Genomic DNA, 57671 nt, shown 5'->3' with positions numbered 1-57671 from the left:
ATGAAAAACCTCAACTCCTTCAAGGCCATCGCCCGCTCCATCCAGTACGAGGCCCGGCGGCAGATCGAGCGTTTGGAGGACGGCAAGCGCGTGGTCCAGGAGACCCGCCGCTGGGATGAGAACAAGGACGCCACCTTTGCCATGCGTTCGAAGGAGAACGCCCAGGATTACCGCTACTTCCCCGAGCCGGACATCCCCCCTCTGGAGCTCAGCGAGGCCTACCTTGACCGCCTGAAGGCCCAGCAGCCCGAGATGGCGGAAGCCAGGATGGCCCGTTATCAGGCCGACTACGGTCTGCCTGCCTACGATACCCAGATGATCACCGCCCAGAAGGCCCTGGCCGACTTCTTTGAGCGCGCCGTGGCTCTGGGCGCCCCCGCCAAGCAGGTCTCCAACTGGATCATGGGCGAGGTCATGGGACAGCTCTCCGCCCGGGGGCTGGAGGCCCGGGACATGGTCTTCTCCCCCGCCGCTCTGGCCCGGCTCATCGCCCTGGTGCAGGAGGGCAAGCTCAACCGCAACACGGCCGTGAAGGTCTTCGAGGCGGTGTTTGAGCACGACGAAGACGTGGACGCATACGTGCAGAAACACGGCCTGGAGCAGGTATCCGACGCGGGTCTGGTGGGATGCGTGGCGGAGGAAGTCTTTGCCGCCAACCCAAAGAGCATCGAGGACTACAAGGCCGGCAAGGAAAAGGCCTTCGGCTTCCTGGTGGGACAGGTCATGCGGCAGTTAAAGGGGCAGGCTGATCCGGCGGTAGTCCGCCGTGTGCTTCGGATGAAGCTGGAACAGAACTAGAGACGAAGCGAGGCGCAGGCATTTTGCCTGCGCCTCGCTTTTGTTGCGTTTACGGTTTCCAGGAGCCTAAACTCTGGCCATCGCGGGCCAGCAGCTCCAGTCCCTCCAGCTCGACTTGCCCCTCCAGCAGGAAGTGAAAGGTCCGGCCGGGATAGACTGTCTGGGTCAGGACCTGCCCGCCGTCATAGCTCAGGCGGACCGTGAGGTCGCCCCGGAGCTCCCGCCCCACGGACCCAAAGACCACCGTGCAGCCGGGAGGGCCCAACACGGCGGCGGCGACTCCCTCTCCCGCCGGAGCAGGGCACTGGTTGGCGACCAGCTCGTGCCAGCGGCCGTCCGCCACGCTGCGAACCAGGCCGCTGGCGCGGAGGACGGCGCTCCCCCTGTCCCAAGCGAGGACCACATAGCTGGAACCGGCGGGGAATATTTCATCCGGGCTCCAATCAGGGAAGTCCCGCTCGAAGTCCGCCTTGGGGCCGCCGGAGAGGGGGCCGAATCCCGCGTTAGCTACGCGGCTCTGGCCCGCCTCGCCGAGCATAAAGGCCGCCAGCCGCCGGGCGGGGGAGTCCTCCGGCTCGTCGGAGCGGAGCACCACATAGTTGTAGCCCGCCAGGGGGTAGCTGCCGTCGGCGATCGTGGAGTCGCTGGGCATCACCCCGTCCACAGACAGCAGCTTGAGCTCCCCTCCCCCCGCATCGTCCAGAAGCCAGGAGCTGTTCACGTAATAATAAAAGACGCTGTAGCCGATGGCGTAGGCGGCAGGATCGGTACGCAGGGCCTGGGCCACGTCTGTGAGGGCGGAGGACATGGCGTAAGAGGTGAGGACGTTATGCACGTTCGGGCTGAGGGAGAGCTTGCCTCCCTCCAGGAAATACTGTTCCATCAGGGCGTGGGAGCCGCTGTCCGCGTTGCGGCGGTAGGGCAGCAGCTGGGCGTTCGGCCCGCCTACCTGATTCCAGTTCGTATATTTCCCATAGACATATAAATCCTGTATTTGCCGCTGGGTCAGCCCAAGGACAGGGTTCTCCGCATTGGTAAAGAACACCATGGCATCGTAAGCAATGGGAATGCACTCCAACTGTACCCCTGCCTCCGCCGCTTGGGCCTTGAGCGCTTCCGAGGGGAGGGTGGCCGCGAAGAGAACGTCCGCCGCGCCGTCAATCAACCGTTGGTAAGACTCATGGCTTTTGGAATGGCTCTCCGGGTACTGTGGGTGGTTTTCGAAGTTGGAGAAAAAAGCTCCATACACCGCCTTGGTGTATGGGTAGGTGGAGGTGGAGCCGTCGATGACGGGCATGGCCCGGTCAAATCCCCATTCGATGGCCTCCGGAAGCGGATACCAGGGCAGACGCCGCAGGGCGCTGTAGAGGAATTCGATGATCTCACCCCGGGTAGCGCCCCTGCCCGGCTCGGCCAGGCGCTCCTGGAGCGGGAACCCCTCGCTGTCCCGCCCGCCGGTGTCCCGGAAGGTAACGATGCCCAGATCCCCCCTGTCAAATGCCAGGTAGGCCTCCCGTGCCCAGTCCGGAAGGTCCTCCCCATCGGCCAGCACCAGCTTCTCGTCTCCCTGCGGCGCCTCCAGCCAGCCAACGGCACGCATGGCCCGGTAAAGCATGACGGTAAATTCCCCGCGGGTCACCGGGCGCTCCGGGTGGAACAACGCGTCCGGCGCAGCCAGCCCGCAGGCCCGGGCGGCGGCAGCCACCGGAACGTACCACGCGCCGGGCGCTACGTCATCGTAGCCGGTGCTTTTCCCGTTGGCGTCGTACCACTCCGCCCAGATTTCCCCCTCCTCCGGGATCCCCAGCAGGCGGACGATCAGCGCAAACGCTTCCGCCCGGGTAATCACCGCGCCGGCGTTCAGGTTCCCCGAACCGTCGCCCCGGAGGACGCCGCGGAGATTCAGCTCATCGGTGCCAAGCGGAGCGTCGTAGTATTCCACACCTTCCCATACCGTGATATGGTCGGCAAACCGTACAGGCTCGCCCAGACCGGCTTCCAGCGTCCGGCCCGCCTGGGCGGCCGGGACGGTGGCAAAGAGATATCCCCGGTAATAATTGCTGCACAGGGCTACCGGCTCCCCGGTGTCGGCATAGCGCACACACAGCTTCCGGGTCTGCGCCCAGGACAGCTGTTCCCCCTCCGGGCAGGGCACGCGGATGGTTACATAATCCCCATCCCCCTCGCTCCGCGTCCAAAGGGCCTGCTCCGGCTCTGCCGCCCGGGCCGCCGCTGCGCATACCAGGACCAGGCACAATACCGCCGCCAACAGCCGTTTCATTCCGCATCGCTCCTTTCCGTCTTGTCCTGCTCTCAGCATAGCCGTCCCGCCCTTCCGGTGCAAGTTACAATGCGGTAACAAGAACCGAGCGCGATCTGCTCCCGCCGGCCGCGTCACGCTTCCTTACAAACTTTTCACAGGATCGGTCCGATTTGCAGAGTGACAGCAGGCTGACGGCCCCGGAAGCATTGCTTCCGGGGCCGTTTTCTTGTTCAGCAATCCTCCGGCCAGGGCAGGTCCACAAAGGTGGGCGCATGTCCCACGGCGGGGAGGAAACGATCCAGCAGGTCCTGCCGCTGCACCTTCAGGGTAGAAGTGGAGAAACAGGGGTGGCCGCTGATGTATGCGTCGTGCAGCAGCTCCCGGTCGATCAGCAAACGGACTCTCTGCTCCGGGTCATAGATCAGCCCGAACACGCTGGCAGAGCCGGGGACGGCCCCTAAAAGGGACTGCATCTGCTCCCCGGTGGCGAAAGAGAGGCGGGAACAGCCCAGCTGCTTGGTCAAATCGCGGGTCTTAAACGGCTTGCGCCCCGGCATCATCAGCAAATAGAAATCAGTCTGCTGGCGGTTGGTAAGCAGCAGGTTCTTGCAGATCGACACGTCCAGCACCGCTTCCACCGCCTCGCAGGCTTCCATGGTATCGGCATGGTCGTGGTCACAGCGCAGATAGGAGATGCCCAGGGCATCCAATCTGGCGTATACCGCCATCTCCCGGCTGTCCCGTGCCTCGGCGGGCGCGCCGGAATAGACCGTAGGGTCCACGTACATCCCTTCCGCCTCCCTATACCCCCGCCAGGGCCTGTTCCACGTCGTCCAAAATATCCCGCACATCTTCGATGCCGACGCTCAGGCGCACCAGGTCGGGGGATACCCCGGCCGCCGCCAGCTCCGCGTCGGTCATCTGCCGGTGGGTGGTGGACGCCGGATGGAGCACGCAGGTCTTCGCATCGGCCACATGGGTGGCGATGGAGGCCAGCTTCAGAGCGGCCATGAAACGAGAGGCCGCGGAACGTCCGCCCTCCACCCCGAAGGAAACCACGCCGCAGGTCCCGTGGGGCATATATTTCTGGGCCAGCGCATAATAGCGATCCCCCGGCAGGCCGGGATAGCTGACCCAGGCCACCTTGGGATGGTGCTTCAAACACTCGGCCACAGCCAGAGCGTTTTCACAGTGCTTTGCCATGCGCAGGGGCAGCGTCTCCAGCCCGATGTTCAGGTAGTAGCAGTTCTGGGGCGACGGGATCGCGCCCAGATCCCGCATGAGCTGGACGGTGGCCTTTGTGATGTAAGCCCCGGCCAGGCCGAAGCGCTGGGTATACGTGATCCCGTGGTAGCTTTCGTCCGGGGTGCACAGGCCGGGGAACCGGTCGGGGTATTTCGTCCAGTCGAAGGTCCCGCTGTCCACGATGGCGCCGCCCACGGCATTGGCGTGTCCGTCCATGTACTTGGTGGTAGAGTGGGTGACGATGTCCGCGCCCCATGCAAAGGGACGGCAGTTCACTGGTGTGGCAAAGGTGTTGTCCACAATGAGGGGCACCCCGTGGGCGTGGGCGGCTTTGGCAAACTTTTCGATGTCCAGCACCGTCAGGGCAGGATTGGCGATAGTCTCCCCGAAGACGGCGCGGGTCTCCGGCCGGAAGGCGGCGTTCAGCTCCTCCTCGGTGCAGTCCGGGTCCACAAAGGTGAAATCGATCCCCATGCGCTTCATGGTGACGGCGAACAGATTATAGGTCCCGCCGTAAATCGAAGCGGAACAGACCACGTGCTCTCCACAGGAGACGATGTTGAATACGGCATAAAAGGAGGCCGCCTGACCGGACGCGGTGAGCATGGCCGCCGTGCCGCCCTCCAGCGCGCAGATCTTGGCGGCCACATGGTCGTTGGTCGGGTTCTGAAGGCGGGTGTAGAAATACCCGTTCGCCTCCAGGTCGAACAGGGCGCCCATCTGCTCTCCGGTGGCGTACCGGAAGGTGGTGGACTGGATGATGGGGATGTTGCGGGGCTCCCCATTGCCGGGGGTATATCCGGCGTGGATGCAGGCTGTGCGGATGCGCGGATCGCTCATGGTCAGGTCTTCCTTTCGTGTTTGCTTTCCCTATCCTACACGTCCGGCCCGGGCTTGTCAATCCCGTTCCAGACTGGTATCCGGTACGATGGGCTGCTCCAGCGGCACGCCGCCCAGCGCGTCCAGCGCTTCCCCCTCCGCCAGCAGGCGCACCGCGTCGATCTGCTCCAGTCCTCCCAGCGTGTTGACCAGCGCGTAGACCATCCGGCGGACCGCCTCCGGGTCGGCGGGCGCGTTCGCTGCAAAGCCTGCGGACAGGTTCACGGTGCATACTCCGTCGGTCACCGTCAGCTCATGCACCTGCGCCCCTTCGGGCAGGCAGGCCTCCAGCGCCTCCGACGACGGCCCCTCCAGCCACGCGGAAAGCACCGCCTGGGGCAGGGTGGCATCCTCCGTCTTGCGCACCTGACGGGACTCCGTCCCCAGTCCGCTCCCGTCCGCCTTGGGGTACCAAAGCTCCGCCTGGATATAGACCGGCTCCTCCTCCGCCCCGGACAGGAGCACGTCCTCCCCGCGGAGCAGCTGGCTCTGGCGGTAGGGGATCTCATGGCCTTCCACGGTTACATATACCGCCTCCACCCCCTCCAGCTGGCAGAACGTCAGGGCGATGCAGCAGTCGGCCAGGGTCAGGTTCACGCCCGACAGGCCGTTATACTGCTCCGACAGATCCAGATGCAGGCATCCCTCTTCCAGCGTCCAGTCCAGCAGGCGCACCCCCGCCGGAAACGGCGAGGACAAGCCGGCCTGCTCCGGCTGGGACAGCAGGGCCTGCAGCAGCGCGGGCACCGGCGGCGCATCCTCCGGCAGCGTATAGGCGGCGCTGTCCACTGCTGCCGGTGCGTGCTCATCCCCCATGGCGGAGTAATACACCTGGTACGTCCCTTCGGGTGCGGGGGATTCGCCGGAAGAAGCCGGAGCGCACCCCGGCAGCGCCAGCAGCAGCGCGCCTGCCAGCGCCAAAAGCCTTCTTTGGTTCACGGCTGCTCCCCTCCCTTCTCCCGGCAGCGGGGGAAGGTCACCGCAAAGCAGGTGCCTGCCGGCTCCCTCCGGCGCACGGTAACCGTCCCCCGGTGCTGGCGGGCGGTATCCCGAACGATGGACAGACCCAGCCCGGTCCCGCCCGCGGCCCGGGAGCGGGCCTTGTCCACCCGGTAAAAGCGATCGAAGATCTTGGGCAGGTCCTCCTCCGGGATGCCCACGCCGGTATCCTCCACGCACAGGACGACGGCGTCCCCCTGCCCCTGCAGGGTCACGCGGACCATTCCGCCCGGCAGGTTATACTTGACGGCGTTCTCCATCAGGTTGAAGGCGATCTGGTACAGATCGTCCTGCGTCGCCCACACCCATGCCCCCTCCTCCAGGTCGCAGACCAGGGAGACCTCCACCGCCCGGGCCAGGGGAGCGAGCATGTGCTCCACCTTTTCCACCACCCGTTTTACGTCCACCGCCGTCCGCTCCACCGGCGGCGCGGTATCCAGACGGGTGAGGGTAAGCAGCTTTTCCGTGATGCGGGTGAGGCGCTCGGCCTCCTCCCCGATGTCCCCCAAAAACTCCCGTGCGGTCGCGTCATCCATGTGCTCGGCCTGAAGGATGGAGTCGGTGAGCAGGCGGATGGAGGCCAGGGGCGTCTTCAGCTCGTGGGAGGCGTCGGAGACGAAGCGGCGGCGGACCTCCTCGGTGGTCTGGAGACGGCCGGTGAGCTCGTTGAACTCCTCGGCCAGCTGGGTCATCTCATCCCCGCCCTTCAAGTCTACCCGATGGCTGTACTCGCCCTGGCGCACGATGCGGATGGCCCGCAGCAGAGCGGCGATCCGCCGGGTGAGGGCCTTGGAGAAAAACACGCTCATGATCAGGGTCACCACGCAGATGACCGCCGACATGGAGCGCAGATTGCTCTGGATCCCCAGCAGCAGCGCCCCCTGCTCGGTATCGTATTCGTAGAAATAGACCGCCCCCAGCGTCATGGAGCGGTAAGTGACGGGGACCGCCGCCCGGCTGCGGAAGGCGCCCTCCCGGTACTCCGAGCGGAACACGTCGTTGCCCTGCAGCGCCGCGGCCACCTCCCAGAACAGGGCATACCGGCCCAGGGTGTCCTCCTGATAGGCCCCCTCATACCAGTCGCAGAGCACCTCGCCCGCCGGGTCGGTAACCACGACCCGGGTCGTGCCCGGTACCCCAAGGCGGTCGATGGTACCTTTGACGGTCTCCCGGGTCAGCTCCTCCGGTCCCATCGACAGCGCCGAGGCCAGCACCGCGGCCTGGTTCTGCAGGGAAGCCTGCTTGGACTGGTACACCAGGTCCTGCGAGACCAGGACCGGATAGGTGTTGAGCAGGATGAGCACCGCCGCGATGATCACCACATAGGTCAGGGCGAACTTGGTCTGCAGCGAGCGCCAGAAGGGCACCCTTTTCGATTGTTCGGCCATGGACGCTCACCTCCCGCCGGGCTGCAGCCCGGCGTGTTCATCCGTTTTTCAGGTAATACCCCACGCCCCACTTGGTGAGGATATACCGGGGATTGGCCGGGTCCAGCTCCAGCTTCTCCCGCAGGCGGCGCACATGTACGTCCACCGTGCGGTAATCCCCAGCATACTCATACCCCCAGACCACATTGAGCAGATTTTCCCGGGAGTACACCCGCCCCGGATTGCGCATGAGCAGCTCCATCAGGTCGAACTCCTTGGCGGTCAGATCCACGCTCTGCCCTTCTTTCCAGGCCGCCCGGGCATCGGCGTCCAGCGTGATGTGGCCGATGGTCAGCCGCCCCGCCTCCTTCTGGTGGGACATGCCCGCCCGGCGCAGCAGGGCCCGCACCCGGGCCTTCAGCTCCAGGATGTTGAAGGGCTTGGTGATATAATCGTCCGCCCCGCACTCGAAGCCGATGATCTTGTCCGCATCCTCGCTGCGGGCCGTCAACATGATCACCGGCACGTTGGAGAACTCCCGAATGCGCATACAGGCCTGCAGCCCGTCGATCTTGGGCATCATCAGGTCCAGGATGATCAGGTCGAACGCCCCGCTGCGGGCCAGCTCCACCGCCTGTTCCCCGTCGTAGCCCACCTCCACCTGATAGCCCTCGCTCTCCAGGTTGAACTTGATCCCCTTGACCAGCACCCGCTCGTCATCCACAACCAATATCTTCATGCCGTCCTCCTCTATGAAACGGTGATGTAGTCGATCAGTCCTTCCAGGATCCCTTCCCCGATGCCGCTGACCCTGGTCAGGTCCTCCGGGATCCGGAAGGGTCCATTTTGGGTGCGGTACGCGATAATATCCCGGGCCCGTTTCTCCCCGATCCCAGGCAGGGCGGTCAGCTCCTCCAGCTGTGCCGTGTTGATATTGATCTTCTCCCCCACCTCCGGCGCCTCCGGGCTGGACGCCGGCAAGGCGGGGACCAGGGGCGTTTCCTGCGCCAAAACACGCTGGGTCTCCACCCGCACCGGCTGCGCCGCGCTGCGTCCCCGCAAAAACCACCCCGCCGCAAAGGCCAGAAAGACCGCGCACAGGAGAATGGTAATCCATTCCAGACGGGAAATCTTCATAAATTGTAAAGCCTCCCCCGTTGCGTCCACCGCTGCCGTTTGCTATAATATTGCCGGTGAACGAAATCGCGCGCTACAGGTTTCGAGGTGATTCGCTCCGGTCCTTCGCCGCGGATCGCGGCGGGGCTTGGACCGCCGGCATGCGCGGATCGTCGCCGCTTTGCGGCTATTATATCATACATAACGGGAGTTTCCTATGAAAAAATTACGTGTGTTTTCCATCCTGCTTACCCTGACCCTTCTGACCGGCCTGCTCTCCCCCTATGCCGCCGCCTCCGGCAGCGGCAGCGCCATTCTGGACGGGATGCAGGTGCAGGCCAAGGCCGCGATTCTGGTGGACGCCGACTACGACGAGGTGCTCTACGAGCAGAACGCCCATGAAAAGATGTATCCCGCCAGCATCACCAAGGTCATGACCTGTCTGCTCACCCTGGAGGCGGTGGACCGGGGCGAGCTGACCCTGGAGCAGGTGGTCACCGCCAGTTCCGCCCTTCACACCGGCATCGGAGAGGGGGCCTCCACCGCCGATATTAAAGAGGGCGAACAGCTGCGGATCATTGATCTGCTCTACGCCGCCCTGATCCCCTCGGGCAATGAGGCCTGCAATGTTCTGGCGGAGGCTGTTTCCGGCAGCGTGACGGAGTTCGTGGCCCGGATGAACGCCCGCGCGGCGGAGCTGGGTATGACGGGCACCCACTTTTCCAACACCCACGGCTATCATGACGACGACCACTACACCACCGCCTACGACATCTACCGGATGTGCCGCCAGGCAATGGAATTCGAAACTTTCCGCACCATCGTATCTGCCAAAAACTATACCATGCCCGCCACCAACTTCCACCCGGAGGAGCGTATCGTCCGTTCCACCAACGCCCTGATCTCCAACTTCCGGGTCGCGGGTTACATCTACGAATACGCCACCGGCATCAAGACCGGCCATACGCCGGAAGCCGGCTACTGCCTGGCCGCCTCCGCCACCAAGGATGGGCACACCCTCCTCTCCGTCGTGATGGGCTGCGAGCGGGAGCCAGGCACCACCGGCAGCGAAGGCTTTCTCTACTTTGACGAGACAACCCGCCTATTGGAGTGGGGCTTTCGCAACTTCTCCCGCCGCACCATTCTGGACGATACCGCCCTGGATATCGCAGAGGTGGAGGTAACGCTTTCCGAGCAGGCCAACTATGTGGCCGTGCGCCCCGAAGGCTCCATTGTCGCCTGTCTGCCCAACGACCTGGATGCGGAGGATTTCACCCGCTCCTGGACGCTGGACGCGGAAAGCGTCGAGGCTCCCGTGGAGGAGGGCCAGGTGCTGGGCTCCATCACCGTGTCCCTGAACGGGAAGGAATACGGCTCTCTCCCGCTGGTGGCCCTGAACAGCGTGTCCCGTTCCGAGCTTTTGTACCGTCTGGACCGTATTCAGAAGTTTTTTGACCAGCTTTGGGTCAAGCTGGTCCTCCTGGCCGTCCTCGTTCTGATCGTGGTGCTGGTGCTGCGGCGCCTGTTTACCCGGGGCGGCCGGGGCGGCGGCAGGCGGGGCGGGTACGCTTACAGCGGCGCCTCCCGTTACAGCGGACGCCGCCGCCGGTAGCGCCGCATATTCCGCGGACATGCCATCGCAGCCGCCTGCGCGCGGGACGGAATGCGCCGTCCCGCGCGCTTTTTTCTCGACACGCGGGATTTGTCGGGATAAACCTCCTGCATGAGGTCTTTACAGCAAACCGTTCAACGCGGCAGCGGAGCTGGCCGTGCGCCCCTGCGTGGGCGCCGGCGCAGGAGGCCGCCCCGGAAAGCAGATCAGGCGTACAGCCAGCGGAATATTTAAGGTATCGCCGCACAATTCCCCACGCACGTCTTGGCGGCCAATCTGCCCCACAAATGCGTTGCAAAACCTTGCAATACAAAAAGTATTCCTGCGGTTTTGCGCCTTTTTGCGGCACAAATTTTCGCGCCGATCCGCACGCGTTGAAGCATGCGGTAATGCCTTAACATAATTTTTGAATTTTATCCTTGACCTTTCCGCTGCGTCATACCGTATACTCCACTTTGTCAGGAGGGAGCCTTATGGAATACACCATCCAACAACTGGCACAGCTGGCCGGGGTCACCCGAAGGGCCCTGCGGCACTACGACTAGATCGGCCTGCTCAAACCAGCCCATACCACCCAGGCGGGCTGGCGCCTCTACGGTGCGGCACAGGTGGACCGTTTGCAGCAGATCCTGTTCTATCGGGCGCTGGGACTGGAGCTGGAGCATATCCGCCGCCTGCTGGATGATCCCGCCTTCGACCGCCGGACGGCGCTGCAGAGCCACCTGACGGAGCTGAAGGACCGCCGGGGCCGGTTGGACGCCCTGATCCTGACCGTACAAAAAACGCTTGACGCAGAACAGGGAGGAAACAGAATGCCGGATACGGATAAATTTGAGTGTTTCAAACAGGATATGATCCAAAAAAACGAGGCGCAGTACGGGCCGGAACTGCGGGCCCGATATGGCGACGCGCTGGTGGACCGCGCCAACGCCCGGCTCGCTGGTCTTACCCGGGAGCAGTATGATGCGATGACCACGCTGGAGGACGAGATCCGCCGGGACCTGACCGCCGCCGTTTTGGCCGGGGACACGCCGGACGGTCCGGCGGGCCGGATGCTGGCGGAAAAGCACCGCCGCTGGCTCTCCGCCTCCTGGGAGCAGCCCTATACCCCTCAGGCCCATGCGGCGCTGGCAGCGCTGTACACGCAGGACAAACGCTTCACCGATTACTATGATCAAGCGGTACCGGGCTGCGCCGCATTCCTGCGCCGCGCTGTAGAAGCGTATACCGCCCCCTTGGTGTAAAATGAAACCGGGGGACGCTGAAAGCGTCCCCCGGTGAGACGGCCGAAACAGTGGCTGCGCCGCTGTTTCGAAACGGCCATACGAAATTTTGCCTCGATTGCTTGCGAAATAATCGGCAAGGATTTCGTGAGAAGAGTTCTTTCCGAGGCACATGTCCCCGGAAAGAACGGATTCTGATTTTATTCCACCGCCTGCGGGCGACGGAACTCTGCGGGGCACTCCTGCGGGAGGGGCTTTCGACAAGCGGACCCGCGGGACGCTTTCAGCGTCCCGCGGGTCAGGCCTCTCTGGCCTTTTTCAGCGCCTGGGCCAGCTGATCCGGACAGGAGGTGGACTTAAAGCCGCACTTGATACCGTCCAGGCGCCGTATGACTTCTTCCACTTCCATCCCCTCCACCAGGCGGGCAAGCCCCTGCAGGTTCCCGTTGCAGCCGCCCTCCACCCGTAAGGATCGGATCACTCCGCGCTCCACCTCCAGAGTCATCTTTTGCGAGCATACGCCCCGTGGGCGGTATTCGATGGTCATGCCCCGATTCTCCTTCCGTCTGCACATTTAAACGGTATTATACCGCATTTCGACCGGGATTGCAATCTGTCCCGTCCTTGTGCTATAATGATTGGCGTTGAAATAAAACCGGCCCGATATGAGATCCGGACGGGGAGGTGAGGTCCTTGGCTCCAAGCACCAAACTGGCGCTGGCGATGTCGCTGAAAAACCTGCTGACAAAAAAGTTTTTGGACGGCATTACCGTCAAGGAGATCGTAGAAGACTGCCAGGTCAACCGTCAGACCTTCTACTATCACTTTCAGGACATCTATGACCTGCTCCGGTTCTTCCTGGACCATGAGACCCAAGTCACCGTAGCGGGCAGCGCCAACTGGCAGGAAGCGCTGCTGCGCTGCTTCCAATACGCCCGGGAGCATCACCTCATCATCTTCCACGTGTTCCGCTCCAACGGACGGGATTATCTGGACAACCACTTCTTCCGCCTGGCGCGGGCCGTCAGTCAGGGCGCGCTGCGCGCCTGCAGTCCCGACCTGACCCTGGAGGAGCCGGATCTGGCGTTTCTGTCCGACTTTTATATGTACGCGCTGGGCGGCCTCATCATGGGCTGGCTGTCCGACGATATGAAGGAGGAGCCGGAGGCGCTGGTAGAACGCATCAGCCGCCTGCTGGACGGCGAATTCCGCCGCGCCGCCGAGACCTTTGCCCGCCGGGGTCCCCCGGCCGGCACGACATTTTAATTGCAGAAAACAGGGGCTCCATCGAATCCGATGGAGCCCCTGTTTTCTGGCAGTGCATACACCCTCTGCGGGCATCATGCCAAAAGGCTGGTTTGACCTCTGTGCCGATTCCGTTACAATAAGAAAAGGGACAGGACCACGGTGACCACTCCGCAGATCCCAATGGCCAGACCGCTCATAGCGCCCTCCGTCTCCCCCAGTTCCAACGCCTTGGAGGTCCCCACCGCGTGGGAGCAGGCCCCGATGGCCAGGCCGGCCGTCATGGGATCCTTCACCCGAAACAGCTTGATGAGGAGGGGGGCCAGCACGCTTCCCATGACACCGGTGACCAGTACCGCCACTACAGTGATGGGAACCATACCCCCATGGGGGCCGGAGATGCTGATGGCGATCGGAGTGGTGACCGACTTGGGCAGCAGCGACACCGTCATGGCCTCGTCCAGTCCGAACAGGCGGCACAGGAGCCATACGCTGAGAATAGAGGTAAACGAGCCCACCGTGCACCCTACTAAAATCGGCAGCCAGTTTTTTTTCAGGATCTGGATCTTTCCGTAGATCGCCACAGCCAGGCAGGCAGTGGCCGGGGAGAGGAACATGCTGATGATGCTGCCCCCCTCGTTATAGGACTCGTAAGGGATGCGGAAGAGCAGCAGAACGGCGATGGTCAGCACAATTCCGATGAGCAGCGGATTACAGGCCACCAGCCCGGTCCTTTTCTGGATACGCACCCCGGCCCAGAAACACAGCACGCTCAGGGCGATCCCGAAAAAAGGAGAGGCAAACAGCTCACTCATGGCGTTTTCTCCTTTCCAGCAGATACAGCGTGAAGCGGACGCTCAGCGCGGTGGCCGCGAAGACCAGCACCATCGTCACCAGGCAGATGACCAGCAGCTGTACCCAGGTGCTCTTCAGCACGTCGAAATAGTTGAGCATGCTCACGCCCGCAGGCAGAAAGAAAAAGGACATATTGGCCAGGAGAAAGTCCGACTTCTCCCGAATATGATCCAGCTTCAAACCTCCGGTGGCCAGCAGCACGAACAACAGCACCATACTGATGACGCTGGCGGGAAACGAAAAGGGGAGCAGCGCTTCTATGATCTGCCCGGCCCAGCATACGGCAAAAATAACACCGATCTGGCAGATGATTTTCAAAGGGATTCGCCTCCTGTTTCAAAACACAGAGACGATTTTACCGCAATCCCCTGCTAAAGTCAAACACTACCCGGCCAAAGCAAACGTTCCGTCCGTTTTTCCGGGCATTTCAAATGCCCAAGTGTGCGGTATCCGGTGAAAATGGGGCCTCCAAAAGGCGATTCGGTCATCCGCCCACACCCGCCCGCAAATCGAAGCCCAGCGCAAGCAGGCGGCGCGTCTGCGCCGTACGGGCGTTTAACCTTGATGCCGCCGGGAGCCACGGTACAGCCGTCGGCGGCTTTACGGCCGATCTATCGCGTTTTTTACACTTCCGCCGGTCATGTGCATTGCCGGGGCGGTCGAGCGATGGACGCAAAAAAAGTCGGAGCAAGCGATACAAAGCTTGCTCCGACTTGGCGGAGTAGGAGGGATTCGAACCCTCGAGCCGTGTTAGCGGCTACACGATTTCCAGTCGTGCTCGTTATGACCACTTCGATACTACTCCAAATCATTGTAATTTGGTTTTCTTTCAATGGACAGCAGAGATTATTATAACAGTTTTTCCGGCTCCGTCAAGAGGGAATTTTCAAAAACCTTCGAAAAGTCGCCCCTCCTGCAGGAAAATATTGTACCTTGCCAAATCTGTATCAAAACAGTTACAATCTGGTTACAAATCCAGAAAGGCAGGAACGACCATGAAAAAGCAATTGATCGCCGCCGCTCTGAGCGCGGCGCTGCTGGCGGGCGGGCAGAATGTGGCTGCGGCCGCCGCTCCGCTTACCATCGACGGTACGGCGCTGGAGGCCTCCGGCAGCTACCTGAGCAACAACACCACCTATGTCCCCATACGCACGGTGACGGAAGCCCTGCGTCCCGATGCCGCGGTGTCCTGGTCGGATGGGCAGGCAGTTGTTTCTGCCTGGGATCTGAACCTGACCGCCCGCCCAGGCGACCTTTACATACAGGCGAACGGCCGTTGTCTCTATGTGCCCGACGGCGTGCAGGTACGGTCCGGACGTGTTCTGGTACCGGTCCGGACGCTGGGTGCCGCCCTGGGCGCCCAGGTGGATTGGGACGCCGCCACCGGCTCAGTTTCTGTGACCGGCGGAGCCTCCGTGCTCACACATGCCGACTCCTACTACAATGAGGACGACCTCTACTGGCTCTCCCGTATCATCTCCGCAGAGAGCCGCGGGGAATCCCTGCTGGGGCAGATCGCCGTTGGCAACGTGGTGCTCAACCGGGCCGCTTCCGCTGATTTTCCCAATACGATCTACAGTGTTATCTTTGACAGCCGCTGGGGCGGCCAGTTTGAACCCGTGCGGAACGGCACGATCTACGACGCTCCTGCTCCGAGCAGTATCGTGGCGGCCAAACTCTGCCTGGAAGGGGCCAACGCAGTGGGAGACAGTCTCTACTTTCTGGCCCCAGCTCTGACCAGCAACCACTGGGCGATGAATCAGCGCACCTATGTAACCACCATCGGCTGCCATTGGTTTTATCGTTGAACCTTTTCCCAGCAACGCCCGGACGGGTATCGTCCGGGCGTAACCTTTTGTTATCATTTGCAGTCGATTTTTATACGGCAATGGATGAAAAAGTTCGTTCCAATATTTTTTATTGTCCCTTCAAACGGCTGTGCCGCAACGGATTGGAATCTTTCCCCAAATTTTCGGCTTGACTTTTAGGGTTAAAAGTAGTTACAATGTGGTTACAATTTGTGAAGCATCGCGTAACAAACTGTAACAGGAGGAACCCTTGTCATGAAAAAACGAGCCATTTGCGCGGCACTTTGCCTGACGCTCTGCATCGCTCTGGGCGGTCAGGCGGCGGCAGCCGAACGTGGCGTCAGCTTTATCCTCAATGGAGCTGTCCTTGAGACGGAGATCGCCGCGCAGGTCATCGACCAGACCGTCTACGTCTCCTATTGGCCCATCGTGCAGGCGTTGTATCCCGATGCCGCCGCCGTCTGGGCCAACCATCGGGCAGAGGTCACCACAGAAGGCCTGACCCTCTATATCAAGCCCGGCGCCAAGTATATCGAGGCCAACGGCCGCTATCTCTATGTGCCGGAGGGCGTACAGGTGCAGGGCTACGATATTCTGGTCCCCATACGGGTGCTGGGACGGGCCTTGGGCGCCTATATCAATTGGAACGGCGCCAGCTCCGCAGTAGAAATCACTTCCGGCAGCAGCCCCATCCCATCCGGTACGCTGGCCTATCAGGAGGACGTGGTTTACTGGCTCTCCCGCATCATCTACGCTGAGAGCGGCAACCAATCGCTGGACGGCAAGATCGCCGTTGGCAATGTGGTGCTCAACCGGGTGGCCAGCCCCCGTTTCCCCAACACGGTCTATGAGGTCATTTTCCAGCGGAATCAGTTTACCCCCGCCATGACGGGCAGCATTAACCGTACGCCCAGCGCCGAGAGCGTCATCGCCGCCAAGCTTTGCCTGGACGGCGCCAATACCGCCGGGGATGCTCTTTACTTTGTCAACCCCAACATGTCCCCCTATAGCTGGGCCTCCCGCAACCGGCCCTATGTGGCCACCATCGGCGCCCATGCTTTCTTCGCCTGATCCAACCGATACGTCCGGGGCCGGAAGTCCCCGGACGTATCGTCTCTTCCGCTTCGTTTTTTGCGTCTTTGTAGGTTTGTCAAAGATATTGGACAGCGAACTGGTTAGGAGAAAGCCAGTGTAAAGTCCTCATGGGTAGATTGTTGGAGCGGCGGTTATGGACGGCAAGTTGTTTGGCGAAGTCATCCGGAGAGAAGAAGGAATGGCAGGAATAGAACCGCTTCTGATCCTCACGGTGGCTGCGCTCCACCTTGCCGTTATGTCTGGGCGTATAAGGACGAATCCGTTTATGCCGGCCTTCAAGACGCTTCGCCGCCAGTTCAAACCGGGCGGGAATATCCTTCTTGCTGTTGGAACAGCAATTCGTGAACTCAAATCCGTTATCTGTCTGAACACATTCCACCTGAATTCCTCTGCGATCATACCATGCCGTCAGTTTTTGCAGAAAGTCTGCTGAGGAATCGGCGGACTGCTCCGGATAAGCCCCAGGAAACGCAGACGGGTGAACTCATCAATAGCCGTATATTGGAACAGGCGAAGCTCCTGGCCTGCAATACACCTGCGGGGCACTACCTTCACATCTACCTGTACCCGTTGCCCTGGGTACGTCATCTGCTCATAGGGCTTTGGCTTGTAGACTGGTTTCTTCTCGGCCTGCGGGAACAGCCCCAGCTTGCGCATGACCCGGAACAAGCTCTCCGGGCGGCGGGTATAGCCCCGCTGCCGCAGGCGGTGCCACAGTTCCACCATACCTAACTTGGGGTTTCTGCGGCCCATATCCGGCTCAGCTTCAATTCCGCTTCTGTATGTTGGTTGGGATGGCTGTGGGGCGTCCGGACTGGCAGGACAGAGACTGCACCGTTCCATCCCAACGCCCCTTCCAGAAGTAGATATACGACCGGCTCCTGTTGTACTTCCGGCCGGCTCGGCTCACGCCATATTTTCCCGCGTATTGCATCAGGGATTGCCGATATGCCATGTCCTGTGTTATACGCTTGCTCATGAAGGATATGGCCCCCTCTCATCAAGTTGTTGTGTGGTAACTCAACTTTATCCGATGAGGCCATTTCCTTCATCCTTTTTATTCGACTGTCCAATATGTATTGTACTCTTACACAAGGGCGGGCCATAAAGATGGCCCGCCCTCTGGATTTTTCCGCAGAAACATGGTAAGATACCTTTGACTGGTTTCCACATCCGGTCCAAGCACGGTTTTTACCGTGTTCGTTCGGCGGGCGTGCCCGTCGTTCTCTAAATACGAAAATGGAGGTATCCCTGACCATGCGCAAGTTCGACACCCGACAGATCACCCTGGCCGCCGCCGTGGCGGCCCTGTACGCCTTATTGACCTACTCCGGCTCCATCTTCGGCCTGACTTACGGGCCGGTACAGTTCCGCTTTGCCGAAGCGCTGTGTGTACTGCCGTTCCTGTTCCCAACCGCTGCCCCCGGCCTCTTCGTAGGCTGCCTGATTGCCAACCTGCTCTCTCCCTACGGACTGGTGGACGTGGTATGCGGCTCTGCCGCTACGCTGATCGCCGCGCTGATCACCGCCCGCGTGCGCCATAGGTGGCTGGCGCCCCTGCCGGCCGTGCTCTCCAATGGAGTTATCATCGGGGCCATGCTGGCCTGGTACGAGGCGGGGTTCGGCCCCGGTTTCTGGGGGATGTTCGCCTATAACGGCCTTGCCGTGGCGCTGGGCGAGCTGGGGGCCTGCTATGTGCTGGGGATGCTGCTGCTCTATGCCATCCCGAAGATCAAATATTTTCAGCCCATGCTGCGCCGGGTGCGCTGCTGAGGCAAGGAGGTCGTTTCCATGAAGGTACGCAAGGCGGTGATCCCCGCCGCCGGGCTTGGGACCCGGATGCTCCCCGCGACCAAGACGGTCCCCAAAGAGATGCTCCCCATGGTGGATAAGCCGGTGATCCAGTACATCATCGAGGAGGCGGTGGCCTCCGGCATTGAGGACATCCTGATCGTCACCAACCGGGCCAAATCCGCCATGGACGACTATTTTGACTACTACCCCGAACTGGAGACCCGGCTCAACCAAGCGGGCAAGGACAAGGAACTGGCCGAGGTCCGCGGCGCGGCCGATCTGGCCAATATCTTTTATGTCCGTCAGAAGGAGACGAAGGGACTGGGCCACGCCATCGGCCGGGCCCGCCGCTTCGTGGGGGACGAGCCCTTCGCGGTGCTGCTGGGGGACGACATCATGCGGGCGAAGAAGCCGGTGACCCTGCAGCTTGTGGAGGCTGCGGAGAAATACGGCGCGTCCGCCGTGGGAGTACAGCGGGTGGCGACCGAGGCGATCTCCCGCTATTCCTCCGTGAAGATCGCTCCTTTGGAGGAGCGGGTCTTCTCAGTATCCGATATGAACGAAAAGCCCAGCCCGGAGCAGATGTTTTCCAACTATGCCATTTTGGGGCGTTATGTACTCACGCCGGACATTTTCGATATCCTGGAACGGGTGAAGCCCGGATACGGCGGGGAGATCCAGCTCACGGACGGACTGCGGGAACTGTGCCAGAACAGCAGAATGGTGGCGGTAGACTTTGAGGGGCGCCGCTATGACACCGGCAACCTGAACGGTTTTTTGGAGGCCACCATTGACTTTGCCCTGGACCACCCGGCCGCCGGCCCCTGGCTGCGCGGCTTCCTCAAGGAAAAGGCCGCACAGCTGTAAAACCAGAGCCGCCGCACATTTGTGCGGCGGCTTCAGCCTGTCGAAAAACCCTCCTGGGGAAGAGCCCCGCAGAGTTGAGTCGTCCGAAGACGACGGAAGGAAAGGAGGCCCCGTCATTTCCGGCGACATACGCATCGGAAATGACACCTCTCATGACGGACAGGGCGACTTCTCTGCAAGGATCGAGCCCTGTCCGTCATGCATCCCTCTGTCGGAAAAGGCCAAAGGCCTTTTCCGACAGCCTGAGCCGCCGCACATTTGTGCGGCGGCTTTTCGTTCGGCTCGCTTTAGCCGGAGAGTTTAAACGCCGGCAAAGCTTGCTTTTTCAACAACCTTTAAGCCTCCGCCCCGTTTTCAGGGGCGGAGGCTTCTTGCCCGCCGCGGCGGATGCGGGTGCTATTCCTTGTGGTCTTCTACGATGGCGCCGCTGCGATAGGCCCACAGAAGGGCCATCAGATCGTCGATCTGTTCCTGGAGCTGGCGGCCAATATCGGTACCGGCGATCTTCATACGCGACTCCAGCCGTTCGAATACGGCGGAGCTGGAGGCGATGTCCTGGTTTTCCCGAATGGCGTTGGCACGCCCGGAGAAGGGCTCATGCGAGACCAGCCGGAAGCAGGCGGAGTTATAGATCAGGGTATACCCTGCGATCCCCGTAGTCTTTTGATAGGCCTTACAGAATCCGCCGTCAATGACCAGCAGCTTGCCCCCGCCCTTGATCGGGCTCTCCCCTTTCTTGGACTTAACGGGGATATGGCCGTTGATGATGTGGCAGTGCTCGCCTTCCAGGCCGAATTCCTTCAGCAGTGCATCGCACACCGACGGATCATTGTAGAACCGGTAATAGGGATTTTTGGGCTCGGTCCAAGTGGACTCGTCCAGGATCAGGCGGCGTTCAAACGTGGTCATCCGCTCCCGGCCAAAAATGGGGCTGTTGCGGCCCGCCCATAAAAACCAGAGGAAATCCATCCCAAATTCCCGCTCCGCCGTGCCCTGTTTGCTGTAATAGGCGCGGCGGGCGGTCAGATCGGCATAGTCCAGGAAGGCTTTTCCGGAGAGCGCCTCGCAGCCGATGGAGAACTCCATCTGTGCCCCCTGCTCCGTCATGGGGATGCAGCCGTGCAGGAGCAGGTTCCCATTGAAGACCTTGTACAGGCTGCCCTTGGAGTAGAGGAAGCGGATATGCCGCTGAAGCTTCTCACTGTGACGGAAGGAGGCGGTGAGCTGATCGATCAGAGCGGCCTCCTCCTCCGTAAGAGCATAGGGATCGGCCCGGTCCACGGTGGGGAAATCGGTATCCTCCAGGGGATAGGTGACGCCCTGAAGGGTAATGCATTTCCCCTCGTAGTCGATCTTATCCAGCAGCAGCCGGTCGGCCATGCCGAAGCTGGGGTTGCGCAGCAGCTTTTGCCCTTCCAGCTTGAAGAGAATGATCGTGATGGCCTTGTGCATCCGGGCAGCCAGCAGTTTGTCTTTTTCAGTGTAGTGGGAGGCGTCCTCGCCGGTCAGCTTGACTTCGAAGCAGTGTACGTCGCAGTCCCGGTATACCTCGTTGGCAAAGACCGACAGAGGGCGCAGGGAGATGCCGTAGCCGGTCTCGATGACTTCCAGGTTGTTGTAGCGCAGGGAATTGGCCAGCACGGTGGCCACCAGGGTGCGGGAGCCGGAAGCGGCCCCCATCCAAAGGATATCGTGGTTGCCCCACTGGATGTCCACGCTGTGGTAGTCCATCAGGGAATCCAGGATGATGTCGGCGCGGGGACCGCGGTCAAAGATATCGCCCACCAGGTGGAGATGATCGACCGCCAGGCGTTTGATCAGTTCGCACAGCTGGATGAGAAAGCTGGAGGCCCGGTCGATGTCAATAATCGTGGAGATGATATTCTCATAGTAGTCCCGTTTGTCACTGTCCTCGTAGTGGGTGTGGAGCATCTCGTCGATGATGTAGGCGTACTCGGGCGGCATGGCCTTGCGTACCTTGGAGCGGGTATACTTGGAACTGACCAGACGGCAGACCTCGATCAGCCGGTGGAAGGTGATGCGGTACCACTCCCGCATATCCTGGGTCTCTGCTTCGATCGCCTCCAGCTTTTCTCGGGGGTAGTAGATCAGGGTGGCCAGCTGATCCCGCTCGGCCTTGGAGACGGTGGTGGAAAACAGATCGTCCACCTTTTCCCGCACCACGCCGGAGGCGGAATTCAGAATGTGAAGGAAGGCTTCATATTCCCCGTGCACGTCGGAAATAAAATGCTCGGTGCCCTTTGGAAGATTGCGGATGGCCTGCAGATTGACGATCTCGGTGCTGGCCGCCTGTACATTGGGGTACTGCCGGGCCAGCATCTTGAGATAATGGAGGTCTTCCGAGCGGTAAGGCTTTGTCGGCTGCATAGAATCCCCACCTTTCCTGTTCTGGGCCTATTATCCCACGATGTACCGGACCTTTCAAGTAGGCGTTTCAAAGAAAAGGGAAAAGCGGGAGACCTTTGTGCTATACCAAAGATAGAAGCCGGGATTCCGGGCCGGGCGTCTGCACAACAAGCCGCGTGGGTACGCCGTATAAGCGGCATGCCGAACAAGCAAAAACGAGTCCGAACGCGGCGCAAGATGCCAAAGGGGAGGGCGGCCTTCGAGGAGGCTGCCCTCCCTTTTGGGTGAGCGGACAGAACATCATGCCAGTTCCATTTTAACGAAGGGATGAATGGTCACACAAGACGAGGATATGCCCGTCTGTTTCAAATGCACTTTCTCACAAATTCGACGGGGTGCTGAATGATCTCCGAAACTTCCTCAACAGAAAGGCCCTGAGACAAATAGCGCCTTGCGATCACTTCCATTGATTCACCAATTTCGATCATATGAAAATCGGGGTCGTAGATTCGGACCACTCGTTGCTGCCATTCGTGCTTTTTAGGGGGATGGACAAGCTTGACTTCCTTATGCTTTTCCAAAAGAAGCAGGAAGTCATCAAAATTTTCCACCTCAAAGTACAATTCCATGTTGTTTGAATGTCTGACAACAGAAGCAGGATCAATGTCCGTAAGCCATGCAAAATCTTGCTGTATTGCAAATCCGCCGCTAAAGGTCACGTTCTTGCCTAAGTCCAGAACGACCTCTTGTCCAAAGAGCTGCGTGTAAAATGCTTTTGATGCTTCGACGTCTTGCACGGCTAACAGCGGCAAGCAAAATTTCATTTCATCCGCCCCCGATTCCATCCATAATTTACTGTTATTCTATCATGATTTCAGAAAAAAAAGACATGCCTTCTCCATAATAGAAGGTATGTCTTTTTTGGCGGAGAAGGAGGGATTTGAACCCTCGCTGCGGTTTCCCACACTACTCCCTTAGCAGGGGAGCCCCTTCGGCCACTTGGGTACTTCTCCAAGTCCGGTTTTCGAATCGCTTATTCGATTTTGGTCAACGTACCGGGAGAAAATAAGTGGCGGAGAGAGTGGGATTCGAACCCACGGATGCTTCCACATCGCCGGTTTTCAAGACCGGTTCCTTCAACCACTCGGACATCTCTCCACGTTCGACGCCCAATCAGATGCGAAAGATATGATACCATGTTTTGCACGGCTTGTCAACCGAAAGACGCAAAAAACAAAGCGGAAGAGTGTAAGAGTACAATACATATTGGACAGTCGAATAAAAAGGATGAAGGAAATGGCCTCATCGGATAAAGTTGAGTTACCACACAACAACTTGACGAGAGGAGGCCATATCCTTCATGAGCAAGCGTATAACACAGGACATGGCATATCGGCAATCCCTGATGCAATACGCGGGAAAATATGGTGTGAGCCGAGCCGGCCGGAAGTACAACAGGAGCCGGTCGTACATCTACTTCTGGAAGACCCGCTGGGACGGGACGGTGCAGTCCCTGGCCTGCCCGTCCAGACGCCCGCACAGCCATCCCAATCAGCACACGGAGGCGGAGCTGAAGCTGATCCGGGATATGCGCCGCCGTAATCCCGAACTGGGCATGGTGGAACTGTGGCACCGTCTGCGGAAGCGGGGCTATACCCGCCGCCCGGAGAGCTTGTTCCGGGTCATGCGCAAGCTGGGGCTGTTCCCGCAGGCCGAGAAGAAACCAGTCTACAAGCCAAAGCCCTATGAGCAGATGACGTACCCAGGGCAACGGGTACCGGTAGATGTGAAGGTAGTGCCCCGCAGGTGTATTGCAGACCAGGAGCTTCGCCTGTTCCAATATACGGCTATTGACGAGTTCACCCGTCTGCGTTTCCTGGGGGCTTATCCGGAGCAGTCCACTTATTCCTCTGCCGATTTCCTGAAAAAGTTGGTCAAATGGTATGCTCGCAGAAAAATCCGGGTGGAGTGTGTCCAGACTGACAATGGCTTTGCGTTCACCAACCGTTTTTCCAACAGCAAACGGGATCTGCCTGCTTTATTCGAACAAACAGCTGCCCTGCCGGGTACCCGCCATAAGCTCATCCGCCCTTACACGTCCAGGCACAACGGTAAAGTGGAACGCAGCCACCGGGAGGACCACAAGCGGTTTTATTCCTGCCACAAGTTCTATTCCCTGAACGGCTTTAACAAGCAGTTCACTGTCCACAACCGCCGCTCTAACAACTTCCCCATGAGGCCCCTTCACTGGCTTTCTCCCGCAGAGTTCACTGTCCAATATCTTTGACAAACCTACAGCGGGCCATCTTTATGGCCCGCCCTCCGTCTGGAATGGAGCGCAGTCGATTCACCGAAAATCAATATCGCATCTGGTCCCCTGTGAAAAAAGAACGCCATCGGTTCATGGAACGCATATATAACCGTGTTTTCCTCTTCAAAATCGCTATGCCCGTTCTCGATCCACGCATAAAGCGCATTTTTGACGATGGAGCAATCATTTGATCCTCCGCTTATCCAAACCACTCCAAGTGGGTTCCAACCCCGGGGGCCGCCGTCCTCCTTGTGAAAAAGCGCGCGCACGGGCCGCTGCGGCCCCCTGCGGCCGTTCCCTCATTTCCCGCCGTCGGGGGATGCGCGGCGCCGGAGGATGGCCCTGGCCTGCGCCAGAAGGTCCTCGTCGATCTCCTCGACCAAAACCACCTGCCGAACCTCCGGTATGGCGGCGCACACCGCCTCCTGGATGATCTGCTCGGTGGTAATGGTAGCGGAGGGACAGCCGGCACAGTGACCCAGCAGCCGCACCCGCAGCAGGCCGTCCTCCGTCAGCTCCCGCACCTCCACAGCGCCGCCATGGCCCTGGAGATAGGGGCGCACCTGTTCGTCCAGCACCTGTTCGATCCGCTCCAGCATGTCTTCTTCCTCCTTACGGCACCAGTTCCACGGTATAGCCCAGCGCCCGCAGACCGGAGACAATCCCGCCGGGGTCCGTCATATGGCCCGCGCCCACGGCCAGGAAGAAGGTGTTCTCCCCCTCGGTCTCCAGATAGGCCGCGGCGGCCTGGATCATACCGGGGTCCCGGTCCGTAAACAGGCGGGCGTTGAGTTCGTCGTCGCTGTTGACGATCGCCGCCTTGTCGTAGGTCTTGGAAAAGGCCTCCACGTCCCGCGCCTTCCAGGCCGCAAACATGGCGCTGAGCATCTGCTCGTTTTCGGCGGCCGCCTGGGCGGTGCTCTCATCCGTCTGTGCGCCCTCCAGCCCCGCCTCATAAATGCTCAGGGCGGCGTCCAGATACTCTTCCTGGTATTCGGCGCTCAGCGTATCAAAGAGGTTGCCCTGAAGCGCATAGGTCTCCACGCCCTCCACCGGCAGGCCGGCCCAGGTGGCCGCGCTGTTCAGGTACAGGTCGATGGCCATGGCGTTGCCGCTGGTGGTGGCGTCCGTAGAAGCCAGCGCGGTAAAGGTGGAGGCCAGGGCCCAGGGCTTGTAGGTATCGATCTGCTCCTGCGTCATATCCAGCGCCTTCAGGGCGGCGCTCACCCGCTCATAAAGCGCGGGGCTGATGTGATCCTTCAGGGCGCTCCCGTCGGCATAGGTCTGCATGGCGACGAACTCGGCCATCCCGTCCGTATCGTTGAAATCCAGCTCAAAGGCCACCTTCTGGGCGGAATAGAGCGCCTGACGCAGGGACTTGTGCAGGGGATAGACATTGTCCCGGTCCAGATGGATGGTGCCCAGCAGGTAAAGGGTGTTGCTCCCGTTGACGGCCTTCCACAGAAGGCCCTTGGAGCCGGCGTCGTTGGCGTCGTACACAGCCAGGATCAGGCGCTGTGCCATGACCATGGCCTCCTGATAGGTACAGGCACGCTCCAGCGCCAGATCCCCGGACTGGTCGCCCTGAACCACGCCCAGGCCGGACAGGAAGGCGGCCGTGCCGCCATCCAACCCATCCATCGCATAGGCCGCGCACTCCTGATAGAGGGCGTTCATCACGCCGCCCCGGGTGGTATCCAGCACCAGAGCCGCCGCCTCGGCGTTCGGATTCACCGGCAGGGCCAGCGCCGCAAGCTTCGCGGCCACGATGCCGGTCATGTGCTCCAACTGTTCCAGGGTCAGCGGAGACTGGATGTATGTAGTAAAATTGTCGTCCATCAGGCCCATGGCATAGCTGTCCGCAATGGCGCTGTACGCCCAGGGATCGGGCAGCTGCTGGGGCGCCTGCTCCGTCCCGGCGGCCAGCGCGGGGGTGAGCAGCAGGGCCGCCGCCAGGATCCCGGCCAGAATGCCTCTGATCTTATGCTTCATGCGATCATTCTCCTTTTCTTATTTCCGTCTTACGGTCACATTCTTGAGTGTACCATTTCCAGCGAAAAAGTCAATGGCAGTTATCTTCCGCTCCAACCCAAATTCATGCAGCACAAAGTCAGGAGCAATGGGCTCATCATAAATCCCTTCCGCCCTCTGAAAGCCGTTTTTCCGGTAGAGCGCAATGGCGGGGGCGTTGCAGTCCGCTACAAACAGCCTCAGGTATTCAGCGCCCCGCCCGCCGGCCAGTGCGGCCGCCTGATCCAGCAGGGCGCTGCCAATGCCGCCCCTTGCGTAATCGGCGTGAACGCCCAAACGCTCCAGATAGCACGCCCTGGCATCGGGTTTTTCCCACTTGACCCGTCCCGCCCCTGCATGGGAGCTGCACAGGGCAAATGCGGCAACGACCGCGTCCTCTTCCAGCAGAAGGTAAAGCCGATTTTGCTCGATATCCTCCTCAAAAAACGCGCATGGGTAGATCTCATCCCAAATCGTCAGATCCCGTTGCGTCATATCCCGGATGATCCCTTGATAGACCGCTTTCAGCTGCGGCAAGTCCCCCAGTTCAGCCGGCCTCAACTGCATTATGATCCCTCCCAAACCCGGGCGCCTGCCCTCCGCTTCGTTCCCGATCCGGCCGAAACGTCCATCCCGCGGGGGCCCGTTCTTATTTTACCTGCTCGGCGGGAATAAATCCCGCCTGCGCCAAGAGTTTGCCTTCGGCAAAATGCTTGTGCGCCGCTGCGCGGCGGCTCACTCCCGCTCGCCTGGGAACTGCGCCCGTTCTTCGCGCGCCCCCTACAGGCTCAGGCTGGCAATGAACTGCTTTGCCGTCCGCGGCGTCCGGCCGGGATGGCGCATTTCCCAGCGCAGGGCGGCTGCATGGAGCGCCTCGCCGCCGGAGGCGATCCCCGCCTGCTCCGCCATGCGGTCCACAAGGGCCAGAAATTCGATCTTATTCAGCGCCAAATAGGGGATCCGCAGTCCGAAGCGGTCGGACAGGGAAGTCTTCTCCTGAATGGTCTCACTGGCGTCCACCTCATCCCCCGCCCGGTCCGAGAAGGTCTGGCGCACCAGGTGGCGCCGGTTGGACGTGGCATAGACCGCCACGTTGGACGGCCTGCGCTCCAGCCCGCCCTCCAGGATGGTTTTGAGCACCGAGTAGGTCCGGTCATCCTGATCAAAGGCCAGATCGTCGATAAACAGGATAAACTTCCGCCGCCGCCCCGCCAGGGTACGGATCAGTTCCGGCATCCCGCCCAGCTCTTCCTTCTGCACCTCAATGAGCCGAAGATCCTCAAAGCCGGGCAGGGAAAGCAGGCTCTTCACCGTGGCCGACTTGCCGGTTCCGCTGTCGCCATAGAGCAGCACGTTGTTGACCAGGTTTCCCTCCAGCATGGCCCTGGTGTTTGCCACCACCTGATCCCGCTGCAGCTCATAACCGATCATCTCGCCGGGACCGGGGCAGTCGGGCTGCTCCACCGGCCGCAGAGCCCCATCCTCCCATAGAAAGGCGTGGTAGCGGGCGAAAACGCCCGCCCCGTTGGCCTGATAAAACGCCGTAAGCCCCTGAAAGGTAAAGGGGCATCCTCCGCGCCACCGGGGCAGATTGGCCAGCACACGGGAAAATTCCCGGGGCGCCTGCGTTCCGATCTCCCGCAGCACCGCGTCGCAGTCCAGCTCGGAAAGCAGCGTGAAGGTCTCCACATCCCGCCGGGCCGCCTCCTCCAGGGCCGGATCCTCTCCGCCCCGCTCCACCAGCCTGGCATAGGGCGATTCCTGGTACCGCAGCTGGTCGTGCAGCCACATGCCCAGCCCGCTGCAGTCCGCCTGCCGCAGCTCATAGAACAGCCGGGCATAGCGTTCCACCGCCCCTGTTCCATCCCCGGATGCAAGCCGGTCCAGCAGTTCCAGGGTCAGGCCCATCAGGGGCGCGTCCACAATATGCCGGTAAGCGGCCACGCCCCGCAGAGCACAGCGCAGTTCGTCGATGGTCATCGTCGTTTCCTCCCGCTCGTTGCACGTTTCGTTTTATTGTATCCGCATCATTTTCTGCTGTCAACGGTAAGGTTGACTTATTTCTCCATTTCCCGTATGCTTATTCTATCTCAGACGAACGGAAAGGAAGTTTTACAATGCTGCTGCAGGAACAACGGGAGCTGGTGGTGGAGTACGGCAGGCGCCTGGTCTCCTCCGGCCTGACAGAGGGCACCTTCGGCAACCTGAGCGTGTTTGACCGGACGCAGAACCTGATGGCCATCAGTCCCTCCGGCATGGATTATTTCCGCACAAACCCGGAAGACGTGGTGGTCCTCACCCCCGAGGGCACGCTTGTGGACGGCTGTCGCAAACCTTCCAGCGAGTACGACCTGCACCGCCTTTTTTACCTGGGCCGCCCCGATGTGGACGCTGTGGTACACACCCACTCCACCTTTGCCACCGTTCTCTCCTGCCTGCGCTGGAGCATCGAGCCCATCCACTATCTGGTGGCCTATTCCGGCCGGGATGTGCCCTGCATCCCTTATTACCCCTTCGGCTCCCTGGAACTGGCGCAGGCCGCTTACGCCGCCATGGGGACGGAGCATAACGCCTGTCTGCTGGGCAGCCACGGGCTGCTTGCCGTGGGGGGCAGTCTCGCCTTCGCGTTCGACACGGCCCAACAGATCGAATTTTTGGCCAAGGTCTACTACCATGCCCGCATGGCGGGCGGAGGCGTGAAGTTGACGGACGCGGAGCTGGACGCCGTGCTCGGCAAGTTTCAGAATTACCGCAAGGCATAAGATCCACCAAGCGGGAGCGCCCGCGGCCTATGGCCGCGGGCGCTCCCGCTGCGTTTACCGGATTGCCGTTTCGTCCTGCACCCACGCCTCACAGGCTGGGCTCCAGCTGGCTTCATCCAGGATCACCAGCTTCCGTTGATCCCAATCCGGAAGCCCGGCCGTCTCCAGCGCAATGATCTCCAGCCCGCTCTCCTCATGCCGCAGCGCAGACCGCCGCAGGCCGACCAGCCTTCCTTCCTTATAGAAAATCTCCCACAGATCCTGTGCCGCGGCGGGCGCGGCCTCCCCCCAGGCGACGCCCACCCGGTATCCCTCCGGCATCGCCTGGAGCCCTGCGATCTCCACCGTTTCCGTGCTGACCTGATCCCATGCCGCCGGGTAATCCCGCTGGCGGAACGCGCCCAGGACCGCCGTGGGCCGGGTACGGGAGATTGCCTCCACTTCCCCGGTCTCCGCCGCATAGCGCAGGCCCACCCCATCCCTGTCCGCTGGGTAGGCCCCGTCTTCTGAGGCTGTTTCTGTAAACGGGATACGTCCGACCTCCGCCCGGCTCCCATCGTCCAGGCTGCACCGCCAGAGGATCCGCTCCGCGCCCGCCGCCGTCGTATCGTACAGAAAGCCGTTCAGCCAGAGCGCGCCAAATCTGCTGTCATAGCCGTTGGCCAGCTGCCCGACTATGCTGATTCCTATCTGCGATAAATCATCTGTCCGATACAGTGCGTATTCGTACGGATTCGATCCAAACTTGACGTAATAATACGCTCCGCTCCACCGGTACAGGGGATACCAACTCCCATTGAAGGCCCACCCGTCCTCATATTTCGTACTCGTGCGCGCCTGCAGCTCCTCATTCCAGATATGGCTCGCGCCTGTGTCCAGCCCGTTCAGGCGGGCATCCGAGATCAGGAAATACTGATGGCTGACGATCCCCGGGGTATCCGGCGCCGGATCATCCCAGGTCACGTCCACATGGTACCAGTCGCCTCCCAGCTGCATCAGGTTCCACATATGATTCGCGCTGGTCAGCATTGCGCTTGGAATTCCTGCTTCTTCCAGCAGCAGCCGGTACGCCAGCGCGTATCCCTGACAGACCGCGTCCCCCTCGACCAGCGCGCCATAGGCGCTGTACACGGTATCCGGGGCCTCCTCCGGCTTTCCTGCGGCCACCGCCCAGTTGTATCCGCAGTGTACGGCCAGATAGTCATGCAGCGCCAACGCTTTCTCCACATCGTCCATCCCCGCGTCCACCTGCGCCAGCGCCTGCGTCACCGCTGCGTCGAACTGTGCCTGCGCGTCGGCGGGCAGCGTTGTGTCGTACGTCGGCGCTACCGTTTCAATGGTCCCGTCCGCGGAGCAGCGATAGCCCCAGCGTGTCTTCACATAAAAAAGCTCCGGATGGTCGTTTACGACCCTGGTATAAACCGTCTTCAGCATCTCCGCTCCGCCGCTGCCGCAGTTCACACCGAGCTTGGAGATATCAATGGACGTCTCCCTATTCTGCATTCCCGCATACAGCAGGGTATAGAGCGCCTCCTCCCCGGCATCCATCAGCGCCAGCCCGCCCGGCCGGGTATAGTCGCCCGTCAGGCTTCCGGCCTGGAAGAGCTCGGCCTGTGCAAACGTCTGCGCTTCCGCGGCCTGTGCCGTTCCGGCCAGCAGCAGGGCCGCCAAGCAGGCGCCCAGCAGTAATTTTACTTTCATCGGGTCCTCTCGCTTTCCTGTTTGATATCCCGCCGTCAATAGGGTCCGGTAAGCTCCGGCGGCATGGTGAACTCCAGCACCGGGCTCTGCCGGAGGACGATGCTTCCGTTCTCCTCCACTGCCTGATAATGATAGAGGGTGGCGGGCTGACTGAAAAACTCTGCCGCTGTGTCGTCCTCCCAGATCTCCAGGCCGATGGTCCGGTCGCTGTCGTCCTGTATGCAGGTCGTACGCCGCCCCGCCACCTCCAGGCCGTATACGCCCGGCTCAAAGTCCCCCGTCAGGAACAGGACGTAACAGCCAAAGGTGGTGTTTCGCCGGAAAGAGCGGTCCTCAATGGCGGCGATCGCTCCGCCCGCCGTCACCCGCACCGGCTCGGACCAGCCGGAGGCCTGTTCTCTGTAATATTCCTCCCAGGCGCAGCCCAGCAGCGCATCTCCCGGCTCCAGGAAGAAGACCGGCGTTTCGATATAGAGGGAGCTGCGCTCCCAATAAAAGCTCTTTCGCAGCGGGAAGCGCGTCCCATCCCGCAAAAGCGCCAGGTCCCCCCGGACCGTGCGGGTACTGAAACGAGGCTCCGGCAGGACCTGCCGCAGCACCCCGTCCGTCACGCGCCAGCCAGGCGCCGCCGCCCGCTCGGCCTCCTCCGCCCAGGGCCGCAGCTCCACGGTTTCGATCCAGGTTTCCTGCGCCGTCTCGCCCAGCAGCGCTCCCGGCTTTACCAGAATGCGCAGGCCGACCGGCTCTGTGACCGCGCTCTGCGCCTGTCCGGTCACGACCAGTTCGATCCCCCGCCGGAATTGGGTTGGGTCGTCCCGGTCCAGATAGCAGGCCACTTCGTAATCCAGTCCTTCCGGCAGACCGCAGACCGTTACGTCTTCTCTGGTTACCGCCGGATTCGGATCCATTCCGGAAATGGCGATCTTCACACTGTCCAACGGGGCGGGGACGGCTGCGTCCATCGGGATCACGTTGGCGGTATCGGACACGAAGGCATAATAGTCCGGCACGGTCACCAGCGCCGTTCCGGATGTGTCCACCGTCACCAGAATGGGCTCTGCCGTGCCCAGATCCCGGCACCATACTTCTCCCTGCGTATTCTGCGCCCGCGGCACAAAATACCACTGCGTACCCGGCTGCAGGCTCAGTTGCGCCAGCGCCAGCTGCCCGTCCGGCGTCTCATACCGCGCCGCGCAGCTTCCCACCCCCGGCTGTGCCCAGCGCTCCCACCAGAGGGACAGCGTTCCGCCGTCCTCCACCGCGCAGGCGAAGGACAGCGCCGTATTGTCTCCGCTGACGGCCCGGATCTCCGGCCTCTGAGGCATTCCCTGCTGGGTATGCAGGTCCAGCCTTACGGTATGGCAAACGGCTGCGCCCTCCGTACCGGTGACTTCCCCGCTGCCGCTGTCCAGCAGCAGCGGATAGGGCACATTGCTCTCAGGCGCACACACCGTCACTGCAAAGGACGCGGCCGGGACCTCCGCCACCTGATAGCGGCCGTTGCCCAGGGCTTCGGCCTCACGGACCAAGCCCGTCCCGGCAAACGTCACGTTGACCGGCAGCCGCTCTTCCACCGCGCTTCCATCCTGGAGCAGCGTCAGCTCCAGCGTTTTGTCCGTCAGGAGGTAGACATGGAACCGGCTGCTCTCGCTGCTGCCCCATCCGTCGCCGGTGGATGCGTACCCGGTGGATACCAGGAAAAATTCCGCATCCTTTCGCTCCGGCGTCATGGTGAACGTGCAGATATACTGCGTTGCGCCCTCGACCGGCTCCGTGCGCCAGCCGTCCAGCGCTGCGTCGTAGTAGCGGCAGTACCATTGATAGGAGGCCGTGCCGCTCACCCCCTGGTGTCCCACGTGGATGCTTACCGTTTCGCCGTTTTGGGCCAGCACCCAGGCGTTTTCCCCCGCCGCCTCCCAACTGGGGAATTGTGTGGGTCCGGCTTGGAACGTGGCCGCGCGCGCCGTCAGAGCGGTCCCGATCTCTTGTGCCAGCGCCTGGATGTCCGCTCGGGTGAGCAGCTCTGTGGGCCGGAACCTCCACGCGGCCCCGTCCTGCTCCCCCGCCAGGATGCCTGCGCCCGCTGCGGCCTGGATGGCCTCCCGGCTCCAACGGGTGGGGGACACGTCGGAGAATTGGACCGCACCGGCCGGCCTGCCGGGCCGGTAGGTCTGACGCTGGCCGTCGAACAGCCGCTGATAGAGCCGCCAAAAGATCACGGCCGCCTGTTCCCGGGTAACCGCTCCCTCCGGCTCGAACGTTTCCGCCCCGGTCCCCTCCATCAGCTGGTGGGCGCTTGCCCAGGTCACCGCCTGCCGTTCCTCCTCGCCCAGACTGCCGCAGTCGGTATACGGGCATTCGCCCACTTCCGCATCGGGCATTCGGCCGGCGAGCACCTCATGTTCCAGAACGGTCTGATAGAGCGCCGCCGCCAGCGCGCCGCGGCCCCCCTCGCCCAGGTCCACCGGCTGTGCAGCGGCGATTGGCTTTCCGGCGTCATCCAGCGCCAGCAGCTGCAGCCGCTCCAGGCACATGCTTCGGGGCACCCGGAACTGCAGGGGCGCACCGTCTGCGGCGTCCGCCGCCTGCAAAAACGTCATCCGCCCGTCGGCGTATCCGGCCAGAAAGGCCCGGCCCGCGCCGCCGTCCAGAGCAGCCGTTACCTGATACTGCTGCTCCTCCGCCGCGACCCTGGGCATGCTCCACTCCGCCGCGGAGGCCCCCAGGCACAACAGCGTCAACCCGCCCAGCACGGCCAGGACCTGTTTCAATCCCGGAACGGCGCCCGGCCCCCGGAAGTGCCGGCACTTTTCCGGCAAGCTGCCGCTTTCTCCGAACCTGCTTGACATATCTGCGGCCTCCTTCGCCCGTTTTGTCGGAAGGGAGGCTTATGCCCGTGCATAAGCCTCCCTTCCGGTGTGTTGTATCTGTTACGCCTCTTCGATGATCTGGAGCAGCAGGGCCAGCATCTTGCAGGCCTGTTCGCGGGTAGCGCTCTCCTGGGGAGCAAAGCGTCCGGCGCCCACGCCGTCGAGGATCCCGGCCCGCGTCAGGGCGTCAATGGCCTCGATGGCCCAGCCGGAGAAGCCGCTGGCGTCGCTGAAGCGGACCGCGTCCCGGGTCTTGGGCAGCGTCACGCCGGCGGACGACGCATAGCGGTAGATCATCGCCGCCATCTGCTCACGGGTGATCGTGTCGTCCGGCGCAAAGGTGGCCGCGGAGGTACCGGTGGTCACGCCGTGCTCCACGGCCCACGCCACGTAAGGCGCGTACCAGCTGCCCGGCGCAACGTCGGTGAAGCGGGTGGAATCCGTCTGCGCCTCCCCCGCGCCGGCCACACCGGCCAGGATCTTCACAAACTCAGCGCGGGTGATCGAGCGCTGGGGGGCGAACAGGCCGCCGCCCACGCCGCCGACGATCTCCCGCCCGGCCAGGAAGTAGATGTACTCCGCGGCCCAGCCGTTCTCGTCCACGTCGGAGAAGGTGACGCGCGGCGTGCTCCCGCCGGTTTCTTCAAAGACGGCCTGAATGGTATGCGCTGCCTTTACGTTCTCGAAGGTATACTTGCTTACCGCACCCACGCTCTTGCCGTCCACCAGCACGTCGGCGATCGCGCAGCCGTCGTCCGGGGTGATGCGGAACGTCTGGTCGGCGCCCCGCTTGACTTTGGTCGTCTCCGGGGCGATCTCGCCGCCCACGCTCTGTTTGACCGTGATGGTGTAGGTGGTGACCGTGCTGCCGCCGCTCCAGCTGCCGCCGCCGGAATCCGAGGTCGGGGTAGCGGAGGCGGAACCGGCGTCGCCGGTCCCAAGCCCATTGACGGCCCGGACGGTGAAGGTGTAGCGCTGGCCGTTGGTCAGCCCGGAAGCGGTATAGCCGGTCGTGCTGCCGCTCAGGGTGACCATGGCGCCGTCGGGCAGGGTGAGCAGGTAATTGGTGATCGGGGCGCCCGCGTCGTCGCAGGTCCACTTCAGGGTCACAAGGCCGCTGCCCGCGGCGGCAGTCACCACGGGGGCGTCGGGCCGGTCGGCCGGTATACGGATGGGATCGCTCCATAATTCGCCGGTGTAACTGCCCTTGCCCACCAGCTTGGCCCGCAGGGCATGGCCCCGGTCGGCCTTGGTCACCACATACTTGTCCGTGGGGGTGGCGGGGGGCAGCTCCTGCCCGTCCCGGGCCCAGACCAGATCATAGTCTTTCGGATCATGATGCTGCGGCCCGTCCGTGTGCCCGGGCTGCGCCACCAGCGTGCTTCCCACGGCAGGAGCCGCCGAGGGCACGGGCTCTTGCCGAACATCCAGCCGGTAGCCGGAACTCCCGATGTCTATTTTGCCCACCGTGACGGCGGCGCTGGTCAGCACGCCCGTGTAGTTGCCGCCGGCGGTGACCGCGACGGTGATCCTGGCCCCGGCGTCCGCGCCGGTCAGGGTATAGGACGCTTGATCCGCCCCCTCGATGGCCGCGCCGTCGCGATACCACTGGTAGGCCGGAGCATCGCCCACCTCGGCCTCAAAAACAGCTGCAGACACCGTGTTCCCGACCGTACAGGTACCAGAGATCGACACAATGCCGCGGGCCGGGGCGGGGGTGATGGCGAACGAATAAGGCTGGGTGCTGCCGGTGTAGTTGCCCTTGCCCTCCACGGTAATGGTGCCGCCATCTTTGGTTTGCGTATTGGCGCCGTAGCGCAGCGTGTAGTCCGTGTCCTTCACCAGCGTTTTCCCGCCGTCCTTCACGTGGACTCCAGGCTGGATGGCGGCGCCGGTGTAGGTGTAGCTGCTGGAATAGCCGTCTACGCTCACCCCGGCAATGCTCTTGGGCGCGATGGTAAAGGTTTTGGAAAGGCTGCCGGAGTAGTTGCCGTTTTCAGCGGCGGTGATGGTCACGGTGGGCGCGCTCGCCCCGTCGCTCTTGGCGGCGTTCACGTTGTTGGTCACCGCGGCGGTGTAGTCGCTCTCCTGGAGCAGCGCGCCGTCCGCCACCGTGTAGCTGGGCGTAATGGACGAGCCGGTGTAGACGTACGTTCCGGTAATGGTCAGCATACCCTCCGTCAGCGCCTTTTTGCCGATGGCAAATGCGGCGGGCGCGGAAATGCCCGCGTGGGTATCACTGACCAGCGTGGCAGTGACGGTATAGGTCCCCGCGTTGACGGGCTTCTCCGCGCTGGGGCCGTAGTCGGTGCTTCCGGAGCCCTCATAGCAATAGGTATAGGTACCGCTTGCATCCGTACCGTGCGCGCCGGCGGTCTGGCTGGCGCTGGGATCGCCCAGGGCTGCGCCATAGGTAATATCGCCGGGCGCGGTCGCAGTCACGGTGACCTGGAACTTGTTGGTGATGGTCAGCGCCGTCTTCATCGCGCTGGTGTCGATGGTCGCCCATGCGGGGAACGTCACGGTTGGGGCCACATCCACCGTCTTGTCCGCCGTGCTGACGTCGTAGCCCTTCAGCGTCTCCAGCGCGGGCGTCCAGCCGGTGATGGGATAGGGACCGTCGGCGACGCCGTGGTCATAGTCCACGGTCACCGTTTCGCCCACGCCCAGCAGCGCGCTGACGCTCGCGGCCCCGGTTACCTCGCTCTTCGCCTTGGTCAGGGCCGGGACCGTCCAGACAACGCTGCCGGTCACGGGTGTGACGGCAACGTCAAGCGTTACCGTACCCCCGCTGTAGGAGAAATTGGCGGGATCCGCGGGGGTCAGCGTGCCCTCATAGCGATACGTGCCGCCCTTGGGGTCATACGTGCCGCTCTTCAGCGCCCAGGACACGTCCAACGTGGTCCAGGATGCGCCTTTGCAATACGTAGCCGCCAGGATGGGGTTCTTCGCCTTCACCGCCGCAAGCAGGGCGTCCGCGTCCATCTCCGCGCTGGCAAGGATCTCGCCCAGCGCAAGGGGCTCCCCCGTCCGCGTCAGCACGGCCTTGGTGATGGTCAGGGCGCCTTTGTTCACCGTAACGGCGTAGTTGTCCGACGCTGCGGTACCGGTGATCTCCACAGGCGTACCGGCGGCAGAGGCGGCGGTAGCTTCACAGTGGCCGGTGACCCCCAGCACGTCCGCTGTATCGGTTCCGACCAGTTCCCCGCTGTTGATGGTAAAGGTCAGTTCAGGATTGTCCGCCCCGTATTCCCGGCTCTGATCGTCCATTTTTACGGTAATGGGGCGCTTGCCGATGGTGATCGAAAAATCCCTGGTGACCGATACGCCCACATAGTCTCCCGTGGTCTCGGTGGAAGTAAACTGAACCGTCACGGTCACCGTGCCGCTCCCATAGGCCTGGATGGCGTCCGGATTCACCACGGAAAAGTTGCCGTGGATCGTAACGCCCGCCGCGTCGGCGGTACCAGAGGCGGGAAGGGTCACGGCAGCGGAATTCTGCTCGCCGTAAGTGATTGGCTTTGTTACAATGCCCCTCCAATCAACGCTGAGATCGGTAATTGTGACGGTAACCGCAGCGCTCTTGCCGTCGATCACTGCGGAAAGTTTGGCGGTAGCCCCCTTCGCAGCGTCTGCGGGCACAGTCAGCGTTCCATCGGAAAAGGTGATCTTGTTATCCGTATTCCCGGTGAATTCCGCTGTGCTCCAAACAGGCGTGCCGCTCATTTCCACGCCGTATTGGTCGTACAGCCTGGCGGCGTATGCATACGTCTTCACTGCGCCGCCGGCGACCGGCTTGACCACCGTGTCCGTCGCGCCCAGCTCCGTGCCGCCGCGGAACAACTTGGCCTTGGTGGCCGCCGGTGTGTCCCGCTTGATGGTGATCGCAGCCTTACCCTGCGCGTCGCCGCAGACAGCGGTAATGGTGAAGCGCTTCCCGGTCGTGTCGGTCACGGCGGCCTTCGCCGCGCTCGTGACCGTGACAACGCCGCCCGCAATGGAAACGCCCTCGACCGCTTGATTGTCTTCATCGGTGATCGTCCAGTTCACCGCGCCGGTAAAGCTCTCGCCGTACTGATCCTTCACCGCGGCGGTGAACGCCGCGGTAGTGCTGGCCGCGCCGCCGTCCGCGGGGACCAGCACGTCCACCTGACCGCCGGAAATGTTCAGCTCAGCGGCCTCGGCCGCGGCGCGGGAGACCGTCAGGTCGGCGGTCCTGCTCACGCTCCCCTGCTGCGCCGTGACCGTATACGTGCCCGCCTTGGCCGCCGCCTTGACGGTGACGGTATTGCCGCTCATGGTCACATTGGCGGTATCCTCGCCGGAAACAGACCAGGTGACCTCGCTGATTTCAGCGCCAACCTGGTCATAGGCCTTGGCGGCGACCGTCTGTTCGGCGCTCGTACCGCCGGTCACCGTGACTTCATTCCGGGACAGCTGTACAGAAGTCAGCACCGCCTCCGGCCGGGTGACGGTGATTGTGACCGGATTGCTCGTGACCGCGCCGCTGGAGGCCGTAAGCTTGATTCTCGTACTCAGCGCGTCCTTGCTCACGGTGATGGTGCCGTCGTTGTTGTACGTAATCCCCTTGGGGGCCGTCGCAGGATCATAGGTCCAGCTCAGCGCAGGGGCGGTCATGGCGCCGCCCTCGGTATCCAGCGCAGTCACACTGGGCGCGGCGCTGGTCTGATCGACCGCAGAGACGGTAATGTCCGCTACAGTCCCAAGTTCCAGAGCACCAAGCTTTTGAACGTCACTTCCATCATAGGTAAGGCTTGCCGTCAGGTTGCCGCTTCCATCTGCGGCCCCGTAGTACATATAATCGCCAGCACTCTTTGTGCCCAGGAAGATGGCACGCTGCTCACCGCTGTCTGTAAAAAGCTTGTTGAGCAATGAATCCTTTGCTCCACTGGTTTCCAGCCGGAACGTACCTTTTGCGGGCGATTGTCCCGCTTTGATCGAATAATAGAACTCTGCAATCACTGCCCCCTGTGCAATTGATGTTCCATTACTATCATCTGTGCTTTTCATCGTAAGCGCAAAGGCCACCCGATTCTCTCCCACAGCCCACTTAGCCGCTGTTCTGCTAAAGTATGGAGTGTTAGGACTAACAAATGCGCAGCTTTGTGCAAACGTGTCAACAACGGATGTATTTCCATCTGAAATACCTTCTGCTGCTATATACGTTCCCGTTGAGGATTGATAACTCATCGGCTGGACGACATTCTGATCAAAGGAAATCGCTATAGCCGCTGTTGTAACCGCCACAGACGATTGTGCTTTCACAACCAGTTTATAAACCCCTTGATCAGCATCCGCCGTTTCCTGCTGGATGGTCACGCTCCCTTTGGTCTCCGCACTTGCATAGGCTGGGGCCGCAAGACCCGTCACCAGTGCAAAGGTCAATACCAGCGCTACCCATGCTCTTGCTTTTTTCACGCTTTTCATGCCTCCCCTGCCGCATCGACAATAATACTGGAATGATTAAAGTTGCTGAGTAGATAAGTCAAATCATATACGTTGACTGTACCGTTTCCATTGATATCCGCCTTGGAATTCTGTATCTGTTCACCAGAACGGTTAAACTCACCCAGCAACTCCGTCAGGTCGTAAACATTTATCTCCCCGTTGCCGTTCACATCGCCCGCGCCTGACTGAATGTCCACTGGTTGCAGTACGCTCTCCTCTTGAATGGATATGTTACTAATCGTATAAGAGCAATAGCCCGGTTTTGTCACTACCAGTTTGTAACCATTCCCAAGCGGCACACACTCAAACCGATATGCGCCGGATGCATCTGTTGATACAGAAGCAACCTGTTCTCCCTGCGCGTCGTAAAGCGTTACCGCTGCTGCTACTGACGATTCCTGAAATGCTACTGTCCCGCTCACCGGCACCCCTGCGAAATAGATGCCGCCGCCGGTATAGGTACCGTCCTGTCCGACCTTCTCCGCCTCAAATTTCGATGCCGCCGGGGCGGCCAGCTCCGCTCCGCCCACGTATACGTCGGCGCTCTGGCTGCTTTTCAGCAGGAAGCCCTTCGTACTGTCCGTGAGGTTCGCGAAGGCGGCCACACCGTTTTCATCCGCCGCCGCCTGGTCGATGTACAGGATGGAATCCGCCGTCAAGCTATTGAGATCGGTCCCGGCCTTCACCACCAGCAGTACGTACTGATTCTTCGCCGTGCCCTGATAGGTAACGGTAAAGCTGTCGGCCGTCTTATGTTCCACCACCGGTGCGGCGGGCGCTGCCGCCGCCAGCGCGGGGGTACAGAGCGCGGCGGCCAGGCACAGGCCCAGCGTCAGCGCTCCGAGTCTTCGTTTCATTTCCGCTCCTCCTCATTCCAACAGTCCGGACACCAGGGGCGAGAGCATCAGCAGCGTATCCGCCAGCAACTCCTGCTCCAGCGCGCCGTCCAGGTCCCAGGGCGTATCCGCCGGGGACAGGATGACGGCGTTGGTGGCCGCGTCCCACTTCACATCGATGCCCAGCGCCTCCGCCACAAAGCGGATGGGCACCATCGTGCGCTGATGTACCGTGCTGGGGTCCCCGGAAAATTCGGCCGGGGCGTCCATGGAAAACGGCGCTGCGTCCACCGTATATTCCAGGCTGCCCACCGTCATGCGGACCGTCTTCCCGTCCCGCCGGATGACCACCGTCCGGGTCTCGTTCTCCCAGCCCACATCGGCGCCCAGGCGCTCCGCCACAAAACGGACGGGCACAAAGGTCCGCCCATCATGGGCATAGGCCGTCACGCCGGGCTCCCCCGGGTAAATCTCCTGACGGATTCCCTCCACCGAAGCGGCGGAATTTCCGATCTGGAGGATCACGGTGCCGTTCAGGCGTTCCGCCCGCGTCATGCTGCCGCCGGCCGCCGGCGTTCCCGGCTCCGCGGGGGGCTCCGGCGCCGCCACCTCCGTAACAGAGCTCGCGCCGGTCTCCTCCGGGAAGACGATCTCCAGCGTCACCGGAGCGCTGACCCCGGCGTTCAGCACCGCGCCGCCCTCGGGCAAATACGCCTGCCATGCCTCCGTCTTGCCCCGGGCTGCAAGCCGGATCACCGCCGGGGCCGTCCCCGTCTTTTGAAAGCGGAAGGTGAACAGGTCCAGGCCGCCCTCCCCCACAACGGCCACGCCCGTCTGCGGCTGGGCGTCCACCGCCGCGCCCTGCCCCGGCGTTACATAGCCGGTGAAATCGATCAGTCCCCTTTCCGGATCGATGGCGGTGCCGATGGCGGCCATCCAGCCGTCATCCTCCGGTTGGGCAAAGGCGGAAAAGCGCTGGGTCTCCTGCCCGGAGGCGTCCACGGGGCGCACTGTGTCCCCGTCATACCAGAGCACGAACTGGAATGCGTTGAAAGCAGCGTTGTAAATGCGCATCGCTACGGTAAAGCAGCCGTCTGCGTCCGGTTTGCCCGCCTCCAGCAGGACACGGGCACCGGAAGCCTCCGCCGCGCCGGCCGGCGCCAGCAGGCCCACCGCCAAACATACGGCCAGCAGCAATCCGAGCGTTCGTCTCTTCATTTCATTCCTCCTTCCCGCAGGTCCCGCTCTTTCTGTCCATTCCCCGGGGAATGGACGAAAGGGCCATGGCCCTTTCCGGCGCTCTGCGGCAGGGCGGCAGGGGTTTTTGCTCCCACTGCACCCGATTTTATTCCATTTTTGATTATAACCTTCCCATCCCCCCATTTCAAGCTATAATTCCAAGAACCTGCAAAAGCAAAGCCTTAATTTTCCGTTTTTCCAGCCGGCGGCCGCAAAAACCAGGCGCATGGTCTTGTGCCTTCCAAATGAAACCATCTCTCCCGCCTGCATAGGCAAAAGAAACCTGCGGATACTAAGTGCCGTAACACTGAAACCGCAGGAGGAGTTTATATATGAAAGCGACTGGTATCGTGCGCCGTATCGACGACCTCGGGCGCGTGGTCATCCCCAAGGAGATCCGCAGGACGATGCGCATCCGCGAGGGCGACCCGCTGGAGATCTACACGGATAAGGATGGCGGCGTTATTTTCCGGAAATATTCCCTGATGGGCGGTCTGGGCGACTTCGCCGGTCAGATGTGCGAAACGCTCAACAAAACCACAGGTGAGATCGCGGTCATCACCGACCGGGACACCTGCATCGCCGTGGCGGGCACCGCCCGGCGGGAGCTGGCCGACAAGCGGGTCTCCGCCGAACTGGAACAGATCATGGAGGGCCGTCAGATCTATCAGTATAAAGCGGGAGACAGCCCGCTGCCCATCTGTGAGGACGGGGACAAATACCTGATCAACTGTGCCGCGCCCATCCTGTCCGAGGGCGATGTGCTGGGCTGCGTGCTCTTTGCCGGCACGGACAACGACATGAAAAACAACGAAACGCATTATAAGCTGGTACAGACCATTGCAGGGTTTCTGGGACGCCATATGGAGGCCTGATCCCTCCCATAAAAAACGGCTGCCCTTCCGGGCAGCCGTTTCGCATTCCCGCCGTCCGCGGGCTCACTCCGCGCGGCCGTCGAGCACACGGTACACAAAGTCCAGATCCAGTCCGCCGCGCACTCCGTCGGCCAGCCGGTCATATTGCTGCTCCCGGTAAGCCCGCGCGTCGAAGCTGCCCAATCGGGCCGGGTCGGCGCCCTTGCGCGCGCACAGGACGCCCAGCACCGCATCCGCGATGCCGGGGGCGTCGAAAATACCGTGGAGGTAGCTGCCGTAGACGTTTCCGCCCCCCACCAGGATGGGCGCGCGTTCCGCTGCGCTGCGGCCCATGTGGATCTCGTAGCCCTCGTAGGCCATGCCGCTCAGGGGGGCGAGCAGCCCCTCCACCGGACCGAACACGCCCCTGGCCTGCGTCTGCTTCTTCTCCCCCCGGAAGACGGTATCCACCGGCAACAGGCCCAGTCCGGCGGCCTGCGTGACCCCGGCGGCCTCCACGCCCTCCGGGTCGGATACGGTGCGGCCCAGCATCTGATAGCCCCCGCACACGCCAAACACCAGCGTTCCGGCGGCGGCGGCCTTTTGCACCGCCGCCTCCAGCCCGCTCTGGCGCAGCCAGAGCAGATCGGCGATGGTGCTCTTGGTGCCCGGAAGCAGGATCAGGTCCGGCTGATGCAGCTCCCGCACGCTGCCCACATAGCGCAGGGATACGTTTTCATACCGTTCGAAGGGGCTGAAATCGGTGAAGTTGGAAATGCGGGGCAGGCGGATGACCGCAATATCCACCAGCTTGCGGGCGGTGGCGCGGCAGAAGCGCTCAGTCAGGCTGTCCTCGTCGTCGATATCCACGTGGAGATAGGGCACCACCCCCGCCACCGGAACGCCGCACAGCCGCTCCAGCTGCTCCAGTCCGGGCTGAAGGATGGCCCGGTCCCCCCGGAACTTATTGACGATGGTCCCTTTGACCCGCCGGCGCTCCTCCCCGTCCAGCAGGGCGATGGTGCCGTAGAGCTGCGCGAACACGCCGCCCCGGTCGATGTCCCCCACCAGCAGGACGGGGGCGTCCACCAGTTTGGCCAGGCCCATGTTGACGATGTCCTCCCGCTTGAGGTTGATCTCTGCCGGGCTGCCCGCGCCCTCGATGACGATCACGTCGTATTCCGCCGCCAGGCTGTGGTAGGCCTCCAGCACGGCGGGGATGAACTCGTTTTTCCGGCGGTAATATTCCAGGGCCGTCATGTTCCCCACCACCGCGCCGTTCACGATGACCTGACTGCCCATGTCGGTGGTGGGCTTGAGGAGGATGGGGTTCATGCGCACGTCGGGCGCGATGCCCGCCGCCTGCGCCTGGACCACCTGGGCCCGGCCCATCTCGCCGCCCGCAGCGGTGATGAAGGAATTGAGCGCCATATTCTGGCTCTTGAAAGGGGCCGCCCGCAGGCCGTCCTGCCGGAAAATGCGGCACAGCCCCGCCGCCAGCAGACTTTTGCCTGCGTTGGACATGGTCCCCTGGATCATAATGGTTCTGGCCATATCAAGCTTCCTTTCGGAGCGCGCTCAGGGCGCTCAGCAGGGTCTGATTTTCCTCATGCCGCCGCACGGCGATCCGGTACCAGCCCGCGTCCAGGCCGCGGTAATTGGAGCAGTCCCGGACCAGGATCCCCCGCTCCAGCAGGGCGTCCTTCAGGGGCAGCGGGCTGTAAAACAGCAGGTAGTTGGCCTGGGAGGGACAGACATACAGCCCCAGCTGCTCCAGCCCCGCCCGGAGGAAGGCCCGCTCGGCGCGGATGACCCGGCGGGTCCGGGCCAAAAAGGCGCTCTCCCCCAGGGCCGCCACCCCGGCGGCCTGGGCGGGGAGGGAGACATTCCAGGGCTGTACCGTGCGCCCCATGGCCCGGAGCAGCGCCCCGTCGGCGCTGAGGCAGTACCCCAGGCGCAATCCCGCCATACCATAGCTTTTGGTGAATGCCTTCAGCAGGAACAGTCCCGGCTGCTCCGCCAGCAGGGGTTTGAGGGATGCGCTCCGCCCGGGGTCGGCCAGGTCCAGAAAGCATTCGTCCACAAACATGCGGATCTCCTTTTCCCGGCAGATGCGGCAGATCTCCGCCAGCAGGCCGGGCTCCACCAGCTGCCCGGTGGGGTTATTGGGATTGCAGAGGAAGACCACATCCCACGCCGCCTGCCGCAGCACCGGAAGGACCGCCTCCGTCAGGCGGAAGTCCGTGCAGCGGGAAAGGGTGTGGCGCTCCACCCCGCAGCCCGCCGCCGTCAGGGCCGCCGCATACTCGGAAAAGGTGGGGGCCAGCTCCAGCGCCCGCCGGGGACGCAGGGCGGCGCAGTAGGAGAAAATGAGCTCCGCGGCTCCGCAGCCGCAGAGCAGATATTTTTCCGGCACCTGCTCGTAATCCGCCAAAGCCCCCACCAGCGCCCGGCAGTAGGGGTCCGGATAGCGGTCCAGGCAGGCGGCGGACTCCGCCACCGCCCGGCGCACCGCCTCCGGCGTGCCCAGGGGATTGGTGTTGGCGGAAAAATCCAGCGCCACGGGGCGGCCGTAGCGGTCGCCGCCGTGCGGGTTTCCGGTTTGGTAGAGCATGGCGTCACTTCCCTGCGTTTCAAAATCAACGGCCGGATCGCTTTCTTCTCCCGGCACGGCTCCCATCCGGCGTTACAGGCGCCCCGCCAGCAGCGCCAACAGCGCCCGCAGCGCCGCGCTGCACAGCAGGGCCAGCCCCGCCGTCCCGTACATCAGCCGGCAGGCCCGGGGGATATCCGCGTGCTCGATCGCCCGCCGTTCGTCGCCGATGAAGGGCTTTTCGTGCCGCACGCCGTGGTACCATGCGTCCCCCGCCAGGCGCAGACCCAGCAGCCCCGCGCAGACCGACTCGGTCTGCGCGGAATTGGGACTGGCGTGGTTGTGCCGGTCCCGGCGGAAGATACGCCAGCCGCTGCCCACATCCAGTCCCAGCAGCCCCCCCGCCGCCAGCATCAGCAGCGCGGCCAGCCGCGCGGGGAGAAAATTCAGGACATCGTCCATTTTCGCGGGCACCAGCCCGATGTTGCGGTAAGGCGGCTCCACATAGCCCAGCATGGAATCCATCGTGTTGACCGCTTTATAGAAAAAGCCCAGCGGCGCGCCCCCCAGCGCCAGGAAAAAGAGGGGCGCCACCACGCCGTCGGAGGTGTTCTCCGCCACCGTCTCCACCGCGGCACGGGCGACGCCGGCCTCATCCAGCCGCTCGGTGTCCCGGCCCACGATCCAGGAGACGGCCCGGCGGGAGGCCTCCAAGTCCCCCGACTCCAGGGCGGTATAGACCTTCATGCTCTCCTCCCGCAGAGAGCGGACGGCCAGGATCTGCCAGCTCATCACGCTCTGCGCCGCCAGGGCCAGCCAAGGACTCACCCGGCGGCAGGCCCACAGCAGCAGCGCGGGGATCAGCAGGGACAGCCCCGCCGTCAGCACCCACAGCACGCCGCCCGCCCAGCGCTCTCCCGCCGCTGTTTGGGGGAAGCTCCGGCGCAGCATGCGCTCCAGCGCGGAGATCAGTTTCCCGATGAGCGCCACCGGATGGGGGACGCCCCGGGGATCCCCCAGCAGGAGATCCAGCCCAAAGCCGATCAGCAGGGCAGCGAGAGACCATCTCATGAACAGGGCTCCTTTTGTTGAAAGGTGAAGAGGTAGATGGGGTTCTGAGCGCTCATCAGGTGGTAGCGCCCCGCCTTCCGATCACGGGCCACCGTGAGGCAGACCGCCTCGGTCTCCGTAAAGGGGAACGCGTCCCGGCAGGCGTTGAGCTCGGCCACCGACTCCAGGGTGACGGCGGCGGCCACGACGCGGGCGGCGGGGTTTTTCTCCCGCACCAGCGCTAAAATCTCCCGGAGGTTGCCGGAGCTGCCGCCCAGGAACACATGGGTGGGGGCCTCCAGCGCCCGGCAGGCCTCCGGGGCCGTGCCGGGGACGATCTCCAGGTTTCCCGCCTGAAAGCGGGCGCGGTTTTCCTCCAGCAGCGCGCAGGCATCCGCCCGGCGCTCGATGGCGTACACCCGGCCCCGCCGGGCCAGCCGGGCCATCTCGACGGACACCGAGCCGGTGCCCGCCCCCACATCCCAGCACACCGCGTCCTCGGTGAGGCGCAGCTTGGACAGGCACACGGCGCGCACCTCGCTCTTGGTCATGGGCACCACGCCCTCTGCGCCGCCGCCCCGCTGAAAGGCCTCGTCGGGCAGGCCCGGGGTGACGACGCCCCGCCCGGCGGCGGTGTTTTCGATGAGCGCCACGCTGAGGGGGTGGTAGCGGCCCGCGGCCAGCTCGGCGGCGGAGCCGGTGGTGATGCGCTCGTCGGGGTAACTCAGCCGCTCCCCCACGCTCACCCGCACCGCGCCCAGTCCGGCCTCCGCCAGCCGGCGGCAAAGGCGCGCCATGCCGTCCTCCCCGCCTACCAGGGCAAACACCCGGCGGTTGGCCGCCACGTCGGGCACGATGTCATGGTCGCGGCCGTGGACGCTGACCGGGACCACATCCTCATAGCCGGTGCCCAGCCGCGCGCAGAGGCAGACCAGGGAGCTCAGCCCCGGCAGCACCGTCACGTCCCACCCGCTCAGAAGGGGCAGCAGGCGCCGGGCGCCGCTGAAAAAGCCCACGTCCCCGGACAGGGCCACCGCGAAGCGCAGCAGCTCCGGGTGGGCGCGGATCTGCGCGCAGATGGCCTGGGGCTCCACCGCCGCCAGCGCCGTCTGCCCCGGCGCGGCCACCGCTTCCAGCATGCGCGGCGCGCCGATGACGCCGTCCGCCTCCCGCAGGGCGCGGCGCGCCTGCTCCGTCATGGCCGACGCTGCGCCCGGACCGATGCCCACCAGCGTCACCCGGGGGCGGTGGACCAGGCCAAAGCGGGCCCACAGCCTGCGCACCACCGCGTCAAAGGGCTCGCCCTCCCGCTGGGGCGGACGGCCCACGACCACCAGGGTGGCGCCCGTCTCCTCCGCCGCCGCGGCTTTTTCGGCAAATCCCCCGGCGGCGCCCGCCTCTTTCGTCACCAGAAAGCGTGCGCAGACCGCCCGGAGCATGGCGGCGTTCCATTCCCGGGAAAAGGGGCCCTGCACGGCCAGGATGTGTCCCGGCTCCAGCCCCGCCGCCCGGCAGGCCTCCAGCGAGGCCGCCATGGGCAGCACCCGGGCATAGACCCGGCGGGCAAAGTCCGTCATGCCGCTGTAACGGGCCAGTTCCTTGCTGCCGGTGGTCAGCAGCACGTTGCCCGGCTTTCCCTCCAGATAAGCCGCCGCCGCCGCGCTGTCCGGCACAAAGACCGCCCCGGCCTGCGCCCCGCTCTCCGGACGCAGCAGGCGCAGGTATTCCGTGCCCGCCGCCCGGCAGGCCGCGGCAATGTTTTCCGTCGCCACAGGGGCGTAGGGGTGGGTGGCGTCCACCACGCAGTCGAAGCCCTCCCGCCGGAAGAGCTCCTGCATCTCCTCCCGGGTCAGGGGCTGGGCGGAGACCGTCAGGTTCTCCCCCTCCGGCAGCAGGCTCCGGCCGTATTCCGTGGCTACGCAGATGGTGACGGACACGCTCTGCCCGGCCAGCAGCTGGGCCAGCTTCCGCCCCTCGGTGGTACCGGCGAACAGGCACAGCTTACCCATGGCGGTACCCCCTGGGGGTGACCAGCCGCCCGCCGATCACCCGGGTGGTGCTGTTGCCGATGAAGATGGTGCAGAACATGTCGGCGGGGTAGTCCGCCAGCTCCTCCAGGGTCAGCACCATGCCGCTTTCCCCGTCCCGGCCGATGCTGCGGGCCACGCCGCAGGGCCGCTCCGGCGGCAGGCTGCGCAGCAGGATCCCGCAGGCGCGGCGCAGATGCTCGGGCCGCCCATGGCTGGCCGGGTTGTAGAGGACGATGGACAGGTCCCCTGCTGCGGCGGCCTCCAGCCGCGCCTCGATGGCCGGCCAGGGGGTCAGCCGGTCGCTGAGGCTGATCACGGCAAAATCGTGGGTCAGCGGCGCGCCCAGCACCGCCGCGCCGCTGCACGCCGCCGTCAGTCCGGGCACCACCGCGATCTCCGGTGCGGAACGCTCCCCCCGCAGCTCGTAGACCAGGGCCGCCAGGCCGTACACGCCGCTGTCCCCGGAGCAGACGAGGGCGGTCTCCTTCCCGCGCTCCGCCAGCTCCAGCGCCATGCGGCAGCGTTCGCTCTCCCGTGTCATGGGGGTGGTGTAAAATTCCTTGTCCGGGTAGCGCGGGCGGACCAAGTCCACATAGACGTGATAGCCCACGATCGCCCGGCTGGCCTGCAGGGCCCTGTGGGCCCGCAGGGTCATATTGTCCGCGTCTCCCGGGCCGATGCCCACTACCGTCAGTTTAGCCAAAGCGCACCTCCCAATGCTCCGCCGCCACGGCCACGGTTACGCCGTCCCGGGCGGTCTTTTTCACCAGCAGCCGCTCCGCGCCCAGCAAGGCGGCGCGCTCGCACACATTGTCCACCCCCGTGACCGTCCGGACGAAGGCCGACGGGGTAAAGGCCCCCTCCACCGCCGCCAGCTCCCCGGCGGAGTGGAACCGGACCGGCCACCCCTTTTCCCGGCAGAAGGCCAGAAGGCCCGGCTCCTCCGCCTTCAGGTCGATGGAGGCGGCGCACTTCACCGCACGGGGGTGGATGGCATGCTCCTCCAGTACCTGCTCCACCAGCGCCCGGATGGCCTCCGCCGGGGTCCCCCGGCGGCAGCCCAGCCCCACGTGGAGCACCGGCGGCACCAGCAGCAGGGTCTCCCCGAACGGGCGGCGGCGCCGCCAGGAGACACAGATGCCCACCGCTCCGCGCTCGCCCGCCTCCGTCCCGGCCGGCAGGGGGCCGGTCACGGGGAAATCGCTGCTCAGGGGGACCGGGCCCTCCAGAATGGCGGCGGACACCGCCTTGGCCGTGCGCATACTGTCGATGGCAAGCCCCTGTTGGGCCGCCCAGGCGTCCACCGAGAACCGGCCGTTCACGTCGGTGGCGGTGGTGATCACGCCGGTGGCGCCCAGCCCGGCGGCCACCCGGCGCGTCAGCTCATTGGCCCCGCCGATGTGGCCGGAGAGCAGGGAGATGACGAACTGCCCCCGCTCGTCCGCCACCAGCACGGCGGGATCGGTGCGCTTGTCCGCCACGTAGGGGGCGATGGCCCGCACCGCGATGCCGCAGGCCCCCACAAAAACGACGGCGTCCGCCCACGCCATCACCGGGCCGGTAAACCGGCTCAGCGGCGGCACGACGGCCTCAAAATCCTCCTGGGCATACCGCGCCATGGTATAGGCCCGGCATTCGTCCCCCGCGCCGCAGGCCGCCCCGCGCACCCGCCGGGCGGTGTCGCAGCCCCGGCGGCTGAAGGCAAACAGGGCCAGCTTCATGTCTCGTCCCCGTCGCTTCCCTGCCGGAACGCGGTGGTAAAGGCGGGGTCATAGAGGCGGGAGCGCCGGTATTCCTGCCCCATACAGCCGCCCACGATGATCAGCGCGGTCTTGGTGATGCCGCTCCCGGTCACCGCGGCGTGCAGGGTGCCCACGGTGCAGCGGACGATCCGCTCGTCGGGCCAGGTGGCCTTGTAGACCACCGCGGCCGGGGTGTCCGCCGGATAGCCCCCCGCCAGCAGCTCCGCCTGAAGCGTTTCGGTCAGCCCGGCGCTGAGAAACAGCACCATGGTGGAGCGGTGGGCGGCCAGGGCGCGGATGGACTCCCGCTCCGGCACGGCGGTGCGCCCGGCGGTGCGGGTGATGATGACGCTCTGGCTCACGCCGGGCAGGGTATACTCCGCCCGCAGGGAGGCGGCCGCGCCGCAGAATGCGCTGACGCCGGGGCAGACGTCATAGTCCACCCCCATCGCCTCCAGCCGGTCGAACTGCTCCCGTACCGCGCCGTAAATGCTGGAGTCCCCGGTGTGCAGGCGCACGGTGGTCTTGCCCGCCGCCTCCGCCGCGGCGATGGTCTCCAGCACCTGCTCCAGGGTCATCTCCGCACTGTTGTGGATCTCACAGCCGGGCTTGGTGCCCGCCAGCAGCTCGGGGTTGACCAGAGACCCGGCGTAGATGACCACGTCGGCCTCCCTCAGCAGCCGGGCGCCCCGCACCGTGATCAGATCCGCCGCGCCGCTTCCGGCGCCCACAAAATGTACCATTGCTATCCCTCCCTGATGTGTTGCAGCAGCGCCGGCGCCTGTCCCGTCTCTCCCAGCAGGCCGAAGGCCTTGGAAAAGAGTATCGCGCCGGTCCGCAGCTGCTCGCCCGCCCGGTTGGCCAGATGGAGCTCCACCCGCCCCGTCAGGCGGCGCAGCGTCTCCTCGCAGATCCCGTGTTCCCGCAAGACCCGCAGGGCCTCGTCGCAGCTGACGCAGGCGAGCACCGCCCCGCTCCCCGCCGCATCCAGCCCCGCCGCCCCGGCGTGGGCGGCCAGCAGCTCCATGCGGCAGTCTCCGTACTTGGAGTGGGTGTTGAGCATTCCCCCCGCCAGCTTGACCAGCTTGCCGATATGCCCCACCAGCAGCGCGCCCCGGAACCCCAGCTCCCGGCACAGGTCCAGGCTCTCCCCGATGAAATTGGAGGTCTGCACCGCCCGCTCCGGGTCGAGGCCCAGCGACGTGCGGATAAACTCCGCGCCGTAATTGCCCGGCGTCAGCAGCACGTACTCCGCCCCGCCCGCCCGGCGCTGGCTCAGCTCCAGGCGGATGGTATCCACCAGGGCCTGCTCGCTCATGGGCTCCACGATGCCGGTGGTGCCCAGGATGGAGATGCCGCCCGCGATGCCCAGCCGGGGATTGAAGGTCTTTTTCGCCAGGGCCTCCCCCTCCGGGGCGGAGATCACCACCGACAGCCCGCCCCGGTAGTCCAGCGCCCGGCAGACCTCCCCGACGTTCTCCCGGATCATCTTCCGGGGCACCGAGTTGATGGCGGCGGCCCCCACCGGCTGATCCAGGCCGGGCCTGGTCACCCGGCCCACGCCGGCGCCGCCGTCGATCCAGACGCCGGGGCCGTCCCGTTTGGACACGGCGGCGAAGATCAGCGTCCCCCGGGTCACGTCCGGGTCGTCGCCGGGGTCCTTTTCAATCGCGCACGAGACCTGCCCGGCCCCCAGTTCGATGGCCCGGACCGCCAGCTCCAGCCGGACTCCGCCGGGGGTGGTCAGACCGATCTGCTCCCGCCGCCGGCCGGTCAGCAGCATCCAGGCCGCCGCCTTGGCCGCCGCCGCCGCGCAGGACCCGGTGGTATACCCCAGCCGCAGGCGCTTCCCCGCCCGGACGATATACTCCTCCATGGCTCAGCGGGCGATCTGATAGAGCATGGCATTGCAGATGGCGGCGGCCACATTGCTGCCGCCCTTCCGGCCCCGGGCCACGATATAGGGCGCGCCGGCGTCCATGATCTGCTGCTTGCTCTCCACCACGTTCACAAAGCCCACCGGCACGCCGATGACCAGCGCCGGGGACAGCGCCCCGCCGCGGATCAGCTCCCCCAGCTCCAGCAGGGCGGTGGGGGCGTTGCCGACGGCAAAGATACAGGGCTTTTTCACATGCTCCGCCGCCCACCGCATGGACGCCGCGGCGCGGGTGCTCCCCCGCCGCCCGGCCAGCGCGGCCACCTCCGCCTCGGACATGAAGCAGTGCACCTGCCCCCCCAGGCCCTCCAGCACCCGCTTATTGATGCCCGAACGGGCCATCTGGGTATCGGTGACGATATCGCATCCGGCGCGCAGGGCGGCGATGCCCTGCGCGACCGCATGGTCGGAAAAGGCCAGGTTTTCGGCATAATCGAAATCGGCGGTGGTATGGATCACCCGCTTGACCACCAGCTCGTTTTCCGCCGGGATGACCCGCTCCCCCAGCAGCTGAGTAATGATCTCAAAGCTGCGCCGTTCAATGTCCATGGGCTTATCGTACTCGATCATGACGTTCTTTCTCCTTTAAACAGGCCTCATAAAACCGCGTGGCAAAGGCCGGATTGGCGTAAAAATGGAAGTGGGGATAGCCCGCGTAGAGGGTCGGGGTGGCGACGGCGCACGTCCAGCTGCGGCCGGTGGGTTTGACGGCGGTGAAGTCCTCTCCCCGCTCCGTGGCGTCCCAGCGGTGGAACTCGTGGCCCCGGATCTCCTCTCCCGCCCGGCACAGCAGATTGTCCCGCCTGGCCCGCAGGGTCACATAGCCGAAGCGCACCAGCCTCCCCGCGTCGGCGCAGGTCCCGGGCAGGACGCCCGCCATGGGAGCGCCGGCAATGGCCTGGGTCAGGTACATAAAGCCGCCGCACTCGGCGATGCAGGGCAGGCCGCCCTCCACCGCCGCGCGGATCGCGGCGCGCAGGGACGCGTTTTCACTCAGGGCAGGGGCGTACAGCTCCGGATAGCCGCCCCCCAGATAGAGCCCGTGGATCTCCTCCGGCAGCGCCGGGTCGGCCAGCGGGCTGAAGGGGACCAGCTCCGCCCCCAGCTCCGTCAGGGCGGCCAGGCTGTCCTCATAGTAAAAGCAGAAGGCCCTGTCCCGGGCCACGGCGATGCGCACCGGCCGGTCAAAGCGGGGCAGGCGCACCGGCTCGTACTCCAGCGGCGGCGCGCTGCGCGCCAGCTCCAGCAGCCCGTCCAGGTCGATGCTTCGCTCCGCCTGACGGGCCAGCCGCGCCAGCTTCTCCCGCAGATCGGAGACCTCTGCGGCGGTGACCAGCCCCAGATGGCGGCTGGAGAGGGCACACTCCGGCAGCACGGGCAAAAACCCCAGGGGGCGCACCCGCCCCCCGAACCGCTCCCGGATGGCCGCCGCCAGCGCCGGATAGGCCCCTTCGGAGCACTGGTTGAGAAGGACGCCCTGGACCGGATGGTCGGGGCAGAAGTCCAAAAAGCCCTGGAGCACCGCCAGCGCCGAAAGCGCCGTCCCCTTGGCGCCTACCACCAGCACCACGGGCGTTTGGGTCCACCGGGCCACCTCGTAGGTGCTGGCCCGGGTGGTGGTAAGCCCCAGGCCGTCGTAGTACCCCATGACCCCCTCGATGACGCTGACCGCCCTGCCGGCGGCATGCCGGGCCAGCAGGAAGCGCAGGGTATTTTCCGTAAAGAAGAAGGGGTCCAGATTGGCGCTGGGCGCGCCGATGACGCGGCTGTGAAACATGGGGTCGATGTAGTCCGGCCCGCATTTGAAGCTGCCCGTATCGATCCCCCGGTCCACCAGCGCCTGAAGCACCGCGCAGGCCAGGGTGGTTTTTCCGCAGCCGCTGTTGGTGCCCGCCAGCAGCAGGCGCGGCAGGTTCTGCTGCATCCGCCCGTCCCCCTCCGTTTCGTTTGAATGGATCTGTTTCGCGCTCAATCCAGGCCTCCGGCGGCCTGGAGGGCCCGGCGCACATACAGCGCCCGGATGCCGTCCAGACGGCCCAGCCCGCCCAGAACGCAGGCGGTCCGGAGGCCGGCCGCCTCCAGCCGCGCCCGGAGGCTTCCGGGCGCCGGGCCCGCCATGTCGTTTTTGGCGTGATCCCCGGCCGCCAGCAGCAGCGGGACCAGCAGGACCCGGGGCCGTCCCAGCGCGGCCAGCTCCGCCGCCGCGTCTTCAAAGGTGGGGACGCCCTCCACCGTGCACAGGCGCACCGCCGCCCCCGGCAGCGCCCGCAGGCGCCGGGCCATGGCCTCATAGAGGGCGTTGGCCGCATGGGCGGTGCCGTGCCCCATCAGCAGCAAGGCCGTATCCTCCCCCACCGGATAGGCCTGCCGCAGGGCGGCGATCACGCCGTCCAGGTCGTCCTCTCCGTACAAAAGCGGGCGGCCCGCCCGCACCTCCAGTCCGTCGGCCGCCGTCAGGGCCGCGCACAGGCCGTCGTACTCTTCGCCGGGGATGAGCAGGGTGGGCTGGACGACCACCCGCCCCATGCCGTCGGAGCGGATCCGCGCGAGGGCCTCCTCCACGCTGTCCACATGCATGTTCTGCCGCTCCCGCAGGCGGCGGCGCACGACGCCGCTGGTAAAGGCCCGGTAGACCGGGCAGCCGGGGAAGGCGTCGGCCAGCGCCTCCTCCACCGGGACGATATCCGCCCGAAGGGCGTCCAAATGGGTGGTGCCGAAGCTGACGGCCAAAACGGCTGTTCGCATGGCGTTTCTCCTTTCGTCAGACTACAGGTTCTTGCGCCGTAGGACCACCAGATTGGCCACGGCCAGGAAGGCGGCGGCGTACAGGGCCAGCACCCCCAGGCTCAGCAGGCTGGGCGCGGCGCCGTAAGCCATGGAACGCAGCGACCCGCTGGCATGGGTCAGGGGCAGGAGCCGGATGAGCGTCTGCACAGCCCCGGGCACCCGGTCCAGCGGGAAGAAGGTATTGCACAGGAAGGTCATCGGCAGGATGACAAAGGTGGAAAACCGGGTGATGTCCGCGTGGGTGCTGGCCAGGACGGCCGCCATGACCCCCAGGGCCCCGAAGGTCATTCCGTTGAGCAGCATCACCAGGAAAAAGGCCGGGCTCAGGCACATAGAGGCCCCGAAGGGGAACGAAAGCAGCAGGATGAGCACGCCGCTGTACATCCCCCGCAGGGATCCCCCCAGCATCTGGCCGAAAATATAGGCCGGCATAGGAGTGGGGGATATGATGATATGATCGAAGGAGTGCTCAAACAGGCGCTGGACGTTCAGCGGCTGGGCCACAGCGGAAAAGCTGGTGTTCATGGTGGTCAGGGCGAGGATGCCCGGCACCAGGAAATCAATGTAGGGCCGTTCGGTGACGGCGCTGGCCGAGCCCAGGCCCCATCCCAGCGCGATCAGATACAGCAGGGGACTCACCAGGGCGGAAGCGGTGATCTTCTTCCACTCGAAGCGAAACTCCACCCACTTCTCCCACAGCACGGTGACGACTGCGTTCACGATCGGATTTTGCCGCATCACACCGCCTCCAATCCGCGCCCCACCTGGGTCAGGAACACGTCTTCCAGCGTGGTCCTGCGCAGAAGGATCGGCTCGCTCCGCCCGCCGGCGTAGGCAAGGGCCGCCTCCTTGTCTGGAAAGAACGCGCTTTGGGTGTGATCTCCCGCAAACACGTCCACCGCCACCGGCCCCAGCAGGCGGATCAGGTTTTCCGGCGTATCCAGCCGCGCCACCCGCCCCTGGTCGATGAGCGCCACACGCTGGCACAGGCTTTCGGCCTCTTCAATATAATGGGTGGTCAGCAGAATGGTCAATCCCTGACGGTTCAGGGTGCGCAGCAGGTCCCACATCTGCCGCCGGGAGGCCGGGTCCAGCCCAATAGTGGGCTCGTCGAGGATCAGGATCTCCGGGTCGGTGAGCAGAGCGCGGCAGAGCATGAGCTTGCGCTTCATACCTCCGGACAGCCTGCGCACCGTCTTGTTCCGGTGTCCGGTCAGGGCGCAGAAGGCCAGCAGCTCTTCCCGGCGCCGCAGGATGCGCTCCTGCGGGATGCCGTAGAGCCGCCCCTGCAATTCCATGATCTGATCCAGCGTCATATCGCTGCGCAGGGAGTTGTGCTGGGTGATCAGCGCCAGCTTGCGTTTGATGTCCCCCCGGCGGCGGCCCAGCGTCTCTCCGTCGATCCGGATCTCCCCCGCCGAGGGCAGCAGCAGGGTGGACAGGATGCTGATAAGGGTGGTCTTCCCCGCCCCGTTGGGGCCCAGCAGGCCGAAAAACGCCCCTGATTCGATGGTCAGGGACACATCGTCCAGGGCGTTGATCCCGCTTTGGGGATAGCGCTTGCTCACATGACAAATCTCGATCATACGCCGCTCTCCTTTTCCTGCCATCCCTTCCAGCCCCGGTACACGCGCAGGCCTTTCTCCCGGGCCAGTTCCAGCAGGCGGCCGTTCATCCGGTTGAACACGGCGACGGGGGTCCCTGCGTCGATGACCGCCCCGGCCCGCAGCAGGGCCTGCTCCGCCGCGCGGCACAGCGCCTCGCCGGCGGGCTCGAACGCGGGAGCGGCGTACACGTGGTCGCTCAGCTCCCGGGCCACCTGAAAATCCACGTCGTTTTCAAACAGGACGCCGGTGGCAAAGGGCACCTGCTGCTTTTGCAGGGCACGGTAGCAGGGCACGCCGAAGCCGCCGCCCCCCACCACGAAGACCTGAGGCGCCCCTTCGGGGCGGGTCAGCTCCACGCTGCCGAAGAGCAGGTTGTAGGAGCCGTGCTCGATCTCATAAAGCCGGTCGATCTCGCCTCCCGCGAACAGCTCCTCCGGCGGACCGAACCGGGCGACGGTATCCCCCTTGACGCACAGAAGGTAGTCGGAGATCTTCATGGCCAGGTCGATCTCATGCAGGGACATGACCACCGTAACACGCTGCTCCCGGGCCATTTCCCGGAGAATATCCAGCAGCTCGATCTTATGGCGGATATCCAGATAGGCGGTAGGCTCGTCCAGGACGATGACCTGGGGCTGCTGGCAGATGGCCCGGGCCAGCATGATCCGCTGGCGCTGGCCGTCGCTGAGGGTGGCGAAGTCCCGCTCCTCCAGCTCCAGGGCGTGGACCCGCTCCAGGGCCTGACGGACGATGCGCTTGTCGGTCTCGGTCAGTTTGCCCAGGGCGTTGGTGTAGGGATAGCGGCCCATCGCCACCACTTCGCCGCAGGTCATCAGTTCCGGACGGATCCGGTCGGTAAGCACCACCGCCACCTGCCGGGCCATCTCCCGGGCCGACCAGGCGTATACCTCCCGCCCGCCGATGTACACCATGCCGCCCAGCTTGGTCAGATGGCGGGTGATGGACTTGAGGATGGTGGACTTCCCCGCCCCGTTGGGGCCGATCAGCGTGAGGATCGTCCCCTTTTCGATCTGGATGCTGATGTCGTGTATGAGCACCTGCCCGTCATAGCCCACGGCCAGATCTTCCGTTTTGAAATATCCCATCGCAGCCTCCTACTCCTGGCCCCTGCGGCGGCGCAGCATCATCCAGATGACCACCGGCGCGCCAAAGGCGGAGGTGACGGTGCCGATGGCCAGCTCGGTGGGCGAAAACGCCGTACGGGCGATCAGGTCGCAGAAAATGCAAAACACCGCGCCGCACAGATACGTGACCGGGATGACCAGCACGGGCCGGGAGGTCTTGAGCAGGGAGCGGGTGATATGGGGCACTGCGATCCCCACAAAGGAAATAGGACCGGCAAAGGCGGTGACACAGGCGGAGAGCAGGCTGGAGAGCAGGATGAGCAGCGCTCGGAAGAGCTTGATGTTGATGCCCAGGCTCCGGGCGTACCCCTCTCCCAGCGCATAGGCCCCGATGGGCTTGCTCAAAAGCCAGGCCGCCCCCAGTCCCAGCAGGCAGATCCACGCCGCGGTGGTCACGCTGCTCCAGTTCGCCCCGGAAAAGCTGCCCATGGACCAGCTGGTCAGGTTGACGATGTCCTCCTCCTTGGCAAAGGTGATGCAGAAGTCGGTGATGGCGCCGCAGACATAGCCCACCATGATGCCGATGACCAGCAGCATCGACATGCCATGTACCCGCTGGGAGAAGATCAGCACGATGCCCGCGATGAGCAGGGAGCCTGCAAAGGCGGAGAGGATCATGACCGTAGAGCTGATCCGGCTGAGATACCGGCTGAGGAAGATCATGGTGATCCCCACCACCATCTTGGCCCCCGAGGAGATCCCCAATACGAAGGGTCCGGCAATGGGGTTGCGGAAGAAGGTCTGGAGCAGAAACCCGGAGACGGAGAGCGCGCCCCCCAGAATGGCGGCCAGCAGCATCCGGGGCATCCGGATGCTGAAAATGATCTTGCTCTCGGTGGAGCCGTCCAGCACCGCCTGGAGCGCCTCGGCGTAAGCGCCGCCGGTAAACACTTCCATGACCTTCAGCCGCAGAGCATCCCACACCATACGGAATACCGCTCCGGCCGGGATTTGTACGGAGCCTGTATTGACATTCAGCACCAAACCCCAGGCCAGCAGTCCGGCCAGGACCGCCACCACGGCCGCAAAGCGCCCGACAGCGGTCAGGCGCTTTGCGCGCCGCCCCGTTTCCGCCAGGTGCGGGGCGGTTTGCAGCTTCGTTTCCATAGCTTGCCGCCTTTCCAACGATACTGGATAGAAGGAAATCGGCAGGGCGGAAGGCCCCGCCCTGCCGCGGGGGGGGGGGGGGGGCCCGC

General features: G+C 63.8%; 49 protein-coding genes and 3 tRNA genes (1 of these 52 running past the window's edge). 11 read left to right on the top strand and 41 right to left on the bottom strand.

Going from position 1 to position 57671, the window contains the following annotated elements; genetic code table 11:
- On the top strand, positions 1–798 hold the 3' portion of the coding sequence (gatB, locus tag NE547_RS12035; RefSeq protein WP_186907957.1) for an Asp-tRNA(Asn)/Glu-tRNA(Gln) amidotransferase subunit GatB. The gene continues 636 nt to the left of window position 1, outside the view; the window shows 798 of its 1434 coding nt (coding positions 637–1434); its start codon lies off the left edge, out of view; the stop codon is at positions 796–798.
- A gap of 49 nt (positions 799–847) precedes the next feature.
- On the opposite strand, the gene NE547_RS12030 is transcribed toward gatB, so the two are convergent.
- The 7 genes from NE547_RS12030 to NE547_RS12000 all read right to left on the bottom strand — a co-directional run bounded on the left by NE547_RS12030 (position 848) and on the right by NE547_RS12000 (position 8688).
- Entirely contained in the window at positions 848–3079 is a 2232-nt protein-coding gene (locus NE547_RS12030) for a PstS family phosphate ABC transporter substrate-binding protein (RefSeq protein WP_256176042.1), read from the bottom strand.
- Between the two features lie 212 nt (positions 3080–3291).
- Complete coding sequence (locus NE547_RS12025; RefSeq protein WP_256176041.1) at positions 3292–3849, bottom strand: prolyl-tRNA synthetase associated domain-containing protein; 558 nt, start codon at positions 3847–3849, stop codon at positions 3292–3294.
- A gap of 13 nt (positions 3850–3862) precedes the next feature.
- Positions 3863–5146, bottom strand: coding sequence for an O-acetylhomoserine aminocarboxypropyltransferase/cysteine synthase family protein (locus NE547_RS12020; RefSeq protein ID WP_256176040.1), 1284 nt, complete (start codon positions 5144–5146; stop codon positions 3863–3865).
- A 57-nt stretch (positions 5147–5203) separates the two neighbouring features.
- Entirely contained in the window at positions 5204–6124 is a 921-nt protein-coding gene (locus NE547_RS12015) for a GerMN domain-containing protein (RefSeq protein ID WP_256176039.1), read from the bottom strand.
- A complete protein-coding gene (locus NE547_RS12010) occupies positions 6121–7572 on the bottom strand; it encodes a cell wall metabolism sensor histidine kinase WalK (RefSeq protein ID WP_186907962.1) in 1452 nt (483 codons plus the stop codon). The genes NE547_RS12015 and NE547_RS12010 overlap by 4 nt, the downstream gene beginning before the upstream one ends.
- Positions 7573–7609: 37 nt before the next feature.
- The gene (locus NE547_RS12005; protein WP_186907963.1) at positions 7610–8290 is read right to left on the bottom strand and encodes a response regulator transcription factor; all 681 of its coding nucleotides are present in this window, start codon (positions 8288–8290) and stop codon (positions 7610–7612) included.
- Between the two features lie 11 nt (positions 8291–8301).
- Positions 8302–8688, bottom strand: coding sequence for a ComEA family DNA-binding protein (locus tag NE547_RS12000; RefSeq protein WP_256176038.1), 387 nt, complete (start codon positions 8686–8688; stop codon positions 8302–8304).
- A gap of 196 nt (positions 8689–8884) precedes the next feature.
- On the opposite strand from NE547_RS12000, the gene NE547_RS11995 reads away from it, so the two are divergent.
- Positions 8885–10279 carry a D-alanyl-D-alanine carboxypeptidase family protein gene (locus tag NE547_RS11995; RefSeq protein ID WP_186907965.1) on the top strand — a complete coding sequence of 465 codons (1395 nt, stop codon included), beginning with the start codon at positions 8885–8887 and terminating at the stop codon, positions 10277–10279.
- A gap of 545 nt (positions 10280–10824) precedes the next feature.
- Positions 10825–11523: a MerR family transcriptional regulator gene (locus tag NE547_RS11990; RefSeq protein ID WP_370866849.1), complete on the top strand. Its 699-nt coding sequence runs from the start codon at positions 10825–10827 to the stop codon at positions 11521–11523.
- Positions 11524–11800: 277 nt separating this feature from the next.
- Here the strand turns inward: NE547_RS11990 and NE547_RS11985 are convergent, their stop codons facing one another.
- The gene (locus tag NE547_RS11985; RefSeq protein WP_256176037.1) at positions 11801–12049 is read right to left on the bottom strand and encodes a TIGR03905 family TSCPD domain-containing protein; all 249 of its coding nucleotides are present in this window, start codon (positions 12047–12049) and stop codon (positions 11801–11803) included.
- A gap of 137 nt (positions 12050–12186) precedes the next feature.
- On the opposite strand from NE547_RS11985, the gene NE547_RS11980 reads away from it, so the two are divergent.
- Positions 12187–12768: a TetR/AcrR family transcriptional regulator C-terminal domain-containing protein gene (locus NE547_RS11980; protein WP_256176036.1), complete on the top strand. Its 582-nt coding sequence runs from the start codon at positions 12187–12189 to the stop codon at positions 12766–12768.
- A gap of 113 nt (positions 12769–12881) precedes the next feature.
- Here NE547_RS11980 and NE547_RS11975 read toward each other — a convergent pair whose 3' ends face one another.
- From NE547_RS11975 to NE547_RS11965, 3 genes are all read right to left on the bottom strand, one after another.
- Positions 12882–13562: an LrgB family protein gene (locus tag NE547_RS11975; RefSeq protein WP_186907968.1), complete on the bottom strand. Its 681-nt coding sequence runs from the start codon at positions 13560–13562 to the stop codon at positions 12882–12884.
- On the bottom strand, positions 13555–13920 hold the full coding sequence (locus NE547_RS11970) for a CidA/LrgA family protein (protein ID WP_186907969.1): 366 nt from the start codon (positions 13918–13920) through the stop codon (positions 13555–13557). Before NE547_RS11970 ends, NE547_RS11975 begins: the two co-directional genes overlap by 8 nt.
- Positions 13921–14316: 396 nt before the next feature.
- Positions 14317–14407 (bottom strand) — tRNA-Ser (locus tag NE547_RS11965).
- 190 nt (positions 14408–14597) lie between these two features.
- On the opposite strand from NE547_RS11965, the gene NE547_RS11960 reads away from it, so the two are divergent.
- Positions 14598–15410, top strand: coding sequence for a cell wall hydrolase (locus NE547_RS11960; protein ID WP_256176035.1), 813 nt, complete (start codon positions 14598–14600; stop codon positions 15408–15410).
- A 255-nt stretch (positions 15411–15665) separates the two neighbouring features.
- Positions 15666–16481 carry a cell wall hydrolase gene (locus NE547_RS11955; protein WP_256176034.1) on the top strand — a complete coding sequence of 272 codons (816 nt, stop codon included), beginning with the start codon at positions 15666–15668 and terminating at the stop codon, positions 16479–16481.
- A gap of 79 nt (positions 16482–16560) precedes the next feature.
- On the opposite strand, the gene NE547_RS18650 is transcribed toward NE547_RS11955, so the two are convergent.
- A complete protein-coding gene (locus NE547_RS18650) occupies positions 16561–16731 on the bottom strand; it encodes a hypothetical protein (protein WP_370866848.1) in 171 nt (56 codons plus the stop codon).
- A gap of 182 nt (positions 16732–16913) precedes the next feature.
- Complete coding sequence (locus tag NE547_RS11945) at positions 16914–17258, bottom strand: hypothetical protein (protein ID WP_243204777.1); 345 nt, start codon at positions 17256–17258, stop codon at positions 16914–16916.
- Positions 17259–17762: 504 nt separating this feature from the next.
- Here NE547_RS11945 and NE547_RS11940 point away from each other — a divergent pair.
- Positions 17763–18278 carry a QueT transporter family protein gene (locus NE547_RS11940; RefSeq protein WP_256176033.1) on the top strand — a complete coding sequence of 172 codons (516 nt, stop codon included), beginning with the start codon at positions 17763–17765 and terminating at the stop codon, positions 18276–18278.
- An 18-nt stretch (positions 18279–18296) separates the two neighbouring features.
- Positions 18297–19166 carry a UTP--glucose-1-phosphate uridylyltransferase GalU gene (galU, locus tag NE547_RS11935; RefSeq protein ID WP_186907973.1) on the top strand — a complete coding sequence of 290 codons (870 nt, stop codon included), beginning with the start codon at positions 18297–18299 and terminating at the stop codon, positions 19164–19166.
- A 396-nt stretch (positions 19167–19562) separates the two neighbouring features.
- Here galU and NE547_RS11930 read toward each other — a convergent pair whose 3' ends face one another.
- The 4 genes from NE547_RS11930 to NE547_RS11915 all read right to left on the bottom strand — a co-directional run bounded on the left by NE547_RS11930 (position 19563) and on the right by NE547_RS11915 (position 22691).
- Positions 19563–21554, bottom strand: a complete 1992-nt coding sequence (locus NE547_RS11930; protein WP_256176032.1) for a fructose-1,6-bisphosphatase — start codon at positions 21552–21554, stop codon at positions 19563–19565.
- A gap of 344 nt (positions 21555–21898) precedes the next feature.
- Positions 21899–22357: a VOC family protein gene (locus NE547_RS11925; RefSeq protein ID WP_186908293.1), complete on the bottom strand. Its 459-nt coding sequence runs from the start codon at positions 22355–22357 to the stop codon at positions 21899–21901.
- 98 nt (positions 22358–22455) lie between these two features.
- Positions 22456–22546: transfer RNA gene (locus tag NE547_RS11920), tRNA-Ser, on the bottom strand.
- Positions 22547–22603: 57 nt separating this feature from the next.
- Positions 22604–22691 (bottom strand) — tRNA-Ser (locus NE547_RS11915).
- Positions 22692–22893: 202 nt separating this feature from the next.
- On the opposite strand from NE547_RS11915, the gene NE547_RS11910 reads away from it, so the two are divergent.
- Complete coding sequence (locus NE547_RS11910) at positions 22894–23820, top strand: DDE-type integrase/transposase/recombinase (protein WP_256176031.1); 927 nt, start codon at positions 22894–22896, stop codon at positions 23818–23820.
- A gap of 323 nt (positions 23821–24143) precedes the next feature.
- Here the strand turns inward: NE547_RS11910 and NE547_RS11905 are convergent, their stop codons facing one another.
- The 4 genes from NE547_RS11905 to NE547_RS11890 all read right to left on the bottom strand — a co-directional run bounded on the left by NE547_RS11905 (position 24144) and on the right by NE547_RS11890 (position 27834).
- A complete protein-coding gene (locus tag NE547_RS11905) occupies positions 24144–24443 on the bottom strand; it encodes a NifU family protein (protein ID WP_186907693.1) in 300 nt (99 codons plus the stop codon).
- Between the two features lie 13 nt (positions 24444–24456).
- Positions 24457–25836, bottom strand: coding sequence for a TraB/GumN family protein (locus NE547_RS11900; RefSeq protein ID WP_186907694.1), 1380 nt, complete (start codon positions 25834–25836; stop codon positions 24457–24459).
- 18 nt (positions 25837–25854) lie between these two features.
- The gene (locus NE547_RS11895) at positions 25855–26421 is read right to left on the bottom strand and encodes a GNAT family N-acetyltransferase (protein WP_256176030.1); all 567 of its coding nucleotides are present in this window, start codon (positions 26419–26421) and stop codon (positions 25855–25857) included.
- A 213-nt stretch (positions 26422–26634) separates the two neighbouring features.
- Positions 26635–27834: an ATP-binding protein gene (locus NE547_RS11890; protein ID WP_186907696.1), complete on the bottom strand. Its 1200-nt coding sequence runs from the start codon at positions 27832–27834 to the stop codon at positions 26635–26637.
- A gap of 137 nt (positions 27835–27971) precedes the next feature.
- Here NE547_RS11890 and NE547_RS11885 point away from each other — a divergent pair, with 137 nt between their 5' ends.
- Entirely contained in the window at positions 27972–28616 is a 645-nt protein-coding gene (locus NE547_RS11885) for a class II aldolase/adducin family protein (protein WP_186907697.1), read from the top strand.
- A gap of 54 nt (positions 28617–28670) precedes the next feature.
- On the opposite strand, the gene NE547_RS11880 is transcribed toward NE547_RS11885, so the two are convergent.
- From NE547_RS11880 to NE547_RS11860, 5 genes are all read right to left on the bottom strand, one after another.
- Positions 28671–30317, bottom strand: coding sequence for a transglutaminase domain-containing protein (locus NE547_RS11880; RefSeq protein ID WP_256176029.1), 1647 nt, complete (start codon positions 30315–30317; stop codon positions 28671–28673).
- A gap of 35 nt (positions 30318–30352) precedes the next feature.
- Complete coding sequence (locus NE547_RS11875; protein WP_256176028.1) at positions 30353–33166, bottom strand: S-layer homology domain-containing protein; 2814 nt, start codon at positions 33164–33166, stop codon at positions 30353–30355.
- Positions 33167–33247: 81 nt separating this feature from the next.
- A complete protein-coding gene (locus NE547_RS11870; RefSeq protein ID WP_256176027.1) occupies positions 33248–38080 on the bottom strand; it encodes an S-layer homology domain-containing protein in 4833 nt (1610 codons plus the stop codon).
- 551 nt (positions 38081–38631) lie between these two features.
- Positions 38632–39513 carry a carboxypeptidase regulatory-like domain-containing protein gene (locus tag NE547_RS11865; protein ID WP_256176026.1) on the bottom strand — a complete coding sequence of 294 codons (882 nt, stop codon included), beginning with the start codon at positions 39511–39513 and terminating at the stop codon, positions 38632–38634.
- Positions 39514–39525: 12 nt separating this feature from the next.
- Positions 39526–40710, bottom strand: a complete 1185-nt coding sequence (locus NE547_RS11860; protein ID WP_256176025.1) for a copper amine oxidase N-terminal domain-containing protein — start codon at positions 40708–40710, stop codon at positions 39526–39528.
- A 353-nt stretch (positions 40711–41063) separates the two neighbouring features.
- On the opposite strand from NE547_RS11860, the gene NE547_RS11855 reads away from it, so the two are divergent.
- A complete protein-coding gene (locus tag NE547_RS11855; protein ID WP_256176024.1) occupies positions 41064–41606 on the top strand; it encodes a stage V sporulation T C-terminal domain-containing protein in 543 nt (180 codons plus the stop codon).
- A gap of 63 nt (positions 41607–41669) precedes the next feature.
- On the opposite strand, the gene NE547_RS11850 is transcribed toward NE547_RS11855, so the two are convergent.
- From NE547_RS11850 to NE547_RS11780, 15 genes are all read right to left on the bottom strand, one after another.
- On the bottom strand, positions 41670–43139 hold the full coding sequence (locus NE547_RS11850; protein ID WP_256176023.1) for a cobyric acid synthase: 1470 nt from the start codon (positions 43137–43139) through the stop codon (positions 41670–41672).
- A gap of 1 nt (position 43140) precedes the next feature.
- Positions 43141–44199 (bottom strand): histidinol-phosphate transaminase, encoded by a 1059-nt coding sequence (locus NE547_RS11845; RefSeq protein ID WP_256176022.1) that lies wholly within the window; start codon positions 44197–44199, stop codon positions 43141–43143.
- Positions 44200–44271: 72 nt separating this feature from the next.
- Positions 44272–45249 (bottom strand): adenosylcobinamide-phosphate synthase CbiB, encoded by a 978-nt coding sequence (gene cbiB, locus NE547_RS11840; protein ID WP_256176021.1) that lies wholly within the window; start codon positions 45247–45249, stop codon positions 44272–44274.
- Positions 45246–47237 carry a precorrin-6A reductase gene (gene cobK / locus NE547_RS11835; RefSeq protein ID WP_256176020.1) on the bottom strand — a complete coding sequence of 664 codons (1992 nt, stop codon included), beginning with the start codon at positions 47235–47237 and terminating at the stop codon, positions 45246–45248. Before cobK ends, cbiB begins: the two co-directional genes overlap by 4 nt.
- Positions 47230–47961 carry a precorrin-3B C(17)-methyltransferase gene (gene cobJ / locus NE547_RS11830; RefSeq protein ID WP_256176019.1) on the bottom strand — a complete coding sequence of 244 codons (732 nt, stop codon included), beginning with the start codon at positions 47959–47961 and terminating at the stop codon, positions 47230–47232. Before cobJ ends, cobK begins: the two co-directional genes overlap by 8 nt.
- The gene (locus NE547_RS11825) at positions 47954–48979 is read right to left on the bottom strand and encodes a cobalt-precorrin 5A hydrolase (RefSeq protein ID WP_186907710.1); all 1026 of its coding nucleotides are present in this window, start codon (positions 48977–48979) and stop codon (positions 47954–47956) included. The genes cobJ and NE547_RS11825 overlap by 8 nt, the downstream gene beginning before the upstream one ends.
- Complete coding sequence (cobM, locus tag NE547_RS11820) at positions 48976–49743, bottom strand: precorrin-4 C(11)-methyltransferase (RefSeq protein WP_186907711.1); 768 nt, start codon at positions 49741–49743, stop codon at positions 48976–48978. Before cobM ends, NE547_RS11825 begins: the two co-directional genes overlap by 4 nt.
- 2 nt (positions 49744–49745) lie before the next feature.
- Entirely contained in the window at positions 49746–50876 is a 1131-nt protein-coding gene (cbiD, locus tag NE547_RS11815) for a cobalt-precorrin-5B (C(1))-methyltransferase CbiD (RefSeq protein WP_186907712.1), read from the bottom strand.
- 3 nt (positions 50877–50879) lie between these two features.
- Positions 50880–51506, bottom strand: a complete 627-nt coding sequence (locus NE547_RS11810) for a precorrin-8X methylmutase (RefSeq protein WP_256176018.1) — start codon at positions 51504–51506, stop codon at positions 50880–50882.
- Complete coding sequence (locus NE547_RS11805) at positions 51490–52908, bottom strand: cobyrinate a,c-diamide synthase (RefSeq protein ID WP_256176017.1); 1419 nt, start codon at positions 52906–52908, stop codon at positions 51490–51492. The genes NE547_RS11810 and NE547_RS11805 overlap by 17 nt, the downstream gene beginning before the upstream one ends.
- The gene (locus tag NE547_RS11800) at positions 52905–53681 is read right to left on the bottom strand and encodes a sirohydrochlorin cobaltochelatase (RefSeq protein WP_256176016.1); all 777 of its coding nucleotides are present in this window, start codon (positions 53679–53681) and stop codon (positions 52905–52907) included. The genes NE547_RS11805 and NE547_RS11800 overlap by 4 nt, the downstream gene beginning before the upstream one ends.
- A gap of 21 nt (positions 53682–53702) precedes the next feature.
- Positions 53703–54461: an ABC transporter permease gene (locus NE547_RS11795; protein WP_186907715.1), complete on the bottom strand. Its 759-nt coding sequence runs from the start codon at positions 54459–54461 to the stop codon at positions 53703–53705.
- Positions 54461–55309 (bottom strand): ABC transporter ATP-binding protein, encoded by an 849-nt coding sequence (locus tag NE547_RS11790; protein ID WP_256176015.1) that lies wholly within the window; start codon positions 55307–55309, stop codon positions 54461–54463. Before NE547_RS11790 ends, NE547_RS11795 begins: the two co-directional genes overlap by 1 nt.
- Entirely contained in the window at positions 55306–56436 is a 1131-nt protein-coding gene (locus NE547_RS11785; protein ID WP_256176014.1) for an ABC transporter ATP-binding protein, read from the bottom strand. Before NE547_RS11785 ends, NE547_RS11790 begins: the two co-directional genes overlap by 4 nt.
- Before the next feature lie 9 nt (positions 56437–56445).
- Positions 56446–57582, bottom strand: coding sequence for an iron ABC transporter permease (locus NE547_RS11780; protein ID WP_186907718.1), 1137 nt, complete (start codon positions 57580–57582; stop codon positions 56446–56448).
- Positions 57583–57671: the final 89 nt, after the last annotated feature.

The sequence above is a fragment of the Flavonifractor sp. DFI.6.63 genome (assembly GCF_024462255.1).
Taxonomy (GTDB): Bacteria; Bacillota; Clostridia; order Oscillospirales; family Oscillospiraceae; genus Lawsonibacter_A; species Lawsonibacter_A hominis.
This window is presented reverse-complemented; position numbering and strand designations above follow the sequence as displayed.

What these genes read in the sequence shown, in the direction of transcription:
- NE547_RS12030 (WP_256176042.1), bottom strand. Translation starts at nt 3,079, where the DNA reads ATGAAACGGCTGTTGGCGGCGGTATTGTGCCTGGTCCTGGTATGCGCA.
- NE547_RS12025 (WP_256176041.1), bottom strand. Translation starts at nt 3,849, where the DNA reads ATGTACGTGGACCCTACGGTCTATTCCGGCGCGCCCGCCGAGGCACGG.
- NE547_RS12020 (WP_256176040.1), bottom strand. Translation starts at nt 5,146, where the DNA reads ATGAGCGATCCGCGCATCCGCACAGCCTGCATCCACGCCGGATATACC.
- NE547_RS12010 (WP_186907962.1), bottom strand. Translation starts at nt 7,572, where the DNA reads ATGGCCGAACAATCGAAAAGGGTGCCCTTCTGGCGCTCGCTGCAGACC.
- NE547_RS12005 (WP_186907963.1), bottom strand. Translation starts at nt 8,290, where the DNA reads ATGAAGATATTGGTTGTGGATGACGAGCGGGTGCTGGTCAAGGGGATC.
- NE547_RS12000 (WP_256176038.1), bottom strand. Translation starts at nt 8,688, where the DNA reads ATGAAGATTTCCCGTCTGGAATGGATTACCATTCTCCTGTGCGCGGTC.
- NE547_RS11995 (WP_186907965.1), top strand. Translation starts at nt 8,885, where the DNA reads ATGAAAAAATTACGTGTGTTTTCCATCCTGCTTACCCTGACCCTTCTG.
- NE547_RS11985 (WP_256176037.1), bottom strand. Translation starts at nt 12,049, where the DNA reads ATGACCATCGAATACCGCCCACGGGGCGTATGCTCGCAAAAGATGACT.
- NE547_RS11975 (WP_186907968.1), bottom strand. Translation starts at nt 13,562, where the DNA reads ATGAGTGAGCTGTTTGCCTCTCCTTTTTTCGGGATCGCCCTGAGCGTG.
- NE547_RS11960 (WP_256176035.1), top strand. Translation starts at nt 14,598, where the DNA reads ATGAAAAAGCAATTGATCGCCGCCGCTCTGAGCGCGGCGCTGCTGGCG.
- NE547_RS11955 (WP_256176034.1), top strand. Translation starts at nt 15,666, where the DNA reads ATGAAAAAACGAGCCATTTGCGCGGCACTTTGCCTGACGCTCTGCATC.
- NE547_RS11945 (WP_243204777.1), bottom strand. Translation starts at nt 17,258, where the DNA reads ATGGGCCGCAGAAACCCCAAGTTAGGTATGGTGGAACTGTGGCACCGC.
- NE547_RS11940 (WP_256176033.1), top strand. Translation starts at nt 17,763, where the DNA reads ATGCGCAAGTTCGACACCCGACAGATCACCCTGGCCGCCGCCGTGGCG.
- galU (WP_186907973.1), top strand. Translation starts at nt 18,297, where the DNA reads ATGAAGGTACGCAAGGCGGTGATCCCCGCCGCCGGGCTTGGGACCCGG.
- NE547_RS11930 (WP_256176032.1), bottom strand. Translation starts at nt 21,554, where the DNA reads ATGCAGCCGACAAAGCCTTACCGCTCGGAAGACCTCCATTATCTCAAG.
- NE547_RS11925 (WP_186908293.1), bottom strand. Translation starts at nt 22,357, where the DNA reads ATGAAATTTTGCTTGCCGCTGTTAGCCGTGCAAGACGTCGAAGCATCA.
- NE547_RS11910 (WP_256176031.1), top strand. Translation starts at nt 22,894, where the DNA reads ATGAGCAAGCGTATAACACAGGACATGGCATATCGGCAATCCCTGATG.
- NE547_RS11905 (WP_186907693.1), bottom strand. Translation starts at nt 24,443, where the DNA reads ATGCTGGAGCGGATCGAACAGGTGCTGGACGAACAGGTGCGCCCCTAT.
- NE547_RS11900 (WP_186907694.1), bottom strand. Translation starts at nt 25,836, where the DNA reads ATGAAGCATAAGATCAGAGGCATTCTGGCCGGGATCCTGGCGGCGGCC.
- NE547_RS11895 (WP_256176030.1), bottom strand. Translation starts at nt 26,421, where the DNA reads ATGCAGTTGAGGCCGGCTGAACTGGGGGACTTGCCGCAGCTGAAAGCG.
- NE547_RS11890 (WP_186907696.1), bottom strand. Translation starts at nt 27,834, where the DNA reads ATGACCATCGACGAACTGCGCTGTGCTCTGCGGGGCGTGGCCGCTTAC.
- NE547_RS11885 (WP_186907697.1), top strand. Translation starts at nt 27,972, where the DNA reads ATGCTGCTGCAGGAACAACGGGAGCTGGTGGTGGAGTACGGCAGGCGC.
- NE547_RS11880 (WP_256176029.1), bottom strand. Translation starts at nt 30,317, where the DNA reads ATGAAAGTAAAATTACTGCTGGGCGCCTGCTTGGCGGCCCTGCTGCTG.
- NE547_RS11875 (WP_256176028.1), bottom strand. Translation starts at nt 33,166, where the DNA reads ATGTCAAGCAGGTTCGGAGAAAGCGGCAGCTTGCCGGAAAAGTGCCGG.
- NE547_RS11865 (WP_256176026.1), bottom strand. Translation starts at nt 39,513, where the DNA reads ATGAAACGAAGACTCGGAGCGCTGACGCTGGGCCTGTGCCTGGCCGCC.
- NE547_RS11860 (WP_256176025.1), bottom strand. Translation starts at nt 40,710, where the DNA reads ATGAAGAGACGAACGCTCGGATTGCTGCTGGCCGTATGTTTGGCGGTG.
- NE547_RS11855 (WP_256176024.1), top strand. Translation starts at nt 41,064, where the DNA reads ATGAAAGCGACTGGTATCGTGCGCCGTATCGACGACCTCGGGCGCGTG.
- NE547_RS11850 (WP_256176023.1), bottom strand. Translation starts at nt 43,139, where the DNA reads ATGGCCAGAACCATTATGATCCAGGGGACCATGTCCAACGCAGGCAAA.
- NE547_RS11845 (WP_256176022.1), bottom strand. Translation starts at nt 44,199, where the DNA reads ATGCTCTACCAAACCGGAAACCCGCACGGCGGCGACCGCTACGGCCGC.
- cbiB (WP_256176021.1), bottom strand. Translation starts at nt 45,249, where the DNA reads ATGAGATGGTCTCTCGCTGCCCTGCTGATCGGCTTTGGGCTGGATCTC.
- cobK (WP_256176020.1), bottom strand. Translation starts at nt 47,237, where the DNA reads ATGGGTAAGCTGTGCCTGTTCGCCGGTACCACCGAGGGGCGGAAGCTG.
- NE547_RS11825 (WP_186907710.1), bottom strand. Translation starts at nt 48,979, where the DNA reads ATGAAGCTGGCCCTGTTTGCCTTCAGCCGCCGGGGCTGCGACACCGCC.
- cobM (WP_186907711.1), bottom strand. Translation starts at nt 49,743, where the DNA reads ATGGTACATTTTGTGGGCGCCGGAAGCGGCGCGGCGGATCTGATCACG.
- cbiD (WP_186907712.1), bottom strand. Translation starts at nt 50,876, where the DNA reads ATGGAGGAGTATATCGTCCGGGCGGGGAAGCGCCTGCGGCTGGGGTAT.
- NE547_RS11810 (WP_256176018.1), bottom strand. Translation starts at nt 51,506, where the DNA reads ATGATCGAGTACGATAAGCCCATGGACATTGAACGGCGCAGCTTTGAG.
- NE547_RS11800 (WP_256176016.1), bottom strand. Translation starts at nt 53,681, where the DNA reads ATGCGAACAGCCGTTTTGGCCGTCAGCTTCGGCACCACCCATTTGGAC.
- NE547_RS11795 (WP_186907715.1), bottom strand. Translation starts at nt 54,461, where the DNA reads ATGCGGCAAAATCCGATCGTGAACGCAGTCGTCACCGTGCTGTGGGAG.
- NE547_RS11790 (WP_256176015.1), bottom strand. Translation starts at nt 55,309, where the DNA reads ATGATCGAGATTTGTCATGTGAGCAAGCGCTATCCCCAAAGCGGGATC.
- NE547_RS11785 (WP_256176014.1), bottom strand. Translation starts at nt 56,436, where the DNA reads ATGGGATATTTCAAAACGGAAGATCTGGCCGTGGGCTATGACGGGCAG.
- NE547_RS11780 (WP_186907718.1), bottom strand. Translation starts at nt 57,582, where the DNA reads ATGGAAACGAAGCTGCAAACCGCCCCGCACCTGGCGGAAACGGGGCGG.